Below are 56,703 nucleotides of genomic sequence, written 5' to 3'. Positions count from 1 at the left end.
CAGCGCCCGCACGATCGGGCTGTCGTTGGAGGTGCGATACAGCGTCTGCTTGATCGCCACCACTTCCGGGTCCTGCGAGGCCTGGCGCAAGAACTGTACCACCACATCGAAGGATTCATAAGGATGATGGACAATGATGTCCTTCTCGCGGATCGCCGCGAAACAGTCGCCATTGTGTTCGCGGATGCGTTCTGGAAAGCGCGGATTGTAGGGCTGGAACAGAAGGTCCTCGCGCGGCACCTTCACGATCTCGGAAATCTGGTTGATGGCCAGCGGTCGCTCAAGAACGGTGATGCGGTTTTCCGCCACCCCCAGCTCACTCGCGACGAAGTCCCTAAGGCCTTCGGGCATCTCATTGTCGAACTCGATGCGGATCACCGAGCCGCGACGGCGGCGCTTCAGGGCCGATTCGAACAGGCGCACCAGGTCCTCGGCCTCTTCCTCAACCTCGATATCGCTATCCCGGATGATGCGGAACGTGCCCGATCCGATTACCTGATAGCGCGGAAAAAGCTTGCTGATGAACAGGCTGACGACATCTTCGAGCGTGATGAAACGGACCGTGCCGCTGCGGTCGGGCAACTGGATGAAGCGCTTGAGCGCAACGGGCAGGCGCAAAAGCGCCGTCATGGGCTCCAGTTCCCCTTCGTGCTGCAGTTCGAGCGCGATGGAGAAACCGAGGTTCGGGATGAAGGGAAACGGATGCGCCGGGTCGATGGACAGTGGAGTCAGAACCGGAAAAATCGCTTCCATGAAATGATCTTCCAGCCATTTCATGTCAGATTGATTCAAGGCGTCGGCACGAACGAGTTCGATGCCTTCCCTGCTCAGTAGCTCCAGAAGCGCATTCAAGCTGTCATGCTGGTCAATCTGCAGCCGCGCAACCTCGCGCAGAACATGCTCAAGCTGTTCCTCGGGTGTGCGTCCGTCGGCGCTGCGTGTTGCAATGTGCTCACGCACCTGACCGGCCAGCCCGGCAACGCGCACCATGAAGAACTCGTCCAGATTGTCGGCCGAGATGGACAGAAACCGCAGACGCTCAAGAAGCGGATGGTTCTGGTTCTGCGCCTCGTCCAGAACACGCCGATTGAACTGAAGCCACGAAAATTCGCGATTGACGAAACGATCCGGGCTGGCGCCGGCGATTTCCCCAGCGGGTCCCGTCTCCAAAGAGAACTCGTTTCGGACTGGCTTCAGTTCGTTCATAACCTGCTCACGCCTTTTCCCAACATGTGTCGCGGCTTTTCTGCCGCCAGACTATCTGGTGACATGGTTTTGCGACAGTTTCATATCATAGGGTTGCAAAGATGGAGTTTATGCTACAAACGCAGGCAAGTTCCAACGCATTCCAAGCCGGAGACGATGATGGCCGGATCAGCCATTCCCCATTTCCAGAACACCAGCGGACATGAAGCAATCGAAATCGGCGTGAAGGAATTCATGTGCGTCGGCGCCAATCCGCCCTTCGATCATCCGCATGTCTTTATCGACATGGGCGACGAGAATGAACGCGTTTGCCCTTATTGCTCGACGCTTTACCGCTACAATCCGGCGCTCAAAGCGGCGGAGACCAAACCCGAAGGTTGCCAGTTCGAGGAAGCGGCCTGAACAGCTGACAGACCGGTGAGCAACGCTCCCGCAGCCATTGTTGTTGGCGCTGGCATTGCCGGGCTGACGACCGCGCTCGCCATGGCGCAGCATGGATTGCCGGTGCGCATTTACGAGCGCGCACCGGAACTTACCGAGGTTGGTGCGGGCCTTCAGCTTTCTCCCAACGCGACACGCCTTCTGGCCCGCCTGGATGTGCTTGATGCTCTTGGAGAACACGCCGTGCGCCCGCAGGCGGTCGCGCTTATGCAGGCTCGCAGTCTGTCTCTGCTTGCCTCCATGCCGTTGGGAGATGTCGGTGAGGCACGCTGGAACGCGCCCTATCTGGTGACACACCGCGCAGATCTGCAAAGCGCACTTCTTGAACGCGCCCGCAGCGAAGCGTTGATTGAGGTTGTCACCGGAGCCTTTGTCGAAAAATCCGAGTTCTCAAAAGATGGCAGTGCCCGGCTGCATATCCGGCGGAACGAGACCATTGAGGCCATCTGCACTCCGCTTCTGATTGCCGCTGACGGCGTGTGGTCGCATTCCCGACGGCTGATCCGCTCCTCCGTGCGCAGCCGTTTCACCGGATACATCGCCTGGCGCACAACGCTGCCAATGACCGCGGCAAAGACCGCATTGGGCGATGCTCTTGCGGCCGACAGAGTGACAGCCTTTCTGGATCCCGCGTTTCATCTCGTCGCCTACCCGATCAGCAATGGGCGTGCGATCAATCTGGTCGCCATCCTGCCGGGCGAAGTCCCGCTCGATGCCTGGGCGCAGGACGCCGATGACGCCCCCCTGAAAAAGGTCCTCACCCGGGCCAATCCTTCCCTCGGCCGGTTGGCAGGTGCAGAAGGGGCACGCTGGACGGTCTGGCCGGTTCATGCAGTCACCCCCGCAGACGCCTGGACCAGTCCGCAGGGATTGGCGCTCGTGGGCGATGCGGCCCATGCGGTTCCTCCGTTCGCCGCTCAGGGGGCCGCCATGGCCATCGAGGATGCGGTCGTGCTCGCCAGACTTTTGGCCCGCACTCCGGGCGACCCTGCCCCCGCCCTTGCCGCCTATGAAGCGGCCCGCAAGCCCCGGGTGGTCCGCGTCGCCCGCCGCGGCGCCTTCAACCGCTTTACGTGGCATGCGGGCGGCCCGGTCGCTTTTGCGCGGAACCTGGTTCTGCGACGGCGTAGCGAGAAGGCTCTGATGGCAGATTTCGATTGGCTTTATGGTTTCGACGCAGACGCTCCCCAGAACCTCTGAACAGCCAGCACCACCGTTTATATCAGAAATGAAAAACGCCGCGCCTCCACAGGGAGACGCGGCGTTGATGTTTCCATGCTTCCTGCGTGATCAGTGCAGGATCTGCGACAGGAAGAGCTTGGTGCGTTCGTGCTGCGGATTGTCGAAGAAGGCTTCCGGCGTGTTCTGCTCCACGATCTGGCCCTGATCCATAAAGATCACACGATTGGCCACCTGCCGTGCGAAACCCATTTCGTGGGTCACACAGATCATGGTCATCCCCTCTTCAGCGAGATCCACCATGGTATCGAGCACTTCCTTGATCATTTCCGGGTCAAGCGCCGAGGTCGGTTCGTCAAACAGCATGATGCGCGGGTTCATGCACAGAGCGCGGGCAATCGCCACGCGCTGCTGCTGACCGCCCGAAAGCTGGCCGGGATACTTGTTCGCCTGCTCCGGGATCTTCACCCGCTCGAGGAAATGCATCGCGGTTGCCTCCGCTTCCTTCTTGGGCGTCTTGCGGACCCAGATCGGCGCCAGCGTGCAGTTCTCAAGAATGGTCAGATGCGGGAACAGGTTGAAGTGCTGGAACACCATGCCCACTTCGCGCCGCACCTCGTCGATCTTTTTCAGATCGTTGGTCAGTTCGATGCCGTCAACGACGATCTTGCCCTTCTGGTGCTCCTCCAGCCGGTTGATGCAGCGGATCATGGTGGATTTGCCCGAGCCGGAAGGCCCGCAGACGACAATGCGCTCGCCGCGCATCACCCTGAGATTGATGTCTTTCAACACATGGAAGTCACCATACCATTTGTGCATGCCAACGATATCGATCGCGACATCGGTGTCGGAGACCTGCATCTTGCTGCGGTCGGCGTGGAGCTCTTCGGCCCGGACGGCGTTTTCCTTTGCCATTTTTGTTTCCCCTTGGCCTTCGGCCTAGCGTTTGTGGCCGGTATCGAGCCGGCGTTCCATGAATATTGAATAGCGCGACATGCCGAAGCAGAACAGCCAGAACACGAAGCCTGCAAACACAAGGCCGGTGATTGGTGTCTGAGGCGATGCCCAGTTCGCGTCCGCGAAGTTCTGCCGCACGGCTCCCAGAAGGTCGAACATGCCGATGATGTAGACGAGGCTCGTATCCTTGAAGAGACCGATGAAGGTGTTGACGATGCCGGGGATGACCAGCTTGATCGCCTGCGGAAGAACAACGAGGTTCATCTTCTTCCAGAAGCTCAGACCCAGCGCATCCGCACCCTCATACTGCCCTTTGGGAATCGCCTGGAGCCCGCCGCGGATCACCTCCGCCATATAGGCCGAGGCAAAGAGCGCCACGCCGACCAGCGCCCGCAGAAGCTTGTCGAACGAGGTGCCGGGTGGCAGGAAAAGCGGCAGCATAACGCTCGCCATGAACAGGATGGTGATCAGCGGCACACCGCGAATCGTCTCGATGAAGACAACGCACACCAGCTTCACCACCGGCATTTGCGACCGGCGGCCAAGCGCCAGAAGTATGCCGAGCGGAAACGAAACCGCGATGCCCACATAGGCAAGCACCAGCGTTACCAACAGACCGCCCCAGAGCGGCGTCGGGACCGGCCGAAGCCCGAACGCGCCTCCCGACAGCAGGAAGAACCCCACGATCGGGAAAACGACAAACAGAAGGATCGCGTTCAATCCCTTGCGCGGAACACTGGGTATCAGGAGCGGCGTGAGAAGCGCCACAAACAGAAAGCCAGTCAGATAAACGCGCCAGCGTTCATCCATCGGGTAACGTCCGAACATGAACTGCTGGAATTTCGCGTCCACGAAAGCCCAGCATGCTCCAGACCAGCCTTCCGGCTGTGTGCCGCCCTGCACCACGGTGGCACAGACGGAACGGTCTGCCCCGGTCCATTGGGCATCAATGAACGCCCACTGGATTATCGGCGGCACGATCATCACAATGAGGGCGATGCCCAATATTGTGAAAATCGAGTCTGTCACATTGGCGAAGAGATTCTTGCGCAGCCATGAAACAGGCCCGTGGTCGGAAACAGGCGGCGGCTGATTGGCCACCATTTCGGCACGGACGAAAGAGAGATCGTGTTCTTGCATCCTACCGCTCCACCAGCGCCATGCGCGCATTGTACCAATTCATCAACCCGGCCGTTCCGAGACTAAGGCCCAGATAGACGACCAGCCAGATTGCGACCACTTCGATGGCCTGTCCGGTCTGGTTGAGCGTCGTCCCGCCCGTGGCAACAAGGTCTGGATATCCGATGGCCACGGCCAGTGAAGAGTTTTTGGTCAGGTTCAGATACTGGCTGGTCAGCGGCGGGATAATGATCCGAAGTGCCTGCGGTATGATCACCAGCCGCATGGACTGGCCCGAGCGAAGACCCAGCGCCTGCGCAGCCTCGCTTTGCCCGTGGCTGACACCGAGCACACCGGCACGCACGATCTCGGCGATGAACGCAGCCGTGTAGAACGAGAGAGCGAGATAGAGCGCCAGAAATTCGGGCCGCACCTGAATGCCGCCGCGCAAATTGAAAGTCGACAACTCCGGAAACTCGAAACTCAGTGGCAGCCCCGTCAGAAGAAAGGCCAGAAGCGGCAAGCCGCCAATCAACGCCACACTCGTCCAGAAAACCGGAAACTGCTCGCCCGTCGCCATCTGCCTGCGATGCGCCCAGCGGCGGACGAAAAAGGTGAAGACGATGCCGAGCACAAGTCCGACGAGAACAAGCCAGGCCCCCTCGCCCCAAAGGAAGCGCGGGAAATAGAGCCCGCGGCTGTTAAGGTACGAGCCGAGCGGCAGATCAATGCTCTCGCGCGGCAGCGGCAGCACGGAAAGGACGCCGAAATACCAGAAGAAGATGACCAGCAACGGTGGAATGTTGCGGAACACCTCCACATAAACGAGGCAGATACGATTGATCAGCCAGTTCTTCGACAAGCGGCCGATACCAATGATGAAGCCGATGATCGTGGCCGTAATGATACCGACGATCGCGACACGCAGCGTGTTCAGAAAGCCGACGAAGAGCGCGCGCCCATAGGTGGAATCGGAAGAATATTCGACAAGACTGTCGCCAATGTCGAAACCGGCCCGTCCCTGAAGGAAATCGAAACCGGATGCGATGTTGGCACGTTGAAGATTGGCAGTCGTGTTGCCGATGACCCAGTAGATCAGGGCAACGAGGCCGGCAAACACCAGCACTTGATAGGCAATTCCTCGAACGCGCGGATCATAGAAGAGCGGCACACGAGGCGCCGCGCCCTCCACAGTTGATTGCGGGGTGGCCATGGCTATCCTCACCAGGAATGGTGAGAGGCAGCGCGAACCGCCTCTCACGCATTGTTTTCACGGGACCCGATCAGCGGATCGGCATACCGTACTGAAGGCCACCCTTCGTCCAAAGGGCGTTGATCCCGCGCGAGATCTTCAGCGGGCTGTCGGCACCCACATTGCGCTCAAAGATCTCACCGTAGTTGCCCACATGCTTGATAGCACGGACGGCAAAATCATTGGTCAGACCGAGATCGGTACCAAGCTTGGTGCCTTCCTCGGTGCCGAGAAGACGACGCACTTCGGGGTTGTCCGAATTCATCTTCTCTTCAAGGTTGGCCTGGCTGATGCCCAGCTCTTCAGCATTCACGAGCGCGTAATAAACCCATTTGACAATGTCGAACCACTGGTCATCGCCATGGCGCACTGCCGGCCCGAGGGGCTCCTTGGAGATGATTTCGGGCAGAACGATGTGGTCGTCCGGGTTGGTGAGATTTAAGCGCACGGCATAAAGGCCGGACTGGTCCGTCGTGTAGACATCGCAGCGCCCTGCATCATAGGCCGCGTTCACCTCTTCGAACTTCTCGAAAACAACAGGGCTGTACTCCATGTTGTTCGCCTTGAAGTAGTCGGCGAGGTTCAGCTCCGTCGTCGTGCCGGCCTGCACGCAGACCGCGGCACCCGAAAGCTGAAGCGCGGAGTTGATGCCTTCGAGCTTCTTCGCATTGATCATGAAGCCCTGGCCGTCATAATAGGTCACGCCGGCGAAGTTCAGGCCGAGTGCCGTGTCGCGGCTGATCGTCCAGGTGGTGTTGCGGGAAAGCACGTCCACTTCGCCCGACTGAAGCGCGGTGAAACGGTCTTTTGCCGAAAGCGGCGTGAATTCCACGGCTTCGGGATCGTCAAAAATTGCGGCAGCCACGGCGCGGCAGAAGTCCACGTCGAGGCCTTTCCAGTTGCCCTGGTCGTCCGGTGCGCTGAAGCCGATGAGGCCGGTGTTGACGCCGCATTGGACGTGGCCTTTCGCCTTCACATCGTCCAGCGTGGCGGCAGAAGCCGGCGCTGCCATCATCGCGATCGCGGCCGAGCCGAGCAACGCTTTGACAATATTTTTCATGATTACGAACCCTTTTTTCTGTGTTCGGGCTTATCCCCTGACATTTTCAGTGCGGAAGCAGGCGAATGTCCCGTACACCCCGCTCGGAGTGCCGGCCCGCAAAGGGGCGGACACGCACTTCCTCTCCCACGCACTGGTCCCATCGAATGCCATAAATCTCTTTGGGTCAAGAGCGAAAGACCCTTGCTCCAGAGGCAAGAGCGCGGCCCCTGCCCGGTTGACGGGTCGCCGACAATGGCGTTCCATCCGGCATCTTGAACGCCCGGTTTCGAGGGTTTTCCTTACGCTCACGCTCCAGGGCGCGCCCGCAGTCAATCAAGCGACAGGTTCCATGAACGAAAAGAATAAGACTAAAGTCGGAGACAACACGCGCCTTGCCCATATGGGCAACAATCCGCGCGACTTTCACGGTTTCGTCAATCCGCCGGTGGTTCACGCCTCAACCGTGCTGTTTCCCGATGCCGGGACCATGGCCTCACGCAACCAAAAGTATACATACGGCACCCGCGGCACACCCACAACCGACGCGCTGGCCGCGGCGATGAACGAGCTGGAAGGGGCTGCCGGCACCATTATCGTGCCTTCTGGGCTTGCCGCTGTCACCGTTCCGCTGCTCGCCTTCCTGTCTTCGGGCGACCACGTTCTGATCGTCGATTCGGTCTATCATCCGACACGACATTTCGCCGATACCATGCTCACCCGGCTTGGTGTCGAAGTGACCTATTACGACCCGGCTGCCGACAAAGGCATCGCCACACTTATGCAACCCAATACCAAAGTGGTCCTTACCGAGGCCCCTGGCTCCGGAACGTTCGAGATGCAGGACATCCCCGCCATTGTCGACGTCGCCCACCGGGGTGGCGCCATCGTGATGATGGACAACACCTGGGCAACACCACTCTTCTTCCGTCCCCTCGACCACGGGGTCGACATCTCCATTCAGGCGGCCACCAAATATCCCGGCGGGCATTCGGATGTCCTTCTGGGAACCGTTTCGGCCAATGAAGCGTGCTTCGAGCGCCTGCTTGACACCCACGGGGCACTCGGCATCTGTGCTGCGCCGGACGATGTCTACCAGGTGCTGCGTGGCTTGCGCACCATGGGCGTACGGCTCGAGCGCCACCAGCAGAGCGCACTCAGCCTCGCACGCTGGCTGGAGGGGCAGAAGGGCGTTGCCCGCGTTCTCCACCCGGCGCTGGAATCGCATCCCGGCCACGCGATCTGGAAACGTGACTTCACCGGATCCAGCGGTCTCTTCTCTATCGTGCTCGATGGCGGCGGCCAGGCACAGGCCCATGCGTTTCTGGATGCCCTTGAATATTTTGGTCTCGGCTATTCCTGGGGCGGCTATGAGAGCCTTGCCGTGCACGTGCAGCTTAACGATCGAACGATCGCGCAGCCACCGAAAGAAGGCCCGGTTATCCGGTTGCAAATCGGCCTGGAAGACGTTGAGGATTTGAAGGCTGATCTTTCTGCTGCTCTGGTCGCTGCGGAAAAGGCCTGAAGACAGGTTTCATCATTCTGCGGCGCGCGTTTGAGTTCCATCTTCTGAACAGGCTGCGCGCGCCAGAGATGAGGCTGGGTTCTATCTTCCGTCTCTCATGATCCTTTCGAGCGCCCGTCGGTCCCTGCGGGATCGGATCTGCTCGGCCGTGAAATGGCGCGGGATCAGCCGTTTTCCGATTGTATCCTGTTTCACATCGAAACTGCGTCGGGCGGCCACCAGAAGGTCCTGTGCGCGGTAGGTCGCCACCACGATGACCGTCAGTTCGCGCAACCTGTCCAGAGCCGGCATCCGATCGACGGGAAAGGCTCCCTCAGCCGTGCGGTCCTGCTCGAGCACCTTTCCGATCAACTGCTGAAAAGTGCCGATATCGAGCCATTCACTGCTGTCGAGCGGTCCCTGGAACCATTGCGGGCTGCTATCGCTGCCATTGAGAATATCCAGATCGAGGTCGCTCAGGGAATACCGACTGCGCGCGACGGCCTTCTCGCCATCCGCGAGATAGCCCACGTCCAGCAACACAGCTTCGATATAAATCGGCTCTGCGCTCATGTTTGCGATAAGACAGTGTGCCTGAAGGCGATGCCCGGCGCCCCGATTGATCAGGATTTTGGGGCGCAGTGTACGCCGGTAGTTCATCAGCAGCATCTGGAAATAGAGCGTCCAGACGACCAGTGTGGCGAGACTGGCCAACGCACTGACAGCGCCATGGTTTTCCCGCAGCCAGCTCCATAATGGTTCAACGATTGTATCCTGCATTGGCGGCCAACGCCCACTTGCCGGCTTCGTTCCCTAAAAGCGGAGTGCCACCATGGAACGCATTCCTCCCCTCTTCCGTTCAGGCTGCAGGAGTTGAACAGAGCATGAAAGGAGCATTCCCATGAATGACCGGCAGAAGAAGGACCGTGCCTCCGACATCCAGAGCAGCGATCTGGCCGCCGACCGGATGGGCAACAATCAGTTGCAGGGCGATGATCAGACGAAAGTTCGCAATCAGCGCCATGCCGTCCCTGACGTCAAACAGGAAGCAGACGGGGTCATCGAGAGTTTTGAGAAACTGGACAAGGATGAGCGCGCGCGCCGGGATCTCGGCAAAGGTGCCCGCTCAGGAAAAAGCTGATCTTATCCCACTCAGCGGCCCCGGTAGGACATAGGCGGACATAGGAAAACCTCGCAGCGGCATGACCCTCCCGCGCCATAAGGCATCAAAACGTCAAGGCCCGGGAAACGCCAAGGCCTGGCGCTTTGGCCTGCATGCCCACGGGGTTCCTTCTCGAGCCTTGGATCCGAAAACGCCAAGCCTGGCAATTCATCGCATTTCATCGTTGATGCAGGCAAAGGCTTCGGCTATGAAAGCGACGCGCTGCTGCTTCGTCTCCAGCGCATATCGGCCAGCACCCGTAGCTCAGCTGGATAGAGCGCTGCCCTCCGAAGGCAGAGGTCACAGGTTCGAATCCTGTCGGGTGCGCCATTTTTCATTCGGACTCCTCATCGCCGCTATCTCGTTCGATAAGGTTTGGATCACCGCCAGCGCCCTTCAAGACCAAGGGCGCTGCGGTGCGAACACATCGCGATATCGTCAGATTAGAAGCGGACGTTCAATGTGACGTTGCCTGAGTGGTCAGTCACTCCGGACCCAAACAGCCCGCCATAGGAAATGTCCAGTGTGGCGGCGCTGCCGAGCGTCATTTCAAGGCCGGCGTTTAGAACCAGTTGGTCACTGGCCAGCGGCACTCCCGCGATTGCTGCACTCTCGCCGCCGGAGGCAAACGATAGCTGAGAGGTCGGCGTCCCCCCAAAAGCGTGTCGCCACCCAATTGTCCCACTGAGAGACGCATTCGTGCTGCCCCATCCGATGTCCGTTTCGGCGCGTAGGCCAAGCGTGGTGAAAGTGGCGGAAATTCCATCCCCGGCCGCGCTCAGAGCCGCAGAGCCTCCACTCTCGGCAAACCCCTCGGTGGACAGCCGCGCATGAGCAAGGTTGGCGAAGGGTTCCAGTCGCGCACCTCCGGCCTCAAGCTGGTAGGCTGCTTCACCCCACGTTTGCAGCGTCCGGGCATTGTAGCTGGCCGAGGTCTGATCGGCGAAGCCGGAGAACGCCAATGCACGGCTGGTTTCCAGCCTATGCCAGCCGTGGGCAAGCCCGCCCTGCAGACTGAGCCCGTCCCAATGACCGCCGCCATAAATGCCAAGCGTATAGCTGTCGGCGGTGCCGGACGAGGAACGCATATCAACCCCATAGCGAGAGCGGGAAAAGCCACCGAAGACGCCAAACCGATATGCATCCAGGAAGGCTGCATCGCCGCCCACCAGCAAACCGCCAACGCTGCGGTCGAGCGCGGCGGCATTGCCGTCGCTATCCCATCGTCCCCATGCGCCAAATCCACGCGTCCACAGACCCGGACGTCCAAACATCGCATGGTCTGCTCCGGCAGCCGAATTGGCACCTGTTTCACCCCATTGATCCCGAAGCCGATCCATCGCGCCTTCGCGTGGGAAGCGACTGTCTTCCAGAAGCACCGTTTTCATGGAAGCGTGGATCTCTCCCGTGAGGCTGTCGAAGGCCGCGCGGGCGTTGTCCTCGTCGCCGGAAATTCCGAGCAACGCGTCGAAGACGGCATTTCCACTGCCCAGCGCCTCGAGCGGACCTGCTATCGCCATCTGATTGGGTGTGTCAGCAATATCGGAGAAGAAGACTGCCTGTTCAGAATGCAGATAGACATTGGTCGCATCATAGCCGAGCGTGAAGTCAAGGAACACGTAGTCATCGGTTGGGCGAGCCGTATCGAATGTTCCGCTTACGCTGCCGGCGGAGATGATGGTGTAGGTTCCGGGCGTATAGGTCGACCCGTCATCGGTGCCGTTCTCCGGCGAAACATGCACCACACCACCATTGATTGTGACCGGACCGGCAGCGTCCAAAAGGTCGTTGTGTGTGCCGGCAGTGAAGCCGCCGCCCGAAAGCTCGACCTCATAGACCGAACCCGGATTGAAGAGGACACTGGCCGCACTCAACGTTCCGATGGAGTTGCCGGGAGCAAGCCGTCCGCCCGATCCCACTGTGGTGGTCCCCGTCAATGTTCCTGTCCCTCCGACAATGCCGCCATTGAGGGAAACCACATTGCCCCCAAGGCTCCCATTGACCAGAAGCGCGCCCCCGGAGATTTGCGAAACTCCGGTAAATCCCGAGGAATCCCCCGTCAGGACAGTTTGGCCGGCGAGCTGGTAGAGCCGACCTTCGCCGATCATGTCGACTGCGAACTCGTGAGCGCTCCCGGTGTGATTGAAGAACAGTTTTGCGTCCTCGTGGTCTCCGAACCACAGCTCCGGCGCGTCCAGGTGGCCCGGCGCAACTGCAGCCTGGCCGGCGGCAGCACCGATATTGAGCGTTCCTTCAGAGGTCGCGTTGTAGCCCAGATAGGTTCGATTGGCGACGGTCACCCGTCCGCCCTCCGCGATCGTCAGCGTGCCGGTGCCCTCTTCTGCAATGAAAAGGTGGTCGCCTGCCAGGCCGGCATTCGGACCGCTGACCAGAGCCTCCCCCTCGCCGGTGGGCGCATAGCCAAGGGTGATGGTTGAGGTGGCCGAGACTGTGCCGCCGGTGATGGCAAGCTCGCCCCTGCCTTCATCGCCCACAATCAACTCGCCATCGGCATTCAGTTCCGAATCCGCACCAGAAACATTCACCGTTCCGACCGTGTCCTGCTGCGCACCGACATAGACGTCGGAGGTGCTCACCTCGCCGCCATCAGCGATGGTCAGCAGTCCGGTGCCCCCATCGGAATTGCCCAGGTAAACACCAAGATCTGTCGTGAGCTGCGAGCCGGGACCGGTGACGAGCGTCGTGCCATCACCCAGATCGCCGATGAACAAATAGTCGGAAGATGAGAGTCTGCCCCCCGATGCCAGCGTGAGTGTTCCGCTTGCGCCCACATCCGCTCCCAGGGTTATCTCGCCCGCATCCGACCAGCTTGCATTGTCAATGATCAGGGTGGCCTGCCCCGAACTGTCATGGGATCCCAGATACAGATTGCCATGGTTCCCAAACACCACCGCATTGTCTGAGAGAGTAATCTGGCCGATACCGCCCGTGCCGACATAGGTGTCTGCGCCCATGGTCCAGTTCGAACCGGCTCCCGTGACGGTCAAAGTTCCCGTTCCGCCACCCTCACCGATCGTGACATATCCGTGGGACAGGAACGTGGTCCCATTTTGGATATTAAGTGCACCGGATTCGATGCGCCCCACTCTCGTGTCGCCGGTGACCGTCAAGTTGGCATTGTCGAATGTGGCGAAGCTGCCGCCGCCACCGGACGAGTGGCCGATCAGGAAATCCGCTCCGGCAAAGACCGATGCTCCGTTGCTGGCTTCAAGCGCACCAAGTCCGGAAAAACCGACAATCATGTTCGCACTGTTGGCATTGAGTTGGGCTGTCGAGCCGGTCAGGCGAACCGTCCCTTGCGTGCTGTTGCCCTGCGCGATCAGAATGGCAGCAGCGTCTACGGTCGCATCCGTTATGTCGAGTGTGCCCGTCCCTTGCGAGCCCACGTAAAGTGTCGCGCTGTTAACCCATTGCGACGTGGCGCCTGTAATGATGACGTTCCCGATCCCCGTCGGCGTTGCGCCGAGCACCCCTTGCGTGTTGTTGACAACCCCGCCATCCGAAATGATCAGCGTTCCGAGGCCGAGATCCCCAACGGTCAGCGTATCCCCGATGTTCCAGCTATCCGGCTGGGTTCCGCCGCCCGTTCCGATGACGGTTTCCGTGGCACCTCCGTCGATGACCGCCTGTGCCAGAGCCGCTCCAGGCAATGCGGTCGATGCCATCAGCGCCATGAACGAAGCCTGGACGGTCCGGCAAACCTGTTTGCGCTCTTTCAAATCATCTTGGTTGGACTTTTCCTGCACGTCGCATTCCCCTTGAAAAGACCTCGCGCTTCCCGGATCAGTTTCGAAATCAACTGTCGCGAGTCCGCTTTTTTTACGCGTGGGAGCGGGATGCCACATGCGACGTTTGTGCGATCGTGAACGGTTTTTCGCCACCCGTTACGGCTGTCAGGGGGTTGGCAGAGCGATGGGCTCGTCCCAGAAGTAGTCGACGATCATCTCGATCTGTGATTCCATGATCTCGGCACGCGCATCACCTTGCTGGACCGTCTGCGCGGGTGTGGTGGTTTTCATGTGGCGCTGAACCGGACGCATGGTTTCAGGATCAAGCAAGGTGGTCACTTGCGACACGGATCTCACAGGCTCCATTGTCTCCTGCGTATGTGAAAATCGCACAAGAGCGACGCCGTCGACCGTCTCCGTGTCGCAGGAGGCGTCCCGAATGGTTTCCCGCAGGGTTGCATTGCGCGCCAGCGTTTCCTCCAGCCAGTTCTCGTTGCGCATCCGGGAGGGCTGCCAGGTCTTCCCGTCGCGAGAGGTGTATTCCTCAGCCCCCAGCACCAGCCAATGAACACCGGTCTCCCGCACGGCCTGATGAAAATGACTGTAATCGCGAAACCATTGCTGCGTATGCTGCACCGTAGCGCCACCCATGAGGGTACGGGTTTCTATCCGATAATTCTCCCATTTCTCGCCGGCAGAGAGCATGGCCTGGATATCTTCCGTGCAGCCGGCCCGCACCGGGGTGGCGAACGGGAAAATCACGAGTAGGCCGATGAGAATGCGGTACATGATGAGGATCCTATTGCTGCATGAACCCGATGGCGAAAATCCAGAAACCGACCTGACCGGCCAGTCCGGCGAGGAGGAGATAAAAGAAGAACCTGCCCACCCTGCCCTGCAACTGACGGGCTGCCACATGGCGCTTGAAAGGCCGATTGGCGAGGTAGCCCGGTAGTATGGTTTCACGCAGCCAGCTGTATTGAGGTACAGGTCCATCCTGCTCGATCATCGACTTTGCACCAGTGAAGAAAGAGCCGATCTTCCATCCGACAAATCCGATAAAAGCGATCATTGCCGAACCCAGCATCCACCAGGTTGTCCATGCGACATCGGCAATGGGGATTCCATAAATTGTCATCTACCGGTCCTCTTTTCAGACGTTCGGCTGCGTATGGTTCTTCGCGCCATGCCCAGGTTCGCGAAGCCGATAAACAGAAGCAGAGCAACGATGGTGAAAGCGTTGCGCATGGATTGTCCACGCATGGCCGGGTCAATTGAGCGGACCTGCGGGTCTGTTGGCAGATATCGGATCGGAACGCGTTGAGGCGGGTCGTGACGCTCGTAAAAGCTGGAGGAGACCTGAACAGAACCCCGGCGCATGGTTTCGCCCACGGTAAAGCCGACTGTCATCTCATAATGATATCTCGGGCGGTCCGTGCCATGGCGCACCATGCGCTTGTCAAGGATGGTCGCCATTGTCTCGACACCAAACCTCTGGAGCGCACCATAGTGACGGTCAGTCGATGAGAAACTCCAGAATCCATAAAGCAGCGCCGCGGCAAACGGAGCCAGCAGAACGGCGGCTTCGGCAAGGCGCCGCCAAGGTCCGGCAGGCGGTGCATCTCGCTTCGGGTGGGTCACCTCAGCCATGATCTGCCATCCGTGGCGCTCTCAGCCACCGCAGAACGAGAAGGGCCGCAATGAGTGCCGGTATCAACAGCACCAGCCCGATTGCCGCTAAAGCCGCAGGCACGGCCCAGAGCTGTTCGAAATTGTTCTGGCGAACATCCCGCTTGCGGTCCGGCGTAAAGAATATTTCGTGCTGCGAACCGACTGGAAAATTCCAGTTGGGGGAGGATTGACCGGTGCTTGCCTGGGTCATCTCACCGTCTGTGAAGCGGTATCGAAAAACCGGACTGTAGTCCGTGGTGGCGCCATCCCACGGATTCCAGCCTTCCCAGGCATAGACATGAACGACCTCCCCCACGGTGCGTTGTGCACGGTGGAGAAAGCTGCGGGTTTCCCATGCCATGGCAGCGGCAGCTCCCAAAAACAACACAGGAGCCAGAAAGACGAGAACCCAGATTCGCCACGACGCTTCACGTTTGCCGTCCGGTCCGGTTCGCAGCAGGTAGAGCTGCGTCATGTTCAGCCGGATCAGGGCGGTGTGTACCATTCTATGGTGCCTCTAATGCATCAAAGCGCGTACCGGGTTCAGGTCGCCGAAGCTTTTTGCATTGCGCGAAGCGGGTCGGGGCCATAGGCATTGTCGCCTGCGGTTCCCTTTAGAAACCCCAGCTCAATGATCATCCAGATTGCAACCGCCATGGCGAACCACATCAAAGCCATGGCTCCAATGCCCGGGACCAGAATGCTGGTGCCGGCCAGTTCCACTTCCGAGTAGCCGAACTTAAAAATATTCAAAACCTGCGAAACCACACCGGGGGCGATGAAGACGACAGCCCATGGCAAGGCAGACTTCCCACGATCATGCAGGCGTTTTACCACCACGGCCGTCCACAGGTAGACAATGGCGCCGGACAAGAGGATCTGCACAAGGGCCAGCACTGCCCCCTGCGGAAAAAGACTGACGATACCCAGGCCGGCGATCATCGCAATCGCCACAATACCGGCAAACCCAAGCCAGAAACGTCGACGCGAAATGCGCCCCTCAAAGGTGGTGAAAAGGTCCATCGCTCCCCCAACCGCGGTGCCTGAACACCGTCTTTCAAGCTGATAGCGTCATCTATGCCGGATTTTAGGCAAGGGACCGTGACCGGTCATGCGACGTTTGTGTGAGGCCGGCGCATCAAACGCGCACCTGCTCAGACGGGCACGGGCCGTTCCCCTTCATTGAGCGGGAGCAGAATGTCCGCGATCACGCCGCGCATCCAGCGATGCGCAGGATTGTCCGTCGACCGTTTGTGCCACACACCCACAATCAGTGCAGGTTCGATGGGCATCGGGGGTTTGTAGATCGCCAAATTCTGAGATGGCGCCAGTCTCTCGGCCAGTTGGCGCGGGATCAGCGATATCAACTCGCTTTCGCCCACCACGCGGCAGATGCCTGAAAAGACCGGCATTGTCATGACCACCCGGCGGCTGCGTCCCACGCGCGCCAGTGCCGCGTCGCCGGCAGCCGCATGCTTGCCTTCAGGTGAAAACAGGAGATGCCCCATCTCACAGAAGAGATCCATGTCGAGCACATCGCCAGGCTGTGCTCCTGCCCCAGCCAGAACCGGATTGTCGGACGCAGCAATGACTGCATAGCTGGAGTGAAAGAGTGGGCGACGATCCGTCCATTCGGGAAAGTCCAGATCCGGCATGAGCGCCATGTCCGCTTCATAGCGCTCCAACGAATCCAGGTAACTGTTGGGCACAAGGTCGATGAGCTGCATCCGCATCTGTGGCGCCGTGATCCGAAGCTTCTGTGCAAGCTCGGGCATCAGCATCTCGGCAAAGAAATCCGCTCCCGCCAGCTTGAAACTCATCGTGCTGGCGGCGGGATCGAAGGCCGGAGGTGCCAGAAGCGCTTCCAGACGGGCAAGTTCCGCATTAAGCGGTAGAGAAAGGGACACCGCATAATCGGTGGGCCGCAAGCCCTGCCCGTGGCGAACAAAAAGTTGATCACCCAGTGCGTGGCGAAGCCTGGCGAGCGCGCCGGAGACCGCCGATTGCGACATCCCCAGCCGCTCACCGGCCTTGACCGTAGAACCTTCTCTCAACAATGCATCGAGGACACGCAGCAGATTGAGGTCGAATGTCGCAAAATTCATTTTGCCGATAGACTCTATCTAATCAAACGATTTTTCAGATTAATTCTTCCCTGCTACAGATTGCAACAACGAGAGCGCTTTCGTTTCCTTGACTTGGGTTTATGGAGGAAGCGATGCCTGACGCATTGACCGGTCCTGGCGTCATGACGAGGGATCGGGTTCGCTACAAGATTTTATTCTCCCCTGCCGAAACCGGCAGAGCCGTATCGATCATCGACAGCGGGCCTCCCGCCTCGCGCGGTGAGCATGCAGGGCTGGAGTAGCCATGTCGTCCGCACATCACGAAAGACCGGTTGTCTATCACATCCCGGCCTGCCCTTTTTCGCAACGGCTGGAAATTCTTCTGACCCTGAAAGGACAGCTTGAAGCTGTCGAGTTTCGGGTGGTCGATATCACCCGGCCACGCGATCCGGAACTGCTTGAGAAAACCCGTGGCACCACCGCGCTGCCGGTGCTCGAAACGCCGCAAGGTGGCATTCTCAAGGAAAGCCTGGTGATCCTCGATTATCTGGAAGAAATTATCCCAGGGCCGCCGGTGCGGCGCATTGATCCTTTCGAGCATGCGATCGAACACATGCTGATTGCCAAGGAAGGCCCCTTCATCACGGCGGGATACAGGCTCGTGATGAATCAGGATCGCGCGGCGCGTGAAGACAAACGCGGACAATTGCTTCAGCTTTATGCGGATCTCGATGATTTCCTGGTTGCCCATGAGGCTTTAGAAAATGAAGCCAGCAATTTCCTGTTCGGCAGGTTCGGGCTGGCCGAAGTGGTGTTCACACCGATCTTCGCGCGGTTCTGGTTCCTGGATTACTATGAGGGCTTCCAATTGCCGGATGATGCGCGCTTTGCCCGCGTCTCGGGTTGGCGCGCGGCCTGCCTTGCTCATCCTGCTGCCCAGCAGGTGAGCCGAGAGGAGATTATCAGGCTCTACTATGACTATGCGCTTGGGTTCGGCAACGGCGCGCTGCCTCCCGGCCGATCGGTTTCCAGTTTCACGGCCCACCCCCATTGGCGGGACCGGCCCTGGCCACCGGCCGACAAGTATGAGCGGGCAGCAAGCGATCGGGAACTGGGGCTTGCATGAGACGGGCACGACAATCAACACCGCCCGCCCGCCGTTCCGCAGCGCAAACACATCAATGGGAGACAACACGATGCGCGGTATAGCTTTTCTCTTTTTCCTGAGTGCCAGCCTCTATGCGCTGGCCGGCATGGCATTCGGCATCCACATGGCTTCGTCGCAGGATCACTCACTGGCTTCTGCCCATGCTCATCTGAACCTCATCGGTTGGGTGACGCTGGGCATGAGCGGACTTTATTATCACAACGTTCCTCAGGCAGCCGAGGGCCGGCTCGCATGGCTCCATTTCGCGATGGCCTCGCTCGGTTTGTGGATGATTGTGCCGGGAATTGTGCTGGCGCTGAAAGGCGTCACCGAGGGACTGGCCATTGCCGGATCTTTGGTCACCATCCTGTCCATGATGTTGTTTGTTTTCATCGTCTTGAGGAGCAGAACTGACCGGCCTGTCAGCATGTCCGCCTGACGCGGGTTGCAAAGCGACCAGGATTAACCGGAAACGAGAGTGGCGCCACACCACACGGCACCGCTCGGGGGAGCGAGCACCATGGACAAAACATCAAACCTTGTCGGGCAGATTTATGACGCCGTCTTCGACACGGGGATTTGGCCGCAGCTCCTGTGCTCCCTTGCGGATTATTGCGGTGTCGACAACGCCGCGCTGGTCGTAACGGACCCGCACATCCAGTTCTCCTCGGTGGTTACACCACGCGCCGATCCCGAAGTTGTTTCACATTACGCCGAAAGATGGTGGACCGAAGACCCGACAGCTGCAACGACAGCGTCCATGCCTGTCGGGCGGATAACGAGCCTCGCAGACACTAGTCGAGAAAAATTCTTTGCCAGCCGGTTCTACAATGACTATTGGCGCCATTCCGGTCTTGGAGCCGAGCGGCTGGCGAGCAATCTTTTCACTGACGGGGGCGGCTTTTCCAGCATTGTCCTGCAGGCGCCTGCGCGCCGGGATGAGATCGGGGCTGACACGGTCAAGCGATTTTCCTTCTTCATCCCCCATCTGGTGCGCGCCGTCAGCCTTGCGCGGAATCTTCAAAGAACGGCCCTTGAGACCGCGCTTCTGAAGACCGAGAGCCGCGTTCCCTCCACGACCAGCACGGTTGTTGTTGATCATGAGCGACGTGTGCTTTTCGCCGACACCGAGGCGGAGCGCCTATTCTCACAAGACAGAGGGATTACGGTGATCGGGGGGCGACTCTACCTTACTGGAGAGGGGGCCCATGCCGCTCTTGATGCAGCCCTTTCCAGCTGTTGTGCAACAGCCCTGCCCGCAAGCCGGCGCATCACGGTGAGACGGAGCCTGGAGGCGCCTCCTTATTCGGTGGAGGTTCGTCCCATCCGCATCCCGGGCAGTGTCCCCGGCGTACCAATTCCCGCCGCCGTACTTCGTATCAGCAATCCCGAATTGCATCGCGATCGGCGCATGATGGTCCTTCAGGAGCGGTTTGGCCTCACTCCCGCTGAGGCCCGGCTTGCGCTGGAGATGCGCAGGGGAGATGGTCGCGCCGCCGCCGCAAGGCGCTGCGGCATATCCATCAACACCGCCCGAACGCACCTCACAAGCATCTTTGGAAAAACAGGCGTCACGCGTCAGGCAGAGCTGATCAAGGTTCTACTGCAGCTGTAACGAAGCCACTCGCCCGAGACGTTGCTCCGTTTCGCATGGATATTGGTCCAGCGCTGCGCTCTTTGAAGGTTCAAGACGAATGGAACCGGAGGCTGCGAGCCCCATGGTGAGCCCGCCTTACGGCCGGGCCGCTATAGGCCATGCCCTGAAAGGCACGGCCGACAGCGGCCCGGGAAGTTCGGTCAATCCTGGGCGTTGTAGATCGTGGCGCCTTCCTTGATGGTTTCCACGACCTTCACCTCCCGCAGAGAGCTTGGTTCGATCTTGAGAGGATTTTGATCCAGGATCACAAAATCAGCCAGCTTTCCTGCTTTCAGGCTGCCCTTCTGATTTTCCTGATATCCCTGATAAGCGGCCCAGATGGTGAGCGCACGCAGCCCGTCATAGGCACTGACGCGCTGGTCGGGGCCGATGACATCGCCGGTGCGGCTGGTTCGATTGACCGCTGCGGACAGGACCGCCATGGCACTGGGAAGCGCCACTGGCGCATCATGATGCTGGGAGAAGATCATGCCGCGCTTGAGCGCCGACTGGGCCGGCGAAATGCGATAGGCGCGTTCCTTGCCAAGCGTCACCTCGCGGTGCAGATCACCCCAGTAATAGGTGTGCATGGCAAAGAAGGACGGGAAAATGGCCAGTTCCTTCATGGCATCAAGTTGGTCCTCGCGCACGGTCTGTGCATGGATCATGACCGTCCGGCGATCATCCATGCCACGCTCTTGCGTCACCGCGCGAACGGCATTGATCAGCTGATCGCTGGTTTGATCCCCATTGGTGTGGACCAGCAGCTGCCAGTTGTTCTTGTAGGCCGTGTCGACGATCTTCTGTACCTCGTCCACCTCTTCAATCGCCGGATAACCATTATAGTCCTCAGGCTGGCCGGGGAGCGGTTCCTTGTAGGGTTCGCTGAGCCATGCCGTGAAATTCTGAATGGCGCCATCGAGGCTGAGCTTCGCGCCGGCAATGCGGAAGCCATTGTTATAGATGTGCGATGTGCCCACCGCCTTCAGATAATCGAGGTCTCCGCGAATATCGGGATAGACATCGATGTCGAGAATGAGCTCGTCACTGTTGGCGAGGCTGCGCCAGGTCTCCGCGACGGGCTTGGTTGCCCGCCCCTCCTGGCCGGTGGTGAAGCCGTGGGCCGCATAGGCCTTCATTCCGGCCTTCGCGATGGTGAGGTTGGCTGTCTCGTCGAGCTGGGCCAGCACGGCAAAGAGCGGCGTGAACAGCGCCATTTCCTCCAGCACGCCATTGGGCTTCTGACTGCCTTCCACGCGCTGGATTACACCGCCTGCAGGATTCGGCGTTTCGGCCGTGTAGCCGGCCATTTCCAGCGCCTTGTCGTTCATCACGCCAAGATGCGTCGACTGATGCAGAAGGATGACGGGAATGTCCTCAGAGATCTTGTTGAGGTCTTCCGCGGTCGGATGACGTTTTTCCGCCAGCTGCGCGTCATCGTAGCCGAATCCAACGATCCAGCCGACCTTGTCGATGGCCGCCTGGTTCTCGCTCACCCATTTGTTCATGATGTCGATGATCGAGGCAATGTCATTCGCCTCGCCATCGGGGGGCGGCAGGAGATTGGCCGCGAGGGCCTGAAAACCGGTGTTCCAGATATGACCGTGGGCATCGAAGAAACCAGGCAACAGCGTCTTTCCGTCAAGGTCGACCTGCCGTGTTATCTCGCCGATCAGAGCCGCGACGCCGGATTGGGGGCCCACATAGGCAATCTTGCCGTTCCGCACCGCAACGGCTTCTGCATATTCAGGGGCATCCCCCTCCATGGTTATGATATCGCCACCGGTGTAGACGATGTCGACGGATTTTCCCGCCTCGTCCGCCCAGGCCGTCAGGCCCGGCCCGAAGGACGCTGCCACGGTGATGGTCAGGGCTGCGACCAGTCCATTACGTCTGTTGATCGTCATTTCGATACTCCTGGCATGCAATATGCGGCTAAGGACGGGATCACTTGCTTGCTTTGGTGACCTTCAGAAGCGGCGATCCCTTCCCCAAAAGCTCCAGGGTAGCCACGGTTGCGACCTCCGTACCGACCGGAATGGCCCGCAGATCAACGATGAAGTTGGGATTGTGCGCGGAATAAGGGAACCCCTTACCGGCTTCCATCGATGCGCGGAACACCTCCGGATCTGCAACACCGACGATCAGATAATTGAAGGCAACGTCTTCATTGGGACCTTTCAGGAGGTGCACATCCTCCGAACCCGTTGCAGCAGGAAGCTGACTGACAACGCCTTCCTTGCCAACGAGCTTGGTGAGAGCGTCCGCGTGGCGTTCCGCCATTTCGTCATCATTCACGAGCGGAGTGGAATACCCCTTCATCGTGTATTCCGGCAGCATGTCCTCGGGCATGCCATAGGTGCGAGCGATGCCATCGCTGATGGATTTGATGCCGGCGATCATCTGTTCACGCACCTTGGCGTCGTACCAGCGCAGGTTGACCTTCACCAGCGCGCTGGCGGGAATCACATTGTTGTCGACACCGGCCTGGATCGAGCCAACGGTGAGGACCGCGGTCTGCTGCGGTTCGATCGTGCGGGCCACAATCGCCTGATACTGGGTCACAGCATAGGCAGCCATGATAACCGGGTCCTTGGTCATCTGCGGCATGGAGCCATGCCCGCCAACTCCCTTGAACAGGACATCGATCTGATCGGTTCCAGCCATCTTCGGACCGCCGGAACTAACCACCATGCCAACCGGGCCGGGGGCCGTATGCAGGCCGATGAGATAGTCCGGCGTTGGCAGGTCGTGATCGGTCCACAGACCATCGTCCACCATTGCCTGCGCTCCGAGGATGAGTTCCTCGGCCGGCTGGGCGATGAGGATCAGCGTGCCGCTCCAGCTGTCTTTCTTCTCGGCCATGATCTTGGCCATGCCGAGCATCCAGGTGACGTGGGCGTCGTGCCCGCACATGTGGGCAACGGGCGACACCGTTCCATCCTCACGTTCAACGCGGACAGTGCTGGCATAGGGGAGACCAGTTGCTTCCTCAACGGCGTTTGCATCCATGTCGGCGCGGTAGGCAAGCACCGGCCCTTCGCCGTTTTTCATGATCCCCACGACGCCGGTACCGCCAATGCCCGTCTTCACTTCAAAACCCAGGCCTTCAAGTTGCTTGGCGATGATCTCGGCCGTGCGGGTTTCCATGAAACCGAGCTCGGGGTGCTGATGGATGTCCTTGAAAATGGTTTCCAGCCGGGAAGCATCCTCTTTCACGGACGCCCTCACCTGCTCGATCATTTCAGCCGAAATGTGGCTCTGCTGCTGGGCATGGGCGTGTCCTGCTCCCACAAACGATGCGCCCACGAGCAACATGGTTGCCGCTATGCCTGTCCGGTTCCAGATACCCATCTTATTCCTCCTGCAGCCCGCCTCTCAGGCGGCGTTTCACATGATGTGTTTCGTTGCCGCCCATGGACAAAGCCAGTCAGGCGGCGATGTTCATCGGAGCGCCCGCGCTTTCCTGCCATATCTGTCGTGTTGCGACTTCAAGACGAGATCTCCGCAAGCCGTAGAATGGCTTTTCCTTCCTCATCCAGCAGGACAAGCTTTCGAAAGGTCTGGTGGATCTCGAAACGCCGCGCTCTCCCCAATGCGTTCAGAAACGCTTGTTCCTGGTTCATCACGGCTGGCGGACACGCCATGTTGGTCGAAGCCAGCGGGGTGAAAAGGATCGAAGCGCCTTCGACCTTCACACTGCCCCGGAAGCGGTTGCAGCCTCCCGATCCGCTCACCGCACCGTCCTCTGACAAGGTCAGCGTGCTTCTCAGGCGATCCATCACGCCGCCGCCGTCAATGTCCTCCACAAGCCATTCACCAAGCAGGGAGACACTCTGTCTCACACGTTGAACAAGAATTTCTGTCTGATTGGGACCGTCGCCGAAAACAGCATGATTTTGGGTGGTGGTGAAAAGCAATCGGCCGCCCGCTGAAATCGTGGCGCGCAAAGCATAGCGATGCCCCGGCCTTACCTGCTGCGGATCGAAACCAAGCTGATAATTGATCGGGCTGCCGGCAGCTCCTGCGATCTTCTGCGTGGCAACAACAACGGCGGGAGCATCGGCGCGCGAAACATCCAGCAACTGAACTTCAACGACAGTCCCGGAGGGGAGCGCCATGCGCTCGCGATAGACAACCGTTCCGTGAATTTCGCCGGCTGAGTCAGATCCATGCGCAAAATTTGCAGGAACGAGCATACCAATGACGGCAAAAAGCACTGTTCTGCGGTCAACGCTCAACGCAGGGGCCAGTGCTTTGTCGTGGCCCGCCGGCCGCTCAAGATTACTCCCTAGCCCCATCTCAACTCCCGCCGATAATTGGATATGACCGGCAAAAACCTAGCCACACCGTCGGAAGAAGACTATCCAGATCACGCTGGTTTCTTGAGATCATTCAAGTTTGCTAAAGATTTCCCTCTCGTTCCTTTTGCAAGTTTATCCAAACTCAAGTTCTGGTTTCAATCTCGTGCTCCACTAAAACCGCAAGTGCTCTTGCTGATTTAGGGAAACCTCGCAGATTTGTTGTACCCTCTCTACTCGGAGCCAGAGAAAGAGACGGTCTCCCCGTCCATACGCGTCTGAAACTTCTCACGCGCCTCCGCCTCTATCTTGTTTTGAACCCGATCATCGAGAGACGAATCGCGGCTGAGATAAACTGTCTGACTGGGGAAGGCGAAACCGGACCCGCCCTTGGCAATGACTTCCTGAAGCTCAAGTAGCAGTTCCTCCTGCACTTCCAGAAACTGGCCGAAATCCGGCGTCATGACCGTGGCGCGAACTTCTACGTCGATGGAGGATGAACCGAAGCCGATCAGCCTGATGCGCGGCGTTCCGCTGCCCGTTTCCACCATGGGATGCGCGGCAATGGTTTTGCGCATTTCCTCCAGGATCCACATAAGCTGAAGGCGGGAGGTCTCGTAGCGCAGCCCAAGCACATGCCGGAAAAGACACTTGTTGCGCAGCGAGAAATTCACAATGTGCATCTTCGCAAGATCAGAATTGGGAACCGTGGCCAACGTTCCGTCCAACCCGCGGATTCGTGCAGAACGCGGTCCGATCGCTTCGACCGTGCCACTGCTTGCGCCATACTGGATGTAGTCGCCTATCCGAAAGGGACGATCCGCGAAGAGTGAGACACCGCCAAACAGGTTCTCCACCGTGGACTGCGCGGCAAGGGCAAGGGCAACACCGCCCACGCCCACACTTGCGATCAGACCAAGTGCAGGAATCCCGATCTTGTCGGCGCCATAGACCAGAACCGCACCAGCAGCAGCAAGACCACCTACGCGCGCCACCAGGCGCAGAAGATTGGCATCGTAACTCTGGTCCGGGATGGCCGGCAGCGCAATGATCAATTCAACCACCAGATGGCAGACGAGCAGTACCAGCCACGCAAGGGCGAAATAGAGGAGAACGGTCGTGACCACGATCTCCATCGTCGCGAAGAAGCCGGCCAACCCCGTCTGGTAGCCTGCAAAATAGTGGGCGCCCCAAACCATTCCGCCGAGCAGCAGCGGCACGGTTATCGATCGCAACAAGCCGCCGATCGAGCGGTGCCCCGTCTCGACGCCGCGCATCAGGATCCCCCAGCCGATGGTTATGACCCCGATGCCGATCCAGACCGCTGCAGTAAGAAGTGCTTTCCAAAGCTGAGTGCCCAGAAAGGGCTTCATCAGAACATCCGGCAAAGCATTGATGAAACCGTAGGGGAAAAAGGGGCCGGTAAAGGAGCGCACCTCATCGGTCCAGTTGTCGTAAGCCGAGTGATGCAGTGGCGGCAATGCGATGATGCGCCCATGGAATTCCGGCAGGCGCTCAACCGTCGCGGCGGAAAACAGGAACTCCCCAGCGCGTGCACCTTCTTCCTGCCGAACGATCTCCATCTCGGTGCCCGGGATGGTCCAGCCCGCAGGCAGGTCCTCGGTTCCGCCGGGAATCTGCTCCGCAGCGACGGAAGGAAGGCGCATGAGAATATCCACCAGTTGCGCCACGCGCAGGCTGGCCACTTCGGCGCGCTGGGCTTCAGGAATGGCGCTCATATCGAGAGCGCGGGCCGCGCGCGCAAAACTGTCGAACAGCTGATCAGCGCCTCGCGCACTCTTGCGCGCCCTGTAATCAAGATAGGTCTGCTCCACCTCCTCCGCGATCTCGATGAAGGAGTAATAGGTCGCCCTTGGTGACGAGGTATCGAGCGGGGCCAACGGTGAAACCGTCTGTTCCTGAGCGGTCGCCGATAAAGCGATGAAGAAGCTGAAGAACACAAGAATGAAACGCAATGGAAATTCCTCCAGATTGGCGCTGGATCGACCCGCCAAACACCGCGCGTTCGTGCGGCGGCAAAGCGCCTGTCCAACCGTACCGTTCGCTGGGTTGTGCAAGCGTAACCTCGACAGGCGTTAAGGGGGGTTTAACAATTGGCCTGCGCGGTGCCGCCGTCTTACGGCAAGGCGGAGCGGGCTACCTGCCGCACATGCCAGGCCAGCAGCGCCATCGAAAAACCGACGGAAACGAGCTTGATCCCAAGAAGAAGACCGATCAGCCAGACCGCCACTTGCGGAAGGCTCCACCACAGGATCGGTGAAAGGACAATTCCCAGCAATCCGCTTGCGAGTACCCAATGCCAGTTCGGAAACGGCCGAATGGTGAGCGCAAAAACCAGCTTTGCAATTCCTTCGATCATGAAGAACACGATCAGAAGCAATGTAATTGTCACAAGTCCCTGGCCGCTGTCCCTGAGGAACAGGAGGCCGATCAGGACCGCCAGAGCGACGGAGACGAGCTGAAGCCAGAAATGCGGCACCTTGCTGGCGCCAATCAGACTGACGGCCTGCGCCAGCCCGCTGATGATGAGCAACCAGCCCAGAAGACTGATGACCGCGACGGATGAAATCGCCGGATAGACGATCGCAAGCACGCCAGCGGCCATCAGCACGGCTCCCTGGAGGAAGTACCAGATCCAGTAGCGGCGCACCGTGTCTCTGACTGCGTCGCGAAAGACTTCAGATGCTTCTTCAAGCGACAGCGACATATGCGTTCCTTCCGCGATGCGCGATCTCAGGCGGTATAACGATTGTTACACCCTGGAGAGCCCCATCAACCTCGTCTCAGAACCGAGCTGTAATGCTCGCCATGGTCAGATGACCGTCAAAGCGGTTTTCGACACCAAATTCCCAGTAGTGGCGTAGCGCGAAACTATAGGGACGCCCATTGATCGCCGTGCTGTAGGACAGAGCCGGCCCAATGCCGAAATTCTGTCCCTTGAAGGCACCCAGCGAGGCGCCGCTTCCCGTGTCGTCGCTGACCTGCTTGTAAGCGAAACCTGCCACACCGAGCGTCAAGCCATTGTCAAACACCTTGCCGATGGCGGCGTCCAGGTTGAGGCCCACACCGTTGCGGTAGTCCGAAGCGGAGTTTTTGAACTCGCCCGTCACGCCGAAGCTGGCCGAAAGCTCTATTCCCGGATCCTTCCAGATCTTGGTGAACCCCCAGGAGACGTTCACACCGAGATGATTCTTGCCGGCATTGGGCGCGAAGCCCGTGTCGTAGCGCCCGGTCGGCAGCCAAAGCGTGGTCGACAACGTATGGGAGAAGCCATTCTCGTTGCTCCAGCCGAGCTGGCCTTTGAGGGTGATATCGCCCATGCCCCAGCCGCTGGTTTCGACGTTTTGACCAAGCGCGTTGGAGCCGGCCCTGAGGCGTGTATAGCTCGCATAGGGCACGGAGACCGTCAGTCCCAGGCGGGTGTTTAAAATCTCCTGCTCGGGCACCCAGGTCAGATTGGCTATGAACGGCGAGGCCGTCTTGCGGGCGTTCAGATCGATGGTTCCGCCATCCACGGAGGCGGCTGCATACCCGTCATAATACATAAACGCCTGGGTGACGTAGAGCCCAGGCGGGGGTGTCACGCCCGCTCCAAAGGCGCTCGTTCCGGGTACGTAGAGACCCGCACCGCTTTCACCAGCCATGGCGGGTGCGCCTGCAATCAGCGCGGCGAGCAGTGCGCCGGACAAAGAAAGTTTCCGGGTGTTGATCAAGACGGTAGCCCCCCGTTTTTAGTATTACGGCGTACCGTTCCTGGCATGTCCTGTCGCCTTACCTCCGAAGGAAGGCCGCGACCGCCGCGAACCGGCACACAGTTGCTGTGGCAGATACAGATATCCTGTAGCCGTGTCTCACAGGTCGCACTTTGTCCGCCCGTCGACTATCCGAATCGCGCACGCTTTCCGGATTTTTCATTTGGTATCGGGAGCGACTCAATCCACCGCACGGCCGGCGGCTCCCGCCGGGCCATAGCGAAGCAGAAAGGCTACAAACAGCATCAGAGTGGATGCCATAACCATGAACAATGCCGTCACCCCGTAGCCATGGAGAAGCGGAACCATGAGCAATGGGACAAGGGTGGCACCGAAACCGCGCACCCCCCACGACCAAGCGGTGGCGCGTGCGCGCTTGGCGGCCGGAACAGATTCGGCCGCATATACGACGAGGACGGGCAGAAAGATCGCGATCGACAAATTGACCAAAAAGCCTGTCGCCATAAGCCAGACCGCCTCTTGCGCAAGGCCAAACAGGACACCGAGCAGCGCCATGGCAAAACCGGTGAAGGCCAGCACGCTCCGTCGTTCAAAACGATCCACAACCAACCCGGCCAGGATGGCTCCTACCACCGGCCCAATGCTGGATACGCCGACATACAGAAGAGACTCACTGAGGCTCACACCTTTCTTGATGAGAACGGCGCCGGAAAGAAGCGGAAAGCCGATGGTCGACCAGGGCGTCAAGAAATAGAGAAACAGGAGAAAACGTATTCTGGCATCCAGAAAGCCTCCCTCGCTCAATTGTCCGGAATTCGAAGTGGTGTCACCTGGCTGTGCAACATCGCCCCCCGGCCCGTTTTCCTCTTCTGACAAATTACTGTCTTGATGCCGGGCGCGGCTTGCCAGCCAAGCTCTGGATTCCGGAAGGCGGAGAAATATCAAAGCTCCCAACACCGCAAGGACGCCGCAAAGGACAAATGCCCAGCGCCAGCCATCCAGGCCGAGCGGGGCGACAGGTGTCAGCCACCGAACCAGGAAGGTCAGGACAAGCGGGCCTGTGGCGCCAAGCGCAACAGTGATCATCAACATCGCCCCCCTCCGGGCCGGCGGCAATATGTCGGTCAGATACGCGGCCATGAGAGGAGGATAAGCACCCAGTGCCAGACCCGAGAGCGCCCGTACCGCCGTCAGAAACGCGATATTGGGAGAAGCCGCCGCGAGCGCGGAGGTGAAAGCAATCCACACCATGAGTACGACGATGGTCGGACGTCGTCCAAATCGGTCTCCCGCCCATCCAGCCACAAATGCACCTGCTATGGCACCCAGATACACAGCCGAAAGCAGCGTGGAGAGCTCGTGCGGAGCAACATTGTGAGGCGGCGCAGAGAAGACCGCTGAAAGAATATTGCCGAGTGCGAATTCTGCGAGATCGAACCACAGCCCCAATGCGCAGGCCCCAACGCTTGCCAAATGTATTGGCTGCAGTTTCTGGGATTCTGGTTCGGTGGAGTTGGTCAAGGCCGCCCGCGATCAGATATGTTTAGCAACATTCGCCAATCGCTGCATAAGGCAGACGCTACAACGATACAACTAGATCACAAAAAAGGGTGCCTACCCGGCTACGCGAAAGTCTATGCACAACCATGGGCGCTCCAAATCATCCGGTTCTCATTGGCCAATACATGCACGGCAACCGGCTGACCGTCTCCCTGCAAATAGGCGTCCTAGGGCCAAACACCATTGACGAATGATTCTGGCCCGTTCGGCCCGCCCCCGCTGGCGGATCCGATCAATCATTTCCTGATCGATTCCGGTGGCTGTTGCCGGATGGAAGCATTTTTTCTCGCTTTTAATGTTAGAAAATTTTCTATCCATGATCCTCTCTCTTTCTCCTTGCCTCGTTAAATTTAGCGCTTTCATGGAGCTTTTGCTTGTCAGAAAATCTCGGCCTATGTTAGATTTTCTAACATTATGAGAGAGATTGATATCGGCTGGCTGCCGCTGAATTCACTGCGGGCCCTGGCTGCATTTCACGAAGCGGGGTCTGTGGGAGCGGCAGCGCGCGCGCTCAATGTCACGCATGGGGCGATCAGCCAACATTTGCGAAGCCTCGAAGATCGGCTGCAGCGAAATTTGTTTGTCCGTTCAGGAAACCGGCTGGCCATGTTGCCGGAGGCCGCCAGCTTGGCCGAAAATTTGCTGCGCAGCTTTCGCAGCATAGGTGGAGATGTCGAACGCTTCAGGCGTGATGAGAATATCTTGAACATCACGGTCACCCCGCATTTCGCACAACATTGGTTGCTGCCTCGTCTCGGAGCCTTCCTCCAACGTCACCCAGAAATCGACTTGCGCATCAACACCGATGCCACGGTACACGATCTCGTATCCGGCGATTTTGATGCTGCGGTGCGACACGGCGATGGAGACTGGCCGGGGTTAAACTGTGAAAAGTTGCTCGAGGGGTGGGATGTCGTGGTGGCAGCGCCTTCGGTCATCGAGAGCGGAAGCATTGAGACGCCCGCGGACCTAACAAAACTGCCTTGGGTGCTGGACGAGGACAGGGAAAAGGAAATGGCCCTGTGGTTTGCCGAACATGGCGTGGCATACGAAACCCACACACGCGTCACGCGTCTGCCGAGCGCCCTAACGCTCGTCGCGGCCCTCGATGGGTATGGCGTGGCATGGCTGCCTCATGTCTACGCAGCACCCTATCTGGCTTCAGGACGTCTGCGGCAACTGTTCAGTGGGAACAGGACAGGAGATCAAGCCATGCGTTACTATTATCTGTGCTGGGCCGACCACAAGAACCGCCCGGCCTTCAGAACGTTCCGGCAGTGGATCAAACGTCGGATCTCAGAGGAAGCCGACACCATCTGATCGCCTCTTGACCATTGGGCCGCAGCAGAAAGCCGGCACAGGCACCGGCGGCAGGCCTACCCCAGCGCCCGCGCAAGGGTGACGGAAGGCGTTTCCCCATACACTGATCGGTATAACGCGGCGAACCGTCCAAGGTGGAGAAAACCGTTGTGCATCGCGACCTTGGTCACAGTCATGCCCGGCTCAGGCTTTAGGAGACTCTCACGAACAAACGCCAGATATCGACGCTGCAGATACTGCAACGCTGTCATGCCTGTTCGGTTGCGGATAATCGCCTCCACGGTCCGCAGCGCCAGCCCTGCTCCCTCACATAAACCGTGAAGCCCGATGGGATCTTCGCGATGCTCGTCGATGAGGCGCTCCATACGCGCCATACAGGCCGTCTGTCGTTGATGAGCCAGGTGGTCGCGTTTTGCTTCCCCCTCAACCAACACGCCGAGGAGCGTTGTAACAACATGTTCGCGGAGCAGCCTTAGTGCAGAAGCGCTCTCCACCGAGCACAGCGCATCTACCGAATGCGCCTGCAGCATCCGCGTGGCACTCAAATACACCTGAACCAGCGCCCGAAACCGTTTGGGATCCGGCGCCATAAAGGAGGCGGGATTGAGAAAGACTTCGGGGTGCTCACGCCCGTAGAGCATGGAGGCGGCTCTGCGGAATGCTTCGTGCCTGACGACCACCCCCCCTATTTCTGCCGGTCCATTTGTGCGCACCAGCGGCGTTTGGCCCGGAACCCTTGAAACGACCCGACCTTCCAGAAAGTCCCGCCCATCAAACAGGATATTCTTTTCATTCAGCACGGGAAACAGGAACGTGATTGAGGGTTTGGCTCCACCCATGAATTCCGATCTTAACGCTGCGGGATGGGAGAGAGAAACACCGCGAACTGCCACACCGTCGGTTAGGCTGCTGACCCTGACAGAGGCCTCAAACGCCCCGTTTGCTGCGGGCACCACGCCGAAACGGCCGCCGGGAATCGCCTGGGCGAAACGTTCGAGGTCCCGGAAGGTGTGAAAACAGGAATTCGCGGGGTTGTATGGATCAAATTCCCCGGCTTCAGCCGCGCCGCCGCCGGACCTGTCAGCCTGCTCCCGCGCCACTTGTTCCCGCATGCGGCTTCCGCGATCCGCTTCTTCGCGCAGCACCACAGCCCTCCCGATACGTTCACGGTGACGCGAGCATAACGAAAAACAGATCGACGCCCAAGCCTCAAGTTTCCACGAAACAACTGGCTGGGGGGTGACAGGCGCAAGATGAAAATTCTTTGAGGAGGTCCGCCCACGGCTCGGTTTGGGCCGTGGGCGTTGCATATTCTTAGAAGGGAGCCTTTTCGCTCTTCTCGAATGCACCGGTTACATCCCCGGCGAGGGAAATGTTATCCGGGTCGAGCATCATGACCGGCGAACCTTCGGAAAGGTCGAACTTTCCGAGCTCGGCCCAGATCACGTTCGGGCTTGTCGTCAGTTCGAAGAAGTAGCGCCCCTCAGACAGGTTGATAGCCGTGCGATACTCAGTGTTGTAGATACCAAACCCTCCATACGGCGCGCCGAACGGCACAGAAACATTGCGGGCGATCGCCAAGACGCCGGCAACGGCCTGCTGCTCGTTTTCAGGCTCGGGAAGCATTGCCGAATAGTAAGCGGCGCGCTGGAAGCGGTCCGTCGCCTTCACGTTGCCCGGAAGAGGCGTGTTGCTGCTGGGCTCGCTGAAATCCATCTTGGCCAAAAGCGCCAATTGTTCATCATAGGCAGGATCGTTCGTGACAATGCGGTAATCCTTGCCGTGGTGAACCACCGCTTTGCCGTCGATATACTCGATCACGGCCGAATCGCCCGAAGCATCCTCCATCACCAGATGGAGCGTGCCCTTGTGGCCGTTGACTTCGGCCATGACCACCTGAACCTTCTCGAGTTCGGCCAGCGCCTCGGCAACCGTAGCCGCATTGTCGAGCACATATTGCCCCCAAAGCGCAATTTGAAGACCCGGCTTGTTGGGGTCCCGCTCGGGAAGATCGGTAGCGCTCAGATAAAGCAGGTGAACGGCAAGACCCTTTTCGTTGAATCCGTCTACCGCTCCGACACCGTACACGGTGGTAACAATTGACCCGTATTTCGACGTCCATTTGGCCGGGTTGTCGGAAATCAGTCGTTCCTCGCCCACCAGGCCGCCATCGCGTTCCATCCCACGCGGAAACACGGTCAACACCGGTTCGGTCGTTTCGGGCCAATCCATGGTTCGGCTGACGAAAACACCGAGGCTGTTATCGTTCCACAGGACGCGCGAGCACGCCTGTGCTGATTGAAGAGGGATCGATACGATCGCGCTTGCAGCAAGAAGAATACTTACTGCGCGATGAAACCTGGTCTTCATCTCATTCCCTTTCTGTCCGAAATTGGCATTGTGCGAGCAATGGGCGATCTGGACCAGAACCAGCGGTTCTCGTACCCAAACCGGCCACAACAACGAGCGACAGCGCTTGACGACGCGACCGCAGCGGCCCGAAATAGACCGCGTTGTGCCCGATCCGACTATCCAATTCTCGCAAGATATTGGAAATTGAGGTTCCTGCGTCTCGCAATGAGAGGAAAGACCAAAGCAGGGTTAACCGCATCATAAGCGCAGCGTTCACACGGGGCTTGGGTAGGATCTGTTGCCCGTGCGCCGAGCTGTAAGCCATGTGCCAGGAATGGACCCGATTGAAACTGGCGATCCCGGCAGGATTCGAACCTGCGACCATCGGCTTAGAAGGCCGGTGCTCTATCCAACTGAGCTACGGGACCGAGGTGTGGCGCTAATTCAGTGCGTCCACGGGGTCTTGCGGTCATAGCGGAAATTGTCCGCGTAGGAAACCTGGCGCCTTTTGGGCTTGTGGGGTTCTTCCACACGGAAGGGAATTCCGTTCCGCTCGGCGTAGGCGATAGCCTCTTCCCTGCTCTCAAATGTCAGGCGAACCTGACTCTTCATGTCAGCCGAGGTGGTGTAACCCATGAGAGGATCGATCTTGCGCGGTATTTCGGGATCGAATTCAAGCACCCAAAGGCCGGTCTTGGCCTTGCCGGACTGCATGGCCGTCTTGGCCGGGCTGAAAATGCGCGCAGACACGTCGTAAACCTCGTTCCAGAGCATTTTTCAGTCAGGTGGTGCCACCTGACATCCGCACGAATGCGAAAGGGTGGTCGGAGCGGCAGGATTCGAACCTGCGACCCTCTGGTCCCAAACCAGATGCGCTACCAGGCTGCGCTACGCTCCGAGCGAATGAACCCCTATAGTCTCAGAATTTTCCGCGCAAGCCCAAATCGTTGATTTCCGCATGAAGTGCGGCAACAAGTACGACATCGCCCGGCGAGGCCGGGCGATGAAAGTGGTTATTCCGTTGGTTTGGGCGTTTCGATGGTGACCTTCTCCGGAACATCAATGTTCACGCCACCTCCGTCACCGCCGCCCAGCGCACCGCCGAAAAGCAGAAAGCCTCCAAGAGCAAGAGCAACGACGAGCCCGCCTGCGATAAACCAGCCGGCACCGCCGCCACCCCCTGAGGTCACCACCGTGGTGCGATCCTTGCGCTCATCAGTCATCATGCACTCCTTTGTCACTTGTCTGACCTGTGGAGAGCAAAACTGAGATCGGCGAAATTGGTTCCCGCAGCCACACGCCGCAGACGCGTCTCAAACACGGGCTAGTCTTCGAACATCCTTTCGCCCGCTTCCAGAGCGGCGACCATCTCGGCGGCGAGTGGACGGGTGATTCTGGTCTTTCGTTCGAGGGCTGCGCGGTCAATGGCGTCCACCGCGCGGATGGCGCTTGAAAGGGAGCGTTCGATGCGGCGCACTAGAAACTGCACCACATGCGGTTCCACATCCACCTGCCGGTCGGCGAAAAGCTTCGTGATCACGCCGGCAAGGAGCATGTCGTCTGGCTCGTCGATTTCCACCATGGCCGCAGCCTTGAGCCGCGAGAGGAGATCGGGAAGTTTGATGCCCCAGGCGCTGGGAAAGCTGCGCGCGGTCAGGAGCATAGCCTGCCCGCCCGAGCGCGCCGCATTGATGAGATGGAAGAGGCCGTGCTCGTCCACCGGGCCGCCGTCCACATTGTCGATCAGGACAGGCCGCAGACCTGCCTGCTCCATGGCTTCGGCCTGGATCGCTTCGCGCGGCACCGTCACCGCATTCGCCTCTTCCCGCCAGATGGCCGCAAGATGGGTCTTGCCGCTGCCTGCAGGACCAGCGAGGATCACCACAGGAGCCGGCCATGAAGGCCAGTTCTCGATCAGGGCGGCCGCGCGTGCGTTGGCAGGCGTCACCACCAGATCGTCGCGGCTCAACGCTTCTCCGGGGGCCAAATCGAGCGGCAGCTGGCGCGATGACATGGTTTCAGCCCCGGGGTTTCGGCGTTTTGGCCGGCGCGCCTTCGTGCCCGCTATAGAGCGGCGAAGCGAGATACTGGTTGATGGCGAAGCGCACCAGAACCGCAACGGCCGCCGCTGCCGGAACGGCAATGAGAAGACCCGCAAAGCCGAACAGATAGCCGAAGGCGAACAGCGCGAACATCAGCCACACCGGATGAAGGCCCACGCTCTTTCCGACCAGTTTCGGCTGCAGAATGTTGCCTTCCAGGAACTGGCCGGAGAAGAAGATCGCCGCCACCGCGAGCACCCACCACCATTCAGGCCAGAACTGCACCAGCGCGATGCCGATCGACAGGCCGAAGCCGAGGAGAGAGCCCACATAGGGAATAAAGCTGATCAGCCCCGCAAAAAGCCCGATCAACAGCCCGAAATTGAGCCCGACCAGCGACAGGCCGACGGCATAGAAAATGCCGAGAATGAGACACAGCGTGCCCTGCCCGCGCACAAAGCCCGCCGTTGCGACATTGATGTCGCGCGCGATCTGGCGCACCGTCTCCACATGGTCGCGCGGCACCCAGCTGTCCACTTTCTCGACCATGTGGTCCCAGTCGAGCAGCATGTAAAACGCGACCACCGGCGTGACGATGAAAAGGCTCGCCACATTGACGATCGCCACACCCGAACTCCAGACCGATTTGAAGAGCGTGCCCAGAAAACTCGATCCCTGAGCAAGGATCGAGCTCAGATTTTCGCGGACCGCGTCGGTCTCACCATTGATGACATTGTCAAGCCATGCCGGCTCGAGCTGGTTTGCCAGTTCCTGAAGACGTGTCAGATACTCGGGCAGGCGCCGGGCGAAATCGGCCAGCTGCGTTCCCAGAACCGGCAGAACGATCATCAGGCCCAGCAAGAGAGCGACAACAAAACTTATGAGGATCACAACGGTCGCAGCGATGCGCGACAGCCCCATCTTCTCCAGCCGGTCGGCGACAGGATCGAGAAAATACGCAAGCACCATGCCCGCCAGAAACGGCAGCAGGATGGAACTGAAAACATAAAGAAACAGGACGAGTCCCAGCCCCGCCAGCGCCCAGAAGGCGACATGGCGCGCCAGCGTCGGGCGGGCGATCACCGGCCCGGCCCCGTTTTCAGCGTCCTTCGGCGTCACTTTCTGCATAACCACCCATATGCTTGATCCAGGCGATGAGATAGGCCGCTCCGGAAGCCACGGTCAAGAGGCCGGTTGCGACGATCAGCGCGATCCGCACCGCACCCGAACTGTACCCGAATGCGAGTTCGGCCAGAACCAGCAGCGCCAGCAATATCTGCACAAGTGTGTTCGCTTTGGAGACGAAAAGCGGCTTCATGGCCACCGGGTGCCCCATCACGTTGGCCAGAAGCACGCCGCCGACGATCAGCGCATCGCGCGAGACGACTGCGATCACCAGCCAGAGCGGCAATTCCCTCATATAGCCGAACACCACGAAAACGCTGACCAGCAGCAGCTTGTCGGCGATCGGGTCCAAATAGGCGCCAAGCTCGGTACGCTGGTCGAAATGCCGCGCGATGAAGCCATCCACCCCGTCAGATATGCCCGCTGCGAGAAAACCGGCGAATGCCCAGCCATACTCCCCCGTCAGAAGAGCGAAGACGACCCCCGGAACGAGGAAGAAGCGCATCAAGGTGATGATGTTGGGTATGGTCAACTGATATTCTCCACCCTAGCCGCCCCTTTGCTCCTGGCCGCCCCTTGCCTTGTCATTTCATTGTGGTCAAAGGCGTTTTCGGGACACACTTATCGCAGGCTTTCACACATTGTAGGGTAAGGGCACGCTTTCAATAGGCCAGCCTGTTAATATCTCCCGCCTTGCAGAAGCGCCCCCTTCATGTCAGAAGCCGAAAAAAACGCGGCGGCGAGAACGAAATGGCTCAGGACAGCAAAAATGGCCTCACCTATGCCGATGCGGGCGTCGACATCGATGCCGGCAGCCGGATGGTGGAAAAGATCAAGCCCATGGTGCGCGCCACGCGCCGGCCGGGTGCCGACAGCGAGATCGGCGGCTTCGGCGGTCTGTTCGATCTGAAAGCAGCCGGCTTCACCGACCCGATCCTCGTGGCCGCCAATGATGGCGTCGGCACCAAGCTCAAGATCGCCATTGACGCGAACCGGCACGACACGGTCGGCATCGACCTCGTTGCCATGTGCGTCAACGATCTCGTCGTTCAGGGCGCAGAACCCCTCTTCTTCCTCGACTATTTCGCCACCGGCAGGCTCGACCCCGATCAGGGCGCGGCCATCGTTTCCGGCATAGCCGAGGGCTGCCGGCAGGCCGGGTGCGCGCTCATCGGTGGCGAGACGGCGGAAATGCCGGGCATGTATCACGGCGATGACTACGATCTGGCCGGCTTTGCCGTGGGCGCGGCAGAACGGGACCGGCTTCTGCCCACCGGCGACGTGACCGAGGGTGACGTTCTTCTGGGCCTTGCCTCCTCCGGCGTTCATTCCAACGGTTTTTCGCTGGTGCGCCGCATTGTTTCCGATGCCGGTTTGGGCTGGGGCGACAAGGCCCCCTTCGCGCCGGGCAAGACGATGGGCGAAGCGCTGCTTGAGCCCACCCGCATCTACGTCAAACCGATCCTTGAAACGCTCAAGGCCGCCTGGGGCATCAAGGCGCTCGCCCACATCACCGGCGGCGGCTTTCCCGAAAACCTGCCACGCGTGCTGCCTGATCATCTGGCTGCCGAGATCGATCTCGACGCAATTGATGTTCCCGATGTCTTTTCCTGGCTTGCCAAAACCGGTGGTGTTGCCGAGAGCGAAATGCTCTCCACCTTCAATTGCGGCATCGGCATGGTTGTGGCCGTTGCCGCCGATGAAGCGGCGCAGATCGCGGCACTCCTCCAGCAGGCGGGCGAGCAGGTCACCATGCTTGGCCAGATCGTGCCGCGCCAGGCTGCCGGCGTCACCTATCGCGGTTCTCTCGCCCTATGACGCGCCGGACACGCAAAAAGGTCGCGATCCTTATTTCCGGCCGCGGGTCCAATATGGCGGCCCTCATCGCCGCCGCCATCGACCCGTCGTTTCCAGCCGAGATCGTCGGGGTGGTCTCCAACCGCGCCGATGCCCGTGGCCTTGAGATTGCCGCCACGCACAGCATCCCCACAAGAGTGGTGTCATCGCGCGATTATGATGGACGCGAGGCGCATGATGCGGCGATCCACAAGGCGCTGACCGAACTCAAGGCGGAAATCGTCTGTCTGGCTGGCTACATGCGCCTTCTAAGTCCGGATTTCGTGCAGAAATGGAAAGGGCGTATGATCAACATCCACCCTGCCCTCCTGCCCAGCTTTCGCGGGCTTGATACGCATGCCCGCGCCCTTGCGACCGGCGTGCGCGTCCACGGATGCACGGTGCATTTCGTCACGCCGGAGATGGATGAAGGCCCGATCATCGCCCAGGCGGCCGTTCCCGTCCTCACCGGCGATACGGAAGAGACGCTGGGCGAGCGGGTTCTCAAGGTCGAGCACCGACTTTACCCGCTGGCGCTTCGCCTTCTGGCGGAAGGCCGCGTGCGGATGTCCGATGGCGTCGCCGTGTTCTCCGGCGTCGAGGACGAACATCGAGATATCGCGATCGTTTCTCCCGGTGAACGCCGCGATTGAGGGGGGAGCCTCAATCTTCGTCATCCTCGGACCTGATCCGAGGACCCATGCCAAAGCGCCGGGGATAAACCGCAGCCCTTCAAGGCGACACGCAATTTTTCTCACTCCTACCCCGTCACCATCGCAACGGCATGGATCCTATGGTCAAGCCATAGGAGACGACGTTGGCGAAGCGCATTCCCTACTCGCTATTCGCTACTCCCTATTCGCTCTTTTCTCCCCACCCCCAAAACCTCCACTACACTCCCTCCATCGCCCCTGTCGGGAACCGGGTCCGGAGCCGGGGATCAGGAGGGGCGACGGCAGCCTCCCCCTCGGGTTCGGTGACCCGAGGCCTGTGAGGGCCCGCAAAAGGCCGGCGGCCGGCATCATGTCGGTTGCGGAAAAGCCGCTAGGGCACAGATCGCCCGAGTGACCGGTCGGCAGACGGGACAGCGGCCGGCGGGGCGCGCTTTTCGCGCCACTTCAATTCCAACAGAGAGGCACGAAAAACGCGCCCCGTTTCCCGAACCACGCAAACCCCGGCGGCAACCCCGCGCGGCAACGATGGAGCCTGCCCGAAATGTATCGCTGCTCAGCAAATTGCTCACCAACTTCAAACGCCCCCTTCTCCCCGCGAGCGGGGAGAAGGTGAGGATGAGGGGCAAGCGCCATCACCTGCAAGGAAACCGACAGAGGTGGAAAAGCTCGCAAGACATCGCCCACCCCTCATCCCCCTGCCGGGACCTTCTCCCCGCAAACGGGGAGAAGGAAGCCGTCATCTCGGGCTTGACCAGGAACCCATTGGAGGAACGCGCGGGCGCAGGGTCCGGGGCTCACAAAGCGCGCACCCACACCTTCGTGTCGTGAAAGGCCGCACCACCGTAAGGCGCAATGGAATCGGCACCCGTCAACACATTAATGCCCTCACCGCGCTCATGCGCGCTGTTCGGCCAGATGCCCTCGGCGATCACCACACCACGTCGCACACCGTCGAAAAGCTTCACATGCAAAACCACCTCGCCGCGTTGATTGCCGATCTCCACGCGATCGCCTGCCTGAAGCCCGAGCTCTGCCGCATCGTCGGGGTGCAGCATCAGCTCTGGCCGCCCTTCCCGTTTCACCGAGCCCGGCGTTTCCGTAAAGCTCGAATTCAGGAAGGTGCGCGCCGGCGAGGTCGCCAGCCGGTAGGGATGCTCCGGATCGGCCACTTCGATAAAATCCATATGGTCGGGAAATTCCGGCATACGGGCGTGCGGTCCCTGCAGGCCGATAGAGGCCGGCGGACGGTTGGGCGCTGGCGTTCCGGTCCAGTCCGGCCGGAACCGATACTTGCCATCAGGATGACCGAAACCGTCGACGAAATGCGCAGTGTCGAAATCAGGCTGCACATCAGCCCAGCGATCGGCCTTGAAGCTTTCGAACGTGCCGAGCCCGCGCTTCTCCAGCATGAATTCGACATGCTCGCGCGCCGTGAGCCCGAACCCCGGCTGTCCAGCGACACCAAGTCGTTTGGCGAGTTCCTCGATCACGAACAGGTTTTCGCGTGCTTCACCAGGCGCATCCACGAGCTTGGGGCCGAGAATGATGTGCTGATGACCGCCACCCCGATAGATGTCGTCGTGTTCCAAAAACATCGTCGCCGGCAGAACCACATCGGCAAGCTTCGCCGTGTCGGTCATGAACTGCTCGTGCACGCAGGTGAAAAGGTCCTCGCGCAAAAACCCCTTTTTCACCAGCCGCTGTTCCGGAGCGATGTTGGCCGGATTGGTGTTCTGGATCAGAAGTGCCGTGACGGGCGGGCCGCCATGCAGCGCTTCGTCGTCATTGGTCAGAATGCGCCCGATCTGCGCCTGGTCGAGCGAACGGATCGAGGGATCGCGCAGCGCACTGCCCTCGATCTGCGACTTGTCGAGGCGGAAGATGCCGGAATTGGAATGAAACGCCCCTCCACCCTCATATTGCCAGCAGCCGGTAACGGCGGCGATGGAAAGGGCGGCATGCATGTTCACAACGCCATTGCGATTGCGCGTAAATCCATAGCCCAGCCGGAAGAAGGTGCGTTTCGTCTCGCCCACCAGCCTGGCAAAGCTTTCGATTTCGTCAACCGAAAGGCCGGTGATGGCAGACGCCCATTCCGGCGTGCGCGTTTTCAAATGCGCTTCAAGTCCCTTGGGGTCGTCCGTGTATTTGTCGAGAAATGCCCAGTCGGCCAGACCATCGCGGAAAAGGACATGCATGACCGCGCAGGCAAGGGCCGCGTCCGTGCCCGGCTTCAGAACGAGGCCGAGATCGGCCTGTTTCATGGTCGCATTGTCGTAGACATCGATGACGACGATCTTCGCGCCACGCTCTTTGCGTGCCTTGATCGCATGCGTCATCACATTGACCTGGGTCGCAACGGCATTGGTGCCCCAGATCACCACACAATCGGATTTGGCCATTTCGCGCGGATCGGGCCCGCGCAGGTCACCCGCACCCATGACAAAGCCGGTCCAGGCGGCATTGGTGCAGACCGTGCCGAAAAAGCCGGAATAGCGTTTGGCGTGCCGCAGCCGGTCGATGGAATCGCGCTGCACCAGCCCCATGGTTCCGGCATAGTAATAGGGCCAGACGGTCTCGGTCCCGTATTTTTCCTCTGCCTTCAGGAAAGCTTCGGCCACACGGTCGAGCGCGGCCTCCCAGCTCGCCTCCTTCCACTGCCCCTCACCCTTGGCGCCGGAACGGACCAGCGGCTTGAGCAGACGGTCAGGGTGATGGATGCGTTCGGCATAGCGGGCAACCTTGGCGCAGATCACGCCGGCGGTGTAACTGTTGTCCTTGGCGCCATGGACGCGACCAATGCGCCCGTCCTTTATCTCGACATCGAGGGCACAAGTCGATGGACAATCATGCGGACAGGCCGAATGGCCGATATGGATGTTTGCGTGTGTGTTCATGGCGGGAACACTAGCGATTTTTCGCGCGGACGCGTAGAGCCAGTGAGCAGAAAATCAGGTGCAGACCTCACCGAAGCGGGAAACATGAATTATCGCCACGCCTATCATGCGGGAAACTTCGCCGATGTGGTCAAGCACGCCATCGTGGCCCGCATCGTTGAATATCTGAAACGCAAGGACAAGGCTTTCCGCGTGATCGACACCCATGCGGGAATCGGTCTTTACGATCTCAGTTCGGAAGAAGCGCAGAAAACCGGCGAATGGCGCGACGGGATCGGTCGTCTTGTCGAGGCCTCGCTCGATGAGAAAACATCAAACCTTTTGAATCCCTTGCTGGAAGCGGTTGAGAAAGAGAATCACGGTGCGGGCCTCCAGCACTATCCCGGTTCGCCACGTCTTGTGCGCCATCTATTGCGCAAACAGGATCGCCTGACAGCCATCGAACTGCACCCACAGGATGCCGCGCGGTTGAAAGACGTTTTTGCAGGCGATTTCCAGACACGGGTCATCGAACTCGATGGCTGGCTGGCGCTGGGCGCGCATCTGCCACCGAAGGAAAAACGCGGACTGGTGCTGATCGACCCGCCCTTCGAGGAAGAAGACGAGTTCGGGCGCATCGTTGCCAGGTTACAAAAGGCACACCGGCGCTGGCCGGGCGGCATCTATGCGGTCTGGTACCCGATCAAGAACCATGACGCGGTTGAGGATTTCCGCAGACGTCTTGCCGAAAGCGGCATTGCCGATGCGATCGACATCCGTCTCGAATTGCGGCCGCCCTCCAGTGAACCGCGCCTCGACGGGACCGGCATGATCGTGGTCAATCCGCCTTTCGTGCTGCGTGAGGAGATGGAAACACTGCTTCCGGTCCTTGCCGGCATTCTGGGCGAAGAGGGCAAGGGGCGCTGGGCACTCGAAAGGCTTACGGCAGAATAGCGTGACCATGCTTGACCCAAACCGCGCACTGGCGCAAAACTTTACCCCACTGCAGCGCAACAATCCGGGAGACAGACCTATGGCGCGCTTTTTGGCTCTCGCAGCCGGCCTCGCCGCTTCATTCCTTTCGATGCAGGCGATGGCAGCCGATCCGGTCGGCTCGTATGGCGCGGTGGACGATGTCTGCGCGGATGCGCGCGTTCATTCGACCATTCAGAAGCGGTTCCGCTATCAGGTTACCCATGTGCCGAACCTGCCCGACGTCGACATCGTCGATTTCTACGGATCCTACCAGACGCGCTACAGCCCGTCCTCCTATGACAGCCCGATCGAGCGGCGCTATTGCCGCGCCACCGCGCGCCTCTCCGATGGGCGCGACCGGACGATCTGGTATCTGATCGAGTATGGCCAGGGCTTTGCCGGACTCGGCAACAATGTTGAATTCTGCGTTTCCGGCTTCGACCGCTGGAACGTCTATGACGGCCACTGCCGCGTGCTGCGATAGACGACGCGATTGCGGGGCGGACCATGCGTATCGCAAAGCGGCTTTCCGCCGCCCTTCTGGCATGTCTTGTGACATCCCCTGCCCCGGCGATTGCCGGCGAGCGCGGCGCGCCGGCGGGTGAGTTCGATTTCTATGTGCTGTCGCTAAGCTGGTCGCCCAGCTACTGCGCCGCCGAAGGTGCGGAGGCCAACCGGCAGCAATGCGGACGCGAGCGGCCCTATGCCTTCGTGGTTCACGGTCTGTGGCCGCAATATGAGAAAAGTTACCCGGAATATTGCCAGTCGAAGCGCCCGCAGCGTGTGCCCAATGCGCTGGTGGATCAATATCGGGACATTATGCCCTCGGCAGGCCTGATGGGCCATCAATGGCGCAAGCACGGCATGTGTACGGGGTTTGCGCAGGAGGACTATTTCGCCCTCTCCCGCAAGGCGCGGGAACGTGTTGAAACGCCTCCCGAGTTCCGCCAGCTTGCAAAGCCGGAGATGGTTTCGCCGAAACGGGTCGAAGAGACCTTTCTTGCAGCCAACCCCGGCCTGAAGAAAGATGCCATCGCCGTCACATGCGATGATCGCTATCTGCGCGAAGTGCGCATTTGCATGACCAAAGATCTGGAGTTCCGATCCTGCGAGGCCGTCGATCGAAAGGATTGCAGGCGCGAGCGGGTTCTGATGCCGCCGGCGCGGGGCGGATAAAGAAAAAGCCGGGCACAGGGCCCGGCTTCTCCATTTCAGTCTGTCGCTTCGATCAGAACTGCATACCAAGGCCGAACATGACCTTGTTGGAGCTGTCGCTGACTTCCTGCGCACCGCTGCCGGTGTTGAAGGCTTCGTCACCGAACTTGGTGTAACGGTATTCGACGCGACCAAAGACCTTGTCGGTCAGCTTGGCATCGACGCCAGCACCGGCAGTCCAGCCCAGCATGGTGTTGGTGTCGGAACCGGCCGCATCGGTGATCTTCAGACGCTGCGCAGCGCCACCGGCCGTGCCGTAGATCAGGATGTTGTCGGTCGCGGCGACACCGAGACGGGCGCGCAGCGTACCGTCGACGCCATGCTTGGACTCGACACCTGCATTGGTGCCCTTCATGCCGTTGTAGCCCACATCGCCTTCGACACCGTAGACGAAGCTGCCGGACTGGAAGTTCCAACCGGCAAAACCGCCGCCCACAAAGCCATCGGTATCAATGTCGTTGCCGGCAACCGGCTGGTTTGCAGAGGTCTCACCGGAGAAACCATAGCCAAGCGCGATACCGGCGTAGCCACCTTCCCAATCGTTGATCGGGGTGGAGATCACCGGAGCCGCGGGTGGTGCAGGCGGCTGCTCCATGACTGCATCGGCAGCCTGTGCGGCACCGGCCGCTGCAACAAAACCAACGGCTGCGGCCGCGGAAAGAATAACGTTCTTATGGGCTTTCATGGTCCATACTCCTTAAGCCACTAGCATTTTCGTAGCTGTGGGCGCCCCTCTTGGCATCATGCCCTTCAAACGCTCCACGCTGGCGAAACCGGTCTCCTGGGAGGAAGCGGGCCGATCTCGCATGAGCCCTATCTGGGCGCGAAATGAGGCTGAACGTGCCCGAAAAATGGGTCTTTCAGCGGCACCAATGAGGCGGAAAATTGACGTTGCAAATAGGCAACATCCCTGTTCCGGCACCTTGGGGTCACGAGTGCGAGCTCCTATATTCCCACAGCTGTTCCGATTCTCACGAGGTTCTTCATGCTCTTCAGCCTGCTCATGCTTGCAGCCGGCGTCGCTCTTCTGATGCTGGCCGGCGACATATTCGTCAAAGGCGCTGTGGGACTGGCTGAGAATCTTGGCATCTCGCCCCTCATCATCGGTCTGACCGTGGTTGCCTTCGGCACGTCTGCACCAGAACTTTTTACCTCCATACAGGCAGCCCTTTCAGGCGCGCCCGGCCTGGCGGTGGGCAATGTGGTGGGTTCCAACATCGCCAACATCCTTCTGGTGCTGGGCCTTCCGGCGATCATTTATCCCATCGTGTCAGAGGGGAAAGGACTCAAACGCAATCTTGTGGCAATGCTGCTGACCACCGTCATCTTCATGTGGATGCTTACGGGCGGGGTGATCTCTCGCCTTGAAGGCGCACTGCTTTTCGCAGGCCTCTGCGCCTTCATCGCCTGGCAAGCGCGCGATGCTGTGAACGGCAAGGCAGCGGCAGAGCAAGACTTTCACGACGAGATCGGTGAAGCTCCGCATGATCGCAAACGGGTGACCGCCTATCTGATGGCCGGTGTAATCGGTTTGCCCATAGCGGCGCAGTTGACTGTAGCCGGCGCTGTGAGGATCGCGGAAAGTTTTGGTGTGAGTGACGCCGTGATCGGCCTCACCATCGTTGCCATCGGCACTTCGCTTCCAGAGCTAGCCACAAGCCTGGCGGCGGCACTGAAGCGTCATTCCACCGTTGCGCTCGGAAATATCGTGGGGTCGAACATCTTCAACATCGCCTGCATCATGGGCCTGACAGCGCTCATTACGCCGATCGCTGTAGATCCGCGCATTGTGTCGATCGATATGTGGGTAATGCTCGCTGCCGCCTGTGTGCTTGCGCTGCTTGGCTTTCTGCGCATCGCGTCTGGCAAACTCATGGGCAGCGCAATGCTCGCGGGGTTTGCCGGTTATATCGTCACGGTCTTTTGATCCTGCGCGAAAAGCCTATGTCGGACACAACGCGCAACTGTCAGCAGTGAAAGGTCAGACACTTTGCGGGCTTGGACGTGATCGGCATTGGGCTTAAACAACTTCGTTGAATGCTTTGACGCGGCCGCCAGGTTTCGCAGTTGAGTTAAACCAAACGAGAAAGATATGGCTCAATCGAGGGCAACGGCACTGATTACTGGAGGTTCAAAGCGCATTGGCGCAGCCATTGCGCGCGACCTCGCGGGGCACGGCTTTGCCGTTGCCATTCACTGCGGTCGGTCCCGCGAAGCTGCAGAGAGTCTGGCAGATGAGATCGTCAGGGCGGGCGGTGAAGCCCATGTGGTGCAGGCTGATCTGCAGGATGGCGCGGCCACCCGCGACCTGATCGGCCAGACACGCCGGGTGCTTGGCGTACCATCCATTCTCGTCAACAACGCCTCGGTGTTTGAAGATGACGGGATTACCGACTTTACAGATGAAAGCTGGGATGCGCACTTCGACCTGCATGTGAAAGCCCCGGCTCTGCTCGCGCAAGCCCTTGCAGGAGCACTCAAGGGCGATCAGGAAGCGTTGATCGTCAACATGATCGATCAACGGGTGTGGCGTCTCAATCCTCGCTTCTTCAGCTACACCCTCTCGAAGTCAGCGCTCTGGACTGCCACACGAACCATGGCACAAGCGCTCGGTCCGAACATACGCGTCAACGCCATCGGGCCCGGCCCCACCCTGCCCAACCAGCGCCAGCAGCAGGCGGATTTCGACCGTCAGACGGATGCACTGATTCTCGAGCGCGGCCCAGATCTTGCAGATTTTGGACGCACCATCCGCTATCTTTGGGAGACACGCTCCATAACCGGTCAGATGATCGCGCTTGACGGGGGGCAACATCTTGCGTGGGAGACGCCCGACATTGCGGGAGTTCCCGAGTGAGCACCATCGTCAAATTGAAGGAGCCAGCGAACCTCGCCCTCGAGTGGGACAGCGGCGAAACAACAGACGGTGTTGTCGGGATTGAAGTCATTCAGTCAGCCGTAAAACGGCTGCCCAACGCCCCGGGCGTCTACCGCATGATGAATGCTGCAGGCGACGTGCTTTATGTCGGCAAGGCGCGCAACCTCAAGAAGCGCGTCACCAACTACGCACAAGGCCGCGGCCACACGAACCGTATCGGGCGCATGGTTCGCGAGACCGCCTCCATGGAATTCGTGGTCACGCGGACAGAAACCGAAGCGCTGCTGCTTGAAGCCAATCTTATCAAGCGGTTGCGCCCCCGCTTCAATGTGCTTCTGCGCGATGACAAGTCGTTTCCCTATATTCTCCTGACCGGCGACCATCCGGCCCCCGGGATTTTCAAGCATCGCGGGGCGCGATCAAAGAAGGGCGATTACTTCGGTCCGTTCGCCTCGGCGGGGGCCGTTGGCCGCACAATCAATTCTCTGCAGCGCGCCTTCCTTTTGCGCACCTGCACCGATTCTGTCTTTGAGAGCCGTACCCGCCCCTGCCTGCTGTTTCAGATAAAACGCTGTTCGGGACCTTGCACGGGCGAGATCAGCGAAGAGGGCTATGCAGAGCTCGTTTCAGAAGCAAAGGCCTTTCTGTCAGGCCGCTCCAGCAAGGTGAAAGCGGAAATCGCCCAATCGATGCAGGAGGCGTCCGAGGCCCTCGATTTCGAACGCGCTGCGATCTACCGCGACCGGCTTTCCGCCCTCAGCCATGTGCAAAGCCATCAGGGCATCAATCCACAAGGCGTTGAGGAAGCCGATGTGTTCGCCATTCACCAGGAGGGTGGGCAAAACTGCATTCAGGTCTTCTTCTTCCGCACCGGCCAGAACTGGGGCAACCGTGCCTATTTCCCGAAGGCCGACCCGAGCCTTGAGGCGGAAGAAGTGCTCGGCGCATTTCTCGCCCAATTCTACGACGACAAGCCCTGCCCCCGCATGGTTCTCCTCTCGCACGAGATCGAGGAACAGGAGCTTCTGGCCGACGCGCTTTCGACACGTGCGGGCAGAAAGGTGCAGGTTTCCTGCCCGCAAAGGGGGGAAAAGAAAGATCTGACCGACCATGCGCTGCAGAACGCGCGGGAGGCATTGGGGCGGCGGCTGGCAGAGACATCGTCGCAGGCGAAGCTTATGGAAGGCTTTGCAGAGACATTCGGCCTTGAAAGCGCTCCACGGCGCATCGAGGTGTATGACAACTCGCATATCATGGGCACGAACGCGGTGGGCGGGATGATCGTTGCCGGCGCCGAAGGCTTTGCGAAGAACCAGTACCGGAAATTCAACATCCGTTCGACCGACATCACTCCGGGCGACGACTACGGCATGATGCGGGAAGTCATGCAGCGGCGGTTTTCTAGGCTGATAAAGGAGAATGGGCTGCCAGGATCAGCGGCGCCATCCGATGCAGAAATCGACCAAGAGGAGGCAGGCGAAATGCCCGCCTGGCCTGATGTTCTTCTTATTGACGGCGGCCAGGGCCAATTGGCGGCGGTCACGCAAGTGCTGGAAGAGCTCGGAATTGCGGGGCTCGTCACCGCCATCGGCGTGGCCAAGGGCGTCGATCGCGATGCCGGGCGGGAGCGCTTCTTCATAGCGGGCAGAAACCCGTTCAGTCTTCCGGTTCGCGATCCGGTTCTCTACTTTATCCAGCGCCTGCGCGACGAAGCGCACCGGTTTGCAATCGGCTCACACCGCGCCCGGCGAAAGAAGGAGATGGTGAAAAATCCGCTGGACGAGATCAGCGGCATCGGCCCTGGCCGCAAGCGCGCGCTCCTGCATCATTTCGGAACCGCGAAAGCCGTCAGCCGCGCCGCCGTTGAAGACCTCATGGCAGTGGATGGCATTTCTGAGGCCATCGCCCGACAGATTTACAATCATTTTCACGAAAACGGGTGAAGCGGCGTTGTTTCGTCGCGCCCCATCAGGTTGGCGCTTGCCGTATGCGCCTGGTTCTGATTTGACAGGAGATGATTGGCCCCTGCACGTGCAGACAGATGGGCCGGCTTCAACAGACTGGGGTGCCCAAAGCCCCCGCGGCAGACCGGAGCAGGATTGCGCTTCATGGCCAGACGTAGCACACCGGCATTCAACATCCCGAACCTCCTGACCTACGGCAGAATTCTCGCGGTGCCAGCGATTGTCCTGTGCTTCTTCCTGGAAGGCAGGCTCCAGTCGAGCGATTTCGCCCGCTGGTCGGCCCTCGCGCTTTTCATTGCAGCAAGCATCACTGACTACCTGGACGGCTATCTCGCGCGCATTTGGAAACAAACGTCCAACATCGGAAAAATGCTCGATCCCATCGCCGACAAATTGCTCGTTTCAACGTGCCTTCTGCTTCTTGCAGCCGACACGGACCGGACCATCGCCGGGTGGACCTTGTGGGCGGCGATTATCATCCTCTGCCGAGAAATTCTGGTTTCTGGCCTTCGGGAGTATCTTGCAGCTCTGAAAGTCAGCGTTCCTGTCACGCAACTGGCCAAATGGAAAACCACGATTCAGATGGTTGCCATCGGATTTTTGCTCGCCGGTCCCGCCGGTGACAAGGTCTTGCCCTACACCACACAGCTCGGCATCGCGCTCCTTTGGATTTCTGCCATCGTCACGCTTTATACGGGCTATGACTATTTCCGCGCCGGGCTGAAGCACATCGTGGAGGAATGACGATGAAGCTGATTTATTTCGCATGGGTGCGCGAGCGCATCGGCTTGTCTGACGAGACTGTGGACCTGCCTGCTGAGGTGAAGACGGTGGCAGACCTGCTCAACTGGCTGAAAGGGCGGGGAGAAAACTACAGCGCCGCACTGGAAAGGCCTGGTGTTATCCGTGTCGCCATTAACCAGGAGCACGCGGACCATTCCACACGCCTGCCCGACCATGCCGAGATTGCGCTGTTCCCACCGATGACGGGAGGGTGAGAATGTCGCCGACGTGCGATCCCCTGGTACGCGTACAGGCGGATGATTTCGACCCCGCCACAGAAACCCGGCGGCTGACGGCTGGGAGACGCGACGTCGGCGCTGTGGTAAGCTTCACAGGGCTTTGCAGGGACGAGAACGGCCGTCTTGAGGCACTTGAACTCGAACATTACCCTGGCATGGCAGAGGCGGAGATTGCCCGGATCGCCAATGAGGCAACGGGACGCTGGCCGCTTACCGGGCTGACGGTTATCCACCGTTTCGGAAAGATTGCGCCGGGCGAGAACATCGTCCTCGTAGTGGCCGCTTCTTCCCACAGGCGTGCCGCGTTCGACGCCGCCGACTTCCTGATGGATTTTCTCAAGTCCCGCGCACCTTTCTGGAAAAAAGAGCATGTGGCGGGCTCAACCGAGGCAGGCTGGGTCGAAGCAAAAGATTCGGATCTCGAGGATCTAAAACGCTGGGAAGGCTGAACCGGGAGCCTTTACGCCTCGCTAACGATAGCGTTGATTTCTCTCAAGACTAGACGTTTCGACAAACCATTCGGGGTTATAGCTTCCTTCAGGTAAAGCCGGGGAGCGCAATGTCGGAATCCTTCCAGACGATGCTGGTTGCGGGAACGAATCCCGCCTGGTTGGTCGCAGCAGCAAGCCTTTTGGGATGCTTGGGGCTTGGATATCAACTGGCCCGTGTCAGCCGGCGTTATCGGGACGTGCGGGAGGAGCAGAAGAACCATCGGGAACTGATCGACAATCTTTCCGAGGGGATCTATCGCTCTTCACCCGACGGGCGGCAGCTCAGCGCCAATCCAGCTCTTGTGCGCCTTAACGGCTACGAGAGTGAGGCAGCGCTCCTTGCAGGGGTCAAGGATATTGCCAAGGAATGGTATGTTGACCCCACCCGACGCGACGCATTCCGGGCCGAGCTTGAGACCAATGGCAAGGTCGAAAATTTTATCTCCGAGGTCTATCGTCACAAGACGCGGGAGCGCATCTGGATCAGCGAATCGGCGCGCCTGGTGCGTGATCGCCGCACCGGCAAGCCTGTCTATTATGAAGGCTCCGTGCGCGAAATCACCGAAACGATGAAGCGCCTGAAACTTCAGGACATGTTCGAGAAGCTCACCTCCCAACTGCCTGGGGGACTCTTCCAATTGCTGCGACACGACAATGGCGCGTTTTCCGTTCTGTATGTGTCCAAGGGTTTACGGGAATTGCTCGGCTATGACGATCGCACAGTGCCGGACAATCCGAATACAGTTCTCCACATGGTGCATAATGATGACCGCGCACACTATCTGGAAACGTTGAAGGATTCGGGACTCAAGCTTCAGCCCTGGGAATGTGAGTTTCGCATTCATGCGGTGGACGGGGTGGAAAAATGGCTGCGGGTCGCTGCCATGCCTGAAACGACGAAAGAGGGCATTGTCTGGCACGGATATCTCTCGGATATCTCCCTGCGCAAGAAGACCGAAATGGAGATCGAACGCCTGGCGTTCTACGACCCGTTGACCCGGCTTCCCAACCGGCGGCGGCTCTTCGATCAGGTCGGGCGGCAGATGGCGTTATGCAAGAAAAGCGGACATCGCGGCGCAATCCTCTTCATCGATCTCGACAATTTCAAGACCCTGAATGACACGATGGGTCACGATGTCGGGGATGTCTTTCTCAAGCAAGTCGCCGATCGCCTGCAGGCTGCCGTCGGCCCCCAGGACTCGGTGGGCAGGATCGGCGGCGACGAGTTCGTTATCGTCCTGTCCCTGAATGACACCGCGGCTGCGACGGCGACACGCAACGCCATCGTGGCAGCCAACAGGGTTCTTGCTGCTCTGCGTCAGGAATTCGTCCTGGGGCATATGATCCATCACACTTCGGCGAGTGTTGGCGTGCTCGTGTTCGACGGCAGCGAGAAGGGCCCCGAAGTGCTGATGAAGAATGCCGACATGGCGATGTATCAGGCGAAGAGCCTGGGACGAAACAATGTCGCGCTATTCGATCCGAAAGTGTTGCGGAAGGAGCGTAAGCGTTTTCGTCTGCTCAACGATATGCGCAGTGCGCTGGTGGACAACAATCTGGAGCTGCACTACCAGCCCCAGGTGAATGCTGCCGGCCATGTGGTGGGGGCAGAGGCGCTGCTGCGCTGGAACCATGCGGAGCACGGCGCGCTTTCGCCAAGCGATTTCGTGGGGCTCGCCGAACAGCACGGGCTTGCGGAACTCCTGGGACGCGGTGTGATCGACACCAGCGTGCGGACCCTTGCCCAATGGAAAGACAATCCACGGCTTGCAGGGCTGCGGATGGCCGTGAACATCAGCCTCAAATCGCTGCGCGATCCGGATTTTCTCGATTTCCTGCATGACCGGCTCATTGCGCATGGCCTCGATCCGCAGCGGCTTACCCTGGAAATGACGGAGCGTGTCCTGACCAGCGATCAGATGCAGATTACCCGGCGCATGCATGAGCTGAAGGCACTGGGTGTGCGGCTTTCGCTCGACGATTTCGGAACGGGATACTCCTCTATCGCCTATCTGAAGAAATTGCCCTTTGACGAATTGAAGATCGATGGGAGCTTCATCGCAGATATTGAAAGCAGCGAAAGCAACCGGGCACTTGTTCAAACCATGCTCGACATGGCGTCCACGCTCGGTCTTTCGGCTGTGGCGGAACATGTGCAGACCCAGCAGCAAGAACTGCTCCTGAAATCTTCAGGCTGCTCATATTTCCAGGGCTGGCTCTATGGTCGCGCCATGACGGTGACCGATTTTGCCAGTTACGTGCTGGACCGCAATCCCGCTTCCGTCCTCAAATTCCCAAACTCGCGCCAAGGCGCATGAAAAAACCGGGGCCAGGGCCCCGGTTTCAAACAATAACGGTCCTTGAAGGAGCGTTGATCAGCCGACGATCTCGGTGTCGGAGAACCAATAGCGGATCTCTTCGGCGGCGGTCTCAGGCGCATCGGAACCGTGAACGGAGTTTTCACCGATCGAGGTGGCAAATTCCTTGCGGATCGTGCCCTCCGCAGCTTCAGCCGGGTTGGTGGCGCCCATAACCTCACGATTCTTGAGAATGGCGTTCTCACCTTCGAGCACCTGAACGACGGTCGGGCCCGACGACATGAACTCGCACAGCTCGTCGAAGAACGGCCGCTCCTTATGCACAGCGTAGAAGCCCTCAGCCTGGCGGCGGCTCATCCATACGCGCTTCGATGCCACAACACGCAGGCCGGCATCCTCGAGCTTCTTGGTGATGGCGCCAGTCAGGTTGCGCTTGGTGGCATCCGGCTTGATCATGGAAAATGTGCGTTCGATCGCCATGGTCGGTCCTTTAATTGTCTGGATTTTGAGCGACAGCTCATTTTTGGAGATGGCGCGCTCTATAGCGGTCTCGAAGGCACATGGGAAGGCCCTTCCCTTCAGCAAGCCGCCGGGACCCGCCTACCAATTCCGTCGTGCAGGTCCAGGCAGCGTTCAAACCAAGCCGCAACCGGATCATCCGCCGCGAGAAGCGGGAACGGAGAGATAACGCGCGCCCACTGGAAAAAGCCTGCGACGATATAATCGGCAAAAAGAGGCGTCTGCCCACCGATGAATGGCTGCCCTGAAAGCATCAGGCGCAACGGCAGGAGGCTTGCCCGAAACCCTTCGAGACGATCCTCCCTCCCCTTTACCGTTTCCTCCAAGGTGCGCCCGAACCGTTTTTCCCGACTGTCGCGGAAATAGGCCTGGTCGGCGGGATCAAGTGCAGCATGGATTTCGAGAAGCAATGAAGGGCCGATATAGCCGGTGAGGGTGGCCTGCGCCCATTTCTCGACAAAACGCGAGAGAGCCTTGCCCCCCTCCCCCCCGAAAAGCGAAGGTCGGTCGGGATAGGCTTCTTCGAGGTAAAGTGCGATCTCGAAAGAATCGACGCACAGGCGCTCACCGTCCCGGATAACCGGAACGGTCTTGAACGCACCGGTCTCAATCTTCCCGATTTCCGTAAAACGTACGGGCATCGACTTGAACTCAAGCCCCTTGTGGGCGAGCGCAAAGGCAATTTTCCAGCAATGCGGACTGAAGGGACGCGCTTCGTCTGCGCCCACGAGATCGTACAATGCAATCGTCACGCCTGGTCCTTTCGATTACGGATGAGACCTGAGAGATTTCTCACGATTGCATATTCACTGCTTAAGGCAATGCTCCAAACGCAGGATTATCTGCTCCAGACCGCGGAGAAAAACAATGAAACAACATTTTGAGATGTTCGCCTCCTATAACCTTTGGGCCAATGCAAAAATCTATGAAGCTGCACAGGTCCTCGATGCGGAAGCTCTCAATCGAGACGTGGGCATCTTCTTCAAATCTCTGATGGGCACACTGAACCATATCCTGGTGGCAGATCTCATCTGGATGAAACGCTTTACAGGTGAAGGCGCGGCCCCCGCCCGGCTGGACACGATCCTGCACTCTGCCCTTCCTGCCCTGCGTATCGCGCGCGAAAACGAGGATAGGCGCATTCTGGACTGGATAGAAAGTCTTGAAGAAGAGGCTTTTTCCGGCCGCTTCACCTATGTCACAGTCACTGACGTTCGAACAATTTCGCAACGCCTTGCGCCTGCATTGAGCCATTTCTTCAATCATCAAACACACCATCGCGGACATGCCCATGCGGCATTGTCGATCCTTGGAATAGACGCACCATCGATTGATCTGATATACTTCCAGAGAACAAAACAAGGTTCTCGCTTTGGTTGAAATATTATATACATATTTCAACCAGTAAATATCTGCGTGAATAGTATTTTATTACAATTTTTTCATTTTTGTTTTCTTGAATAAACTCTATCGTAAATACGGGTATTTAATATTCCATAGCTGCCCTACCTTTCTCCTTGTCGGAAATTACTTCGATCCAACTAAGGAGGACGATGATGAGCAGGAAGTATCAAAAAGTATACGCCAATCTGGCGTGTGGAGTTGTTATGCTCAGCATGTCACTGCCCGCAGCGGCAATCGACCTTGGCGGCGTCAGCATCGGCGGAAATGACCGTGGCGGTGTCAGCGCCAGCGTAGGTGGCGTGTCCGCGTCGGTCGGTACGAGCAATGGCGTGTCGGCAGATGTGAATGCGGACCTGGGCTCGACATCCGCCAATGTGGGGGCTTCTGTCGGAGGCGGCAGCGTTGCTGGCGTCAATGCAGACGCGAATGTTGGGGGAGCTCTCGGCGCCCAGAGCAGCACAACGGTCGGTTGAGGTGGTGGAAGCCTTTTCGGCTCCGAAACCACAGCATCGATTGGCGGCAGCAACGGTTTAAACGCAGGCGTCAACGCGAATGTCGGTAAAGATGGCGTCGGTGCCGGTCTCAGGCTGAGATTGGGCGGCGACCGCCCAGGAACCGGTGGTCCCGGCACAGGGGGGCCTGGCACAGGTGGGCCCGGTGCTGGTGGACCCGGTGTTGGGGGACCTGGCAACGGGGGTGGCGGCAACCTAGGACGCCGAGCGCTCAGCGGCTTGAGCGACCAGCAAATCGCGATTTACCGCAAACGTTGCGTCAACATCCTGCGCAATCCAAACGCATGGGAATACGATCTCGTGCAACTGTGCAAACTTCTGCGCCAAGCGGCCGCACGTTAACAGGCGCTTTATGAACACGGTGTGGCCCATCTTAGCTGGGCCACACCTGTCTGCTTTTGGCAACACCCGCCATTTTCTGATCGCCTGCAGCTTCCGGGGCGACAGTCGCGGCTTGCAAGGCTGACGACGACCCGTCAAAACGCCGTCATGTTGACGATTTCAAACTTATCGCTGCGCATTGCAGGTCGACTTCTCATCGACCAGGCTTCGCTTACTCTTCCTGCCGGAACGAAGGCAGGCCTGGTCGGCAGGAACGGAACCGGCAAAACAACGCTGTTTCGTGCGATTACTGGAGATTTAGTCTCTGAAAGCGGCACTGTAAGCGTGCCAAAGGGGACGCGGATCGGTCAGGTTGCCCAGGAGGCGCCGGGCACGGACGAGCCGCTGATCGATATCGTCCTGAGGGCCGATACGGAACGGGAAGCGCTTTTGACCGAGGCCAAGACGGCCACCGATGCGCATCGAATTGCGGAAATACAGACACGCCTTACCGATATCGACGCCCATTCTGCGGAAGCGCGCGCGGCGTCCATTCTCTCGGGCCTCGGATTTGATGCGGACGCGCAGAAGCGTCCGGCCTCCTCGTTTTCGGGCGGCTGGCGCATGCGCGTGGCGCTTGCGGCGGTGCTCTTCACCCAGCCTGACCTTCTCTTGCTCGACGAACCGACGAACTATCTGGATCTCGAGGGCACACTCTGGCTTGAAAACTACCTGTCTCGCTATCCGCACACGGTTCTTCTCATCAGCCATGATCGCGACCTTCTGAACCGGGCCGTCTCGTCCATCGTGCATCTGGAACGCAAGAAACTCACCTTCTGGCGCGGGGGATATGACCAGTTTGCGCGTCAATATGCCGAGAAGGCGGAACTGCAGGAAAAGATGCGCGTCAAGCAGGAAGCACAGCGCAAGCACATGCAGTCCTTTGTCGATCGCTTTCGCTACAAGGCGTCAAAGGCGCGCCAGGCGCAGTCGCGCCTGAAAGCGCTGGAACGCATGTCGCCCATGGCCGCGGTGGTGAACGAGACAGTGCTTCCGTTCCGCTTTCCCAATCCGGAGAAAGCAGTCGCCTCCCCGATCATCGCGCTCGACGGCGGCGCGGTCGGCTATACGCCCGG

At 59.4% G+C, this 56,703-nt stretch carries 55 protein-coding genes and 3 tRNA genes (2 of these 58 cut by a window edge); 25 read left to right on the top strand and 33 right to left on the bottom strand.

Annotated elements, in window-relative coordinates; genetic code table 11:
- Positions 1-1,206 carry the 5' portion of an RNA degradosome polyphosphate kinase gene (locus AC2CHD_RS14350; protein WP_229447260.1) on the bottom strand. Its footprint begins 1,014 nt before the window's first position, so only the first 1,206 of its 2,220 coding nucleotides appear in the window; it begins with the start codon at positions 1,204-1,206; its stop codon lies beyond the left edge, outside the window.
- 159 nt (positions 1,207-1,365) lie between these two features.
- Between AC2CHD_RS14350 and AC2CHD_RS14345 the strand changes: the two genes are divergently transcribed.
- Together AC2CHD_RS14345 and AC2CHD_RS14340 are read left to right on the top strand one after the other, a co-directional pair.
- Positions 1,366-1,608 (top strand): zinc-finger domain-containing protein, encoded by a 243-nt coding sequence (locus AC2CHD_RS14345; protein ID WP_229447261.1) that lies wholly within the window; start codon positions 1,366-1,368, stop codon positions 1,606-1,608.
- A gap of 15 nt (positions 1,609-1,623) precedes the next feature.
- Positions 1,624-2,847, top strand: coding sequence for an FAD-dependent monooxygenase (locus AC2CHD_RS14340; RefSeq protein ID WP_484554201.1), 1,224 nt, complete (start codon positions 1,624-1,626; stop codon positions 2,845-2,847).
- 90 nt (positions 2,848-2,937) lie between these two features.
- On the opposite strand, the gene AC2CHD_RS14335 is transcribed toward AC2CHD_RS14340, so the two are convergent.
- From AC2CHD_RS14335 to AC2CHD_RS14320, 4 genes are all read right to left on the bottom strand, one after another.
- A complete protein-coding gene (locus AC2CHD_RS14335) occupies positions 2,938-3,741 on the bottom strand; it encodes an amino acid ABC transporter ATP-binding protein (protein WP_025030807.1) in 804 nt (267 codons plus the stop codon).
- Positions 3,742-3,765: 24 nt separating this feature from the next.
- Positions 3,766-4,923 (bottom strand): amino acid ABC transporter permease, encoded by a 1,158-nt coding sequence (locus AC2CHD_RS14330; RefSeq protein WP_229447263.1) that lies wholly within the window; start codon positions 4,921-4,923, stop codon positions 3,766-3,768.
- 1 nt (position 4,924) lies between these two features.
- Positions 4,925-6,115: an amino acid ABC transporter permease gene (locus AC2CHD_RS14325; protein WP_484554200.1), complete on the bottom strand. Its 1,191-nt coding sequence runs from the start codon at positions 6,113-6,115 to the stop codon at positions 4,925-4,927.
- Between the two features lie 70 nt (positions 6,116-6,185).
- Positions 6,186-7,214, bottom strand: coding sequence for an amino acid ABC transporter substrate-binding protein (locus tag AC2CHD_RS14320; RefSeq protein ID WP_229447265.1), 1,029 nt, complete (start codon positions 7,212-7,214; stop codon positions 6,186-6,188).
- A 331-nt stretch (positions 7,215-7,545) separates the two neighbouring features.
- Here AC2CHD_RS14320 and AC2CHD_RS14315 point away from each other — a divergent pair, with 331 nt between their 5' ends.
- Positions 7,546-8,718, top strand: coding sequence for a cystathionine beta-lyase (locus AC2CHD_RS14315; protein ID WP_484554199.1), 1,173 nt, complete (start codon positions 7,546-7,548; stop codon positions 8,716-8,718).
- Between the two features lie 81 nt (positions 8,719-8,799).
- Here AC2CHD_RS14315 and AC2CHD_RS14310 read toward each other — a convergent pair whose 3' ends face one another.
- Complete coding sequence (locus AC2CHD_RS14310; RefSeq protein WP_229447267.1) at positions 8,800-9,477, bottom strand: hypothetical protein; 678 nt, start codon at positions 9,475-9,477, stop codon at positions 8,800-8,802.
- A gap of 121 nt (positions 9,478-9,598) precedes the next feature.
- On the opposite strand from AC2CHD_RS14310, the gene AC2CHD_RS14305 reads away from it, so the two are divergent.
- Both AC2CHD_RS14305 and AC2CHD_RS14300 read left to right on the top strand, forming a co-directional pair.
- Positions 9,599-9,838, top strand: a complete 240-nt coding sequence (locus AC2CHD_RS14305) for a hypothetical protein (protein WP_484554198.1) — start codon at positions 9,599-9,601, stop codon at positions 9,836-9,838.
- Between the two features lie 274 nt (positions 9,839-10,112).
- A tRNA-Arg gene (locus AC2CHD_RS14300) sits at positions 10,113-10,189 on the top strand.
- 113 nt (positions 10,190-10,302) lie between these two features.
- Here the strand turns inward: AC2CHD_RS14300 and AC2CHD_RS14295 are convergent.
- From AC2CHD_RS14295 to AC2CHD_RS14265, 7 genes are all read right to left on the bottom strand, one after another.
- A complete protein-coding gene (locus AC2CHD_RS14295) occupies positions 10,303-13,554 on the bottom strand; it encodes an autotransporter domain-containing protein (RefSeq protein ID WP_484554197.1) in 3,252 nt (1,083 codons plus the stop codon).
- Positions 13,555-13,773: 219 nt separating this feature from the next.
- Positions 13,774-14,397, bottom strand: coding sequence for a hypothetical protein (locus AC2CHD_RS14290; RefSeq protein WP_484554196.1), 624 nt, complete (start codon positions 14,395-14,397; stop codon positions 13,774-13,776).
- 10 nt (positions 14,398-14,407) lie between these two features.
- Positions 14,408-14,746 carry a hypothetical protein gene (locus AC2CHD_RS14285; RefSeq protein ID WP_229447303.1) on the bottom strand — a complete coding sequence of 113 codons (339 nt, stop codon included), beginning with the start codon at positions 14,744-14,746 and terminating at the stop codon, positions 14,408-14,410.
- The gene (locus tag AC2CHD_RS14280; protein WP_484554195.1) at positions 14,743-15,258 is read right to left on the bottom strand and encodes a hypothetical protein; all 516 of its coding nucleotides are present in this window, start codon (positions 15,256-15,258) and stop codon (positions 14,743-14,745) included. Before AC2CHD_RS14280 ends, AC2CHD_RS14285 begins: the two co-directional genes overlap by 4 nt.
- Positions 15,251-15,784: a DUF3592 domain-containing protein gene (locus tag AC2CHD_RS14275; RefSeq protein WP_484554194.1), complete on the bottom strand. Its 534-nt coding sequence runs from the start codon at positions 15,782-15,784 to the stop codon at positions 15,251-15,253. Before AC2CHD_RS14275 ends, AC2CHD_RS14280 begins: the two co-directional genes overlap by 8 nt.
- 38 nt (positions 15,785-15,822) lie before the next feature.
- A complete protein-coding gene (locus tag AC2CHD_RS14270; RefSeq protein WP_484554193.1) occupies positions 15,823-16,302 on the bottom strand; it encodes a DUF805 domain-containing protein in 480 nt (159 codons plus the stop codon).
- Positions 16,303-16,433: 131 nt separating this feature from the next.
- The gene (locus tag AC2CHD_RS14265) at positions 16,434-17,384 is read right to left on the bottom strand and encodes a LysR family transcriptional regulator (protein WP_484554192.1); all 951 of its coding nucleotides are present in this window, start codon (positions 17,382-17,384) and stop codon (positions 16,434-16,436) included.
- Between the two features lie 113 nt (positions 17,385-17,497).
- Between AC2CHD_RS14265 and AC2CHD_RS14260 the strand changes: the two genes are divergently transcribed.
- From AC2CHD_RS14260 to AC2CHD_RS14245, 4 genes are all read left to right on the top strand, one after another.
- Positions 17,498-17,647: a hypothetical protein gene (locus AC2CHD_RS14260; protein ID WP_484554191.1), complete on the top strand. Its 150-nt coding sequence runs from the start codon at positions 17,498-17,500 to the stop codon at positions 17,645-17,647.
- Positions 17,648-17,649: 2 nt separating this feature from the next.
- Positions 17,650-18,471, top strand: a complete 822-nt coding sequence (locus tag AC2CHD_RS14255; protein WP_484554190.1) for a glutathione S-transferase family protein — start codon at positions 17,650-17,652, stop codon at positions 18,469-18,471.
- A 70-nt stretch (positions 18,472-18,541) separates the two neighbouring features.
- On the top strand, positions 18,542-18,931 hold the full coding sequence (locus AC2CHD_RS14250) for a hypothetical protein (RefSeq protein WP_484554189.1): 390 nt from the start codon (positions 18,542-18,544) through the stop codon (positions 18,929-18,931).
- An 81-nt stretch (positions 18,932-19,012) separates the two neighbouring features.
- Positions 19,013-20,107, top strand: coding sequence for a helix-turn-helix transcriptional regulator (locus AC2CHD_RS14245; protein WP_484554188.1), 1,095 nt, complete (start codon positions 19,013-19,015; stop codon positions 20,105-20,107).
- Positions 20,108-20,289: 182 nt separating this feature from the next.
- Here AC2CHD_RS14245 and AC2CHD_RS14240 read toward each other — a convergent pair whose 3' ends face one another.
- The 7 genes from AC2CHD_RS14240 to AC2CHD_RS14210 form a co-directional block, all read right to left on the bottom strand.
- Entirely contained in the window at positions 20,290-22,035 is a 1,746-nt protein-coding gene (locus AC2CHD_RS14240; RefSeq protein WP_484554187.1) for an amidohydrolase, read from the bottom strand.
- 40 nt (positions 22,036-22,075) lie between these two features.
- Positions 22,076-23,482, bottom strand: coding sequence for an amidohydrolase (locus AC2CHD_RS14235; RefSeq protein ID WP_484554186.1), 1,407 nt, complete (start codon positions 23,480-23,482; stop codon positions 22,076-22,078).
- Between the two features lie 137 nt (positions 23,483-23,619).
- Complete coding sequence (locus AC2CHD_RS14230) at positions 23,620-24,327, bottom strand: YbaY family lipoprotein (protein ID WP_484554254.1); 708 nt, start codon at positions 24,325-24,327, stop codon at positions 23,620-23,622.
- A gap of 335 nt (positions 24,328-24,662) precedes the next feature.
- Complete coding sequence (locus AC2CHD_RS14225) at positions 24,663-26,405, bottom strand: mechanosensitive ion channel family protein (RefSeq protein WP_484554185.1); 1,743 nt, start codon at positions 26,403-26,405, stop codon at positions 24,663-24,665.
- Between the two features lie 161 nt (positions 26,406-26,566).
- A complete protein-coding gene (locus AC2CHD_RS14220; RefSeq protein ID WP_484554184.1) occupies positions 26,567-27,157 on the bottom strand; it encodes an HdeD family acid-resistance protein in 591 nt (196 codons plus the stop codon).
- A 76-nt stretch (positions 27,158-27,233) separates the two neighbouring features.
- The gene (locus tag AC2CHD_RS14215) at positions 27,234-28,139 is read right to left on the bottom strand and encodes a SphA family protein (RefSeq protein ID WP_484554183.1); all 906 of its coding nucleotides are present in this window, start codon (positions 28,137-28,139) and stop codon (positions 27,234-27,236) included.
- A gap of 243 nt (positions 28,140-28,382) precedes the next feature.
- Positions 28,383-29,636, bottom strand: coding sequence for an MFS transporter (locus tag AC2CHD_RS14210; protein WP_484554182.1), 1,254 nt, complete (start codon positions 29,634-29,636; stop codon positions 28,383-28,385).
- Between the two features lie 501 nt (positions 29,637-30,137).
- On the opposite strand from AC2CHD_RS14210, the gene AC2CHD_RS14205 reads away from it, so the two are divergent.
- Complete coding sequence (locus tag AC2CHD_RS14205) at positions 30,138-31,043, top strand: LysR substrate-binding domain-containing protein (RefSeq protein ID WP_484554181.1); 906 nt, start codon at positions 30,138-30,140, stop codon at positions 31,041-31,043.
- Positions 31,044-31,099: 56 nt separating this feature from the next.
- Here AC2CHD_RS14205 and AC2CHD_RS14200 read toward each other — a convergent pair whose 3' ends face one another.
- The 9 genes from AC2CHD_RS14200 to AC2CHD_RS14160 form a co-directional block, all read right to left on the bottom strand.
- On the bottom strand, positions 31,100-32,188 hold the full coding sequence (locus AC2CHD_RS14200) for an AraC family transcriptional regulator (RefSeq protein WP_484554180.1): 1,089 nt from the start codon (positions 32,186-32,188) through the stop codon (positions 31,100-31,102).
- A 169-nt stretch (positions 32,189-32,357) separates the two neighbouring features.
- Complete coding sequence (locus tag AC2CHD_RS14195; protein WP_229447321.1) at positions 32,358-33,413, bottom strand: linear amide C-N hydrolase; 1,056 nt, start codon at positions 33,411-33,413, stop codon at positions 32,358-32,360.
- A 333-nt stretch (positions 33,414-33,746) separates the two neighbouring features.
- Positions 33,747-33,823 (bottom strand) — tRNA-Arg (locus AC2CHD_RS14190).
- A 16-nt stretch (positions 33,824-33,839) separates the two neighbouring features.
- Positions 33,840-34,145, bottom strand: a complete 306-nt coding sequence (locus AC2CHD_RS14185) for an ETC complex I subunit (protein WP_229448074.1) — start codon at positions 34,143-34,145, stop codon at positions 33,840-33,842.
- A gap of 71 nt (positions 34,146-34,216) precedes the next feature.
- Positions 34,217-34,293: transfer RNA gene (locus AC2CHD_RS14180), tRNA-Pro, on the bottom strand.
- Positions 34,294-34,408: 115 nt separating this feature from the next.
- Complete coding sequence (locus AC2CHD_RS14175; protein WP_484554179.1) at positions 34,409-34,621, bottom strand: hypothetical protein; 213 nt, start codon at positions 34,619-34,621, stop codon at positions 34,409-34,411.
- A gap of 98 nt (positions 34,622-34,719) precedes the next feature.
- Positions 34,720-35,409: a DnaA regulatory inactivator HdaA gene (hdaA, locus tag AC2CHD_RS14170; RefSeq protein WP_484554178.1), complete on the bottom strand. Its 690-nt coding sequence runs from the start codon at positions 35,407-35,409 to the stop codon at positions 34,720-34,722.
- A 4-nt stretch (positions 35,410-35,413) separates the two neighbouring features.
- Positions 35,414-36,565 (bottom strand): AI-2E family transporter, encoded by a 1,152-nt coding sequence (locus AC2CHD_RS14165; RefSeq protein WP_484554177.1) that lies wholly within the window; start codon positions 36,563-36,565, stop codon positions 35,414-35,416.
- The gene (locus AC2CHD_RS14160; protein ID WP_229447325.1) at positions 36,537-37,094 is read right to left on the bottom strand and encodes a CDP-alcohol phosphatidyltransferase family protein; all 558 of its coding nucleotides are present in this window, start codon (positions 37,092-37,094) and stop codon (positions 36,537-36,539) included. Before AC2CHD_RS14160 ends, AC2CHD_RS14165 begins: the two co-directional genes overlap by 29 nt.
- A 218-nt stretch (positions 37,095-37,312) precedes the next feature.
- On the opposite strand from AC2CHD_RS14160, the gene purM reads away from it, so the two are divergent.
- The gene (gene purM, locus AC2CHD_RS14155; RefSeq protein ID WP_484554176.1) at positions 37,313-38,380 is read left to right on the top strand and encodes a phosphoribosylformylglycinamidine cyclo-ligase; all 1,068 of its coding nucleotides are present in this window, start codon (positions 37,313-37,315) and stop codon (positions 38,378-38,380) included.
- A complete protein-coding gene (purN, locus tag AC2CHD_RS14150; RefSeq protein ID WP_484554175.1) occupies positions 38,377-39,051 on the top strand; it encodes a phosphoribosylglycinamide formyltransferase in 675 nt (224 codons plus the stop codon). The genes purM and purN overlap by 4 nt, the downstream gene beginning before the upstream one ends.
- 815 nt (positions 39,052-39,866) lie before the next feature.
- Here purN and AC2CHD_RS14145 read toward each other — a convergent pair.
- Positions 39,867-41,969: a molybdopterin-containing oxidoreductase family protein gene (locus AC2CHD_RS14145; RefSeq protein WP_484554174.1), complete on the bottom strand. Its 2,103-nt coding sequence runs from the start codon at positions 41,967-41,969 to the stop codon at positions 39,867-39,869.
- An 84-nt stretch (positions 41,970-42,053) separates the two neighbouring features.
- On the opposite strand from AC2CHD_RS14145, the gene AC2CHD_RS14140 reads away from it, so the two are divergent.
- The 3 genes from AC2CHD_RS14140 (at position 42,054) to AC2CHD_RS14130 (ending at position 44,099) form a co-directional block, all read left to right on the top strand.
- Positions 42,054-42,902: a 23S rRNA (adenine(2030)-N(6))-methyltransferase RlmJ gene (locus tag AC2CHD_RS14140; protein ID WP_484554253.1), complete on the top strand. Its 849-nt coding sequence runs from the start codon at positions 42,054-42,056 to the stop codon at positions 42,900-42,902.
- A 79-nt stretch (positions 42,903-42,981) separates the two neighbouring features.
- Positions 42,982-43,407: a hypothetical protein gene (locus AC2CHD_RS14135; protein WP_349366734.1), complete on the top strand. Its 426-nt coding sequence runs from the start codon at positions 42,982-42,984 to the stop codon at positions 43,405-43,407.
- Positions 43,408-43,430: 23 nt separating this feature from the next.
- On the top strand, positions 43,431-44,099 hold the full coding sequence (locus AC2CHD_RS14130) for a ribonuclease T2 family protein (RefSeq protein WP_484554173.1): 669 nt from the start codon (positions 43,431-43,433) through the stop codon (positions 44,097-44,099).
- A gap of 52 nt (positions 44,100-44,151) precedes the next feature.
- Here AC2CHD_RS14130 and AC2CHD_RS14125 read toward each other — a convergent pair whose 3' ends face one another.
- Positions 44,152-44,823 (bottom strand): outer membrane protein, encoded by a 672-nt coding sequence (locus tag AC2CHD_RS14125; RefSeq protein WP_065818289.1) that lies wholly within the window; start codon positions 44,821-44,823, stop codon positions 44,152-44,154.
- A 300-nt stretch (positions 44,824-45,123) separates the two neighbouring features.
- Here AC2CHD_RS14125 and AC2CHD_RS14120 point away from each other — a divergent pair, with 300 nt between their 5' ends.
- The 7 genes from AC2CHD_RS14120 (at position 45,124) to AC2CHD_RS14090 (ending at position 52,811) form a co-directional block, all read left to right on the top strand.
- Positions 45,124-46,065, top strand: coding sequence for a calcium/sodium antiporter (locus tag AC2CHD_RS14120; RefSeq protein ID WP_484554172.1), 942 nt, complete (start codon positions 45,124-45,126; stop codon positions 46,063-46,065).
- A gap of 165 nt (positions 46,066-46,230) precedes the next feature.
- Positions 46,231-46,995, top strand: a complete 765-nt coding sequence (locus AC2CHD_RS14115) for an SDR family oxidoreductase (RefSeq protein WP_229447333.1) — start codon at positions 46,231-46,233, stop codon at positions 46,993-46,995.
- Positions 46,996-47,009: 14 nt separating this feature from the next.
- A complete protein-coding gene (uvrC, locus tag AC2CHD_RS14110; RefSeq protein ID WP_484554252.1) occupies positions 47,010-48,959 on the top strand; it encodes an excinuclease ABC subunit UvrC in 1,950 nt (649 codons plus the stop codon).
- A gap of 165 nt (positions 48,960-49,124) precedes the next feature.
- A complete protein-coding gene (gene pgsA / locus AC2CHD_RS14105) occupies positions 49,125-49,724 on the top strand; it encodes a CDP-diacylglycerol--glycerol-3-phosphate 3-phosphatidyltransferase (protein WP_229447334.1) in 600 nt (199 codons plus the stop codon).
- A complete protein-coding gene (moaD, locus tag AC2CHD_RS14100) occupies positions 49,721-49,978 on the top strand; it encodes a molybdopterin converting factor subunit 1 (RefSeq protein WP_484554171.1) in 258 nt (85 codons plus the stop codon). Before pgsA ends, moaD begins: the two co-directional genes overlap by 4 nt.
- A gap of 2 nt (positions 49,979-49,980) precedes the next feature.
- Positions 49,981-50,451: a molybdenum cofactor biosynthesis protein MoaE gene (locus AC2CHD_RS14095; protein WP_229447336.1), complete on the top strand. Its 471-nt coding sequence runs from the start codon at positions 49,981-49,983 to the stop codon at positions 50,449-50,451.
- A gap of 110 nt (positions 50,452-50,561) precedes the next feature.
- Positions 50,562-52,811 carry a putative bifunctional diguanylate cyclase/phosphodiesterase gene (locus tag AC2CHD_RS14090; protein ID WP_484554170.1) on the top strand — a complete coding sequence of 750 codons (2,250 nt, stop codon included), beginning with the start codon at positions 50,562-50,564 and terminating at the stop codon, positions 52,809-52,811.
- Positions 52,812-52,868: 57 nt separating this feature from the next.
- Here AC2CHD_RS14090 and ndk read toward each other — a convergent pair whose 3' ends face one another.
- Positions 52,869-53,291: a nucleoside-diphosphate kinase gene (gene ndk / locus AC2CHD_RS14085; RefSeq protein ID WP_229447338.1), complete on the bottom strand. Its 423-nt coding sequence runs from the start codon at positions 53,289-53,291 to the stop codon at positions 52,869-52,871.
- A gap of 98 nt (positions 53,292-53,389) precedes the next feature.
- Positions 53,390-54,082: a glutathione S-transferase family protein gene (locus AC2CHD_RS14080; RefSeq protein WP_484554169.1), complete on the bottom strand. Its 693-nt coding sequence runs from the start codon at positions 54,080-54,082 to the stop codon at positions 53,390-53,392.
- A gap of 115 nt (positions 54,083-54,197) precedes the next feature.
- Between AC2CHD_RS14080 and AC2CHD_RS14075 the strand changes: the two genes are divergently transcribed.
- From AC2CHD_RS14075 to AC2CHD_RS14065, 3 genes are all read left to right on the top strand, one after another.
- The gene (locus tag AC2CHD_RS14075) at positions 54,198-54,710 is read left to right on the top strand and encodes a DinB family protein (protein ID WP_484554168.1); all 513 of its coding nucleotides are present in this window, start codon (positions 54,198-54,200) and stop codon (positions 54,708-54,710) included.
- 227 nt (positions 54,711-54,937) lie between these two features.
- A complete protein-coding gene (locus tag AC2CHD_RS14070) occupies positions 54,938-55,207 on the top strand; it encodes a hypothetical protein (protein WP_484554167.1) in 270 nt (89 codons plus the stop codon).
- Between the two features lie 528 nt (positions 55,208-55,735).
- Positions 55,736-56,703, top strand: the 5' portion of a protein-coding gene (locus AC2CHD_RS14065; protein WP_484554166.1) for an ABC-F family ATP-binding cassette domain-containing protein. 910 nt of this gene lie beyond the right edge of the window; only the first 968 of its 1,878 coding nucleotides appear in the window; it begins with the start codon at positions 55,736-55,738; its stop codon lies off the right edge, out of view.

This window comes from Nitratireductor sp. ATLC21 (assembly GCF_057196525.1).
Note: the sequence above shows the minus strand (reverse complement) of the source record. Positions and strands in the feature narration are given on the sequence as shown.

Excerpts from the sequence above, each read along its gene's own strand:
- purN (WP_484554175.1), top strand. The coding sequence starts at position 38,377 with ATGACGCGCCGGACACGCAAAAAGGTCGCGATCCTTATTTCCGGCCGC.
- AC2CHD_RS14235 (WP_484554186.1), bottom strand. The coding sequence starts at position 23,482 with ATGGGTATCTGGAACCGGACAGGCATAGCGGCAACCATGTTGCTCGTG.
- AC2CHD_RS14270 (WP_484554193.1), bottom strand. The coding sequence starts at position 16,302 with ATGGACCTTTTCACCACCTTTGAGGGGCGCATTTCGCGTCGACGTTTC.
- AC2CHD_RS14295 (WP_484554197.1), bottom strand. The coding sequence starts at position 13,554 with ATGGCGCTGATGGCATCGACCGCATTGCCTGGAGCGGCTCTGGCACAG.
- AC2CHD_RS14330 (WP_229447263.1), bottom strand. The coding sequence starts at position 4,923 with ATGCAAGAACACGATCTCTCTTTCGTCCGTGCCGAAATGGTGGCCAAT.
- AC2CHD_RS14220 (WP_484554184.1), bottom strand. The coding sequence starts at position 27,157 with ATGTCGCTGTCGCTTGAAGAAGCATCTGAAGTCTTTCGCGACGCAGTC.
- AC2CHD_RS14075 (WP_484554168.1), top strand. The coding sequence starts at position 54,198 with ATGAAACAACATTTTGAGATGTTCGCCTCCTATAACCTTTGGGCCAAT.
- AC2CHD_RS14165 (WP_484554177.1), bottom strand. The coding sequence starts at position 36,565 with ATGCAGAAAGTGACGCCGAAGGACGCTGAAAACGGGGCCGGGCCGGTG.
- AC2CHD_RS14090 (WP_484554170.1), top strand. The coding sequence starts at position 50,562 with ATGTCGGAATCCTTCCAGACGATGCTGGTTGCGGGAACGAATCCCGCC.
- AC2CHD_RS14265 (WP_484554192.1), bottom strand. The coding sequence starts at position 17,384 with ATGAATTTTGCGACATTCGACCTCAATCTGCTGCGTGTCCTCGATGCA.
- pgsA (WP_229447334.1), top strand. The coding sequence starts at position 49,125 with ATGGCCAGACGTAGCACACCGGCATTCAACATCCCGAACCTCCTGACC.
- AC2CHD_RS14285 (WP_229447303.1), bottom strand. The coding sequence starts at position 14,746 with ATGACAATTTATGGAATCCCCATTGCCGATGTCGCATGGACAACCTGG.
- AC2CHD_RS14315 (WP_484554199.1), top strand. The coding sequence starts at position 7,546 with ATGAACGAAAAGAATAAGACTAAAGTCGGAGACAACACGCGCCTTGCC.
- AC2CHD_RS14255 (WP_484554190.1), top strand. The coding sequence starts at position 17,650 with ATGTCGTCCGCACATCACGAAAGACCGGTTGTCTATCACATCCCGGCC.
- AC2CHD_RS14130 (WP_484554173.1), top strand. The coding sequence starts at position 43,431 with ATGCGTATCGCAAAGCGGCTTTCCGCCGCCCTTCTGGCATGTCTTGTG.
- AC2CHD_RS14310 (WP_229447267.1), bottom strand. The coding sequence starts at position 9,477 with ATGCAGGATACAATCGTTGAACCATTATGGAGCTGGCTGCGGGAAAAC.
- AC2CHD_RS14145 (WP_484554174.1), bottom strand. The coding sequence starts at position 41,969 with ATGAACACACACGCAAACATCCATATCGGCCATTCGGCCTGTCCGCAT.
- AC2CHD_RS14275 (WP_484554194.1), bottom strand. The coding sequence starts at position 15,784 with ATGGTACACACCGCCCTGATCCGGCTGAACATGACGCAGCTCTACCTG.
- AC2CHD_RS14280 (WP_484554195.1), bottom strand. The coding sequence starts at position 15,258 with ATGGCTGAGGTGACCCACCCGAAGCGAGATGCACCGCCTGCCGGACCT.
- AC2CHD_RS14260 (WP_484554191.1), top strand. The coding sequence starts at position 17,498 with ATGCCTGACGCATTGACCGGTCCTGGCGTCATGACGAGGGATCGGGTT.
- AC2CHD_RS14290 (WP_484554196.1), bottom strand. The coding sequence starts at position 14,397 with ATGTACCGCATTCTCATCGGCCTACTCGTGATTTTCCCGTTCGCCACC.
- ndk (WP_229447338.1), bottom strand. The coding sequence starts at position 53,291 with ATGGCGATCGAACGCACATTTTCCATGATCAAGCCGGATGCCACCAAG.
- AC2CHD_RS14175 (WP_484554179.1), bottom strand. The coding sequence starts at position 34,621 with ATGATGACTGATGAGCGCAAGGATCGCACCACGGTGGTGACCTCAGGG.
- AC2CHD_RS14325 (WP_484554200.1), bottom strand. The coding sequence starts at position 6,115 with ATGGCCACCCCGCAATCAACTGTGGAGGGCGCGGCGCCTCGTGTGCCG.
- AC2CHD_RS14070 (WP_484554167.1), top strand. The coding sequence starts at position 54,938 with ATGCTCAGCATGTCACTGCCCGCAGCGGCAATCGACCTTGGCGGCGTC.
- AC2CHD_RS14320 (WP_229447265.1), bottom strand. The coding sequence starts at position 7,214 with ATGAAAAATATTGTCAAAGCGTTGCTCGGCTCGGCCGCGATCGCGATG.
- AC2CHD_RS14245 (WP_484554188.1), top strand. The coding sequence starts at position 19,013 with ATGGACAAAACATCAAACCTTGTCGGGCAGATTTATGACGCCGTCTTC.
- AC2CHD_RS14095 (WP_229447336.1), top strand. The coding sequence starts at position 49,981 with ATGTCGCCGACGTGCGATCCCCTGGTACGCGTACAGGCGGATGATTTC.
- AC2CHD_RS14135 (WP_349366734.1), top strand. The coding sequence starts at position 42,982 with ATGGCGCGCTTTTTGGCTCTCGCAGCCGGCCTCGCCGCTTCATTCCTT.
- AC2CHD_RS14335 (WP_025030807.1), bottom strand. The coding sequence starts at position 3,741 with ATGGCAAAGGAAAACGCCGTCCGGGCCGAAGAGCTCCACGCCGACCGC.
- AC2CHD_RS14305 (WP_484554198.1), top strand. The coding sequence starts at position 9,599 with ATGAATGACCGGCAGAAGAAGGACCGTGCCTCCGACATCCAGAGCAGC.
- purM (WP_484554176.1), top strand. The coding sequence starts at position 37,313 with ATGGCTCAGGACAGCAAAAATGGCCTCACCTATGCCGATGCGGGCGTC.
- AC2CHD_RS14345 (WP_229447261.1), top strand. The coding sequence starts at position 1,366 with ATGGCCGGATCAGCCATTCCCCATTTCCAGAACACCAGCGGACATGAA.
- AC2CHD_RS14250 (WP_484554189.1), top strand. The coding sequence starts at position 18,542 with ATGCGCGGTATAGCTTTTCTCTTTTTCCTGAGTGCCAGCCTCTATGCG.
- AC2CHD_RS14125 (WP_065818289.1), bottom strand. The coding sequence starts at position 44,823 with ATGAAAGCCCATAAGAACGTTATTCTTTCCGCGGCCGCAGCCGTTGGT.
- AC2CHD_RS14240 (WP_484554187.1), bottom strand. The coding sequence starts at position 22,035 with ATGACGATCAACAGACGTAATGGACTGGTCGCAGCCCTGACCATCACC.
- AC2CHD_RS14115 (WP_229447333.1), top strand. The coding sequence starts at position 46,231 with ATGGCTCAATCGAGGGCAACGGCACTGATTACTGGAGGTTCAAAGCGC.
- AC2CHD_RS14140 (WP_484554253.1), top strand. The coding sequence starts at position 42,054 with ATGAATTATCGCCACGCCTATCATGCGGGAAACTTCGCCGATGTGGTC.
- AC2CHD_RS14205 (WP_484554181.1), top strand. The coding sequence starts at position 30,138 with ATGAGAGAGATTGATATCGGCTGGCTGCCGCTGAATTCACTGCGGGCC.
- AC2CHD_RS14195 (WP_229447321.1), bottom strand. The coding sequence starts at position 33,413 with ATGAAGACCAGGTTTCATCGCGCAGTAAGTATTCTTCTTGCTGCAAGC.
- moaD (WP_484554171.1), top strand. The coding sequence starts at position 49,721 with ATGACGATGAAGCTGATTTATTTCGCATGGGTGCGCGAGCGCATCGGC.
- hdaA (WP_484554178.1), bottom strand. The coding sequence starts at position 35,409 with ATGTCATCGCGCCAGCTGCCGCTCGATTTGGCCCCCGGAGAAGCGTTG.
- AC2CHD_RS14230 (WP_484554254.1), bottom strand. The coding sequence starts at position 24,327 with ATGCTCGTTCCTGCAAATTTTGCGCATGGATCTGACTCAGCCGGCGAA.
- AC2CHD_RS14120 (WP_484554172.1), top strand. The coding sequence starts at position 45,124 with ATGCTCTTCAGCCTGCTCATGCTTGCAGCCGGCGTCGCTCTTCTGATG.